Consider the following 57,671-nt stretch of genomic DNA (forward strand, 5'->3'; position numbering starts at 1 on the left):
TTCGCCGCACGCTTGTTGCGCTGCACGTTGGTCTGGCCGTTCTGGCCTTCACCATCCACTTCATCCTGCTCAGCACCGATCGGTACAACTGGCTGGAAGATGCCAGCGCTGCACCGGCAACGGCTGCCGTGATCGAATCGTCGGAAGCTCCGGCGACTACCTAACGGCTTGCAAATTGTGAGGGGGCAGGTTCGCCTGCCTGCCTCCTAACACTTGTTCAGCAATTCAAGCGCCCGCCTCAATGGCGGGGAGGATGGACCTATGGCGCTCCTTAGTTTCGAGCGGAAATACCGCGTGCGCGGTGGCACATTGATCGGCGGCGACCTATTCGACTTCTGGGTCGGCCCGTTTTATGTCGGATTCTTTGGAGTGACGACGGCAATCAGCGCCTTGCTTGGCACCGCGCTGATTTTCGCCGCTGCGACGCAGGGTCCGACACTCAATCCCTGGCTGATTTCGATCAACCCGCCACCGGTTGAATATGGCCTGGCCATGGCCCCGCTCAGTCAGGGCGGGTACTGGCAAATCATCACTGGCTGCGCAGTCATCGCCTTTGTTTCATGGGTGCTGCGACAGGCCGAAATTTCCCGCAAGCTGGGCATGAGCTACCACGTTCCGATCGCCTTCGGCGTCGCCGTGTTCGCCTATGTCACGCTCAACGTCATCCGTCCCTTCTGGATGGGCGCGTGGGGCAATGGCTTCCCATACGGGATCTGGACTCACCTCGAGTGGGTTTCGGGCGTGGGCTATGCCTTTGGCAACTTCCACTACAACCCTGTGCACATGCTCGCGATCACGTTCTTCTTCACGAACACGCTCGCGCTCGCACTGCATGGCGGGCTTGTGCTGTCGGCGGTCAACACCACCGGCGGAACCGACGTCAAGTCACCGGAATATGAAGATACCTATTTCCGGGATTTCATCGGCTATTCGGTCGGCACGCTCGGTATTCACCGGGTTGGTCTCTTCCTCGCGCTATCTGCCGCGTTCTGGAGCGCCGTCTGCATCGTCATCTCCGGCACTCTGTATGTCGGCAGCTGGATCGAATTCTGGGATTTCTGGAAGAAGATTCCGATCTGGTCGTAAGGAGCACCTGAAACATGGCGACATATCAAAACATCTTTACCCAGGTGCAAGTGCAGGGACCGCCCGAAATGGGTATCGCCCTGCCGGCCGGTGAAGATATCCGCATCCCCTTTCTGGGGCATACATACTGGCTCGGCAAAATCGGGCAGGCCCAGTTCGGGCCGGTCTATCTCGGGGTACTGGGCACGATCTCGCTGGTTTTCGGCGGGCTTGCGTTCCTGATCATCGGGCTCAACTTCTGGGCGCAAGCCGGATGGAGCCCGCAGACCTTCATGCGCGAGCTGTTCTGGCTTTCGCTGAACCCTCCGGGCCCTGAATACGGCTTCAGCCCGTTCGTGCCGCTGAAGGAAGGTGGCTGGTTCATTCTGACCGGCGCGTTCCTGACGATTTCGGTACTGTGCTGGTGGGCGCGCACTTACAGGCGGGCCAAGGCGTTGGGCATGGGGATGCACATTCCCTGGGCTTTCGCCTCTGCCATCTGGCTGTTCCTGGTGCTGGGCTTCATCCGCCCGATGCTGCTGGGTGATTGGTCGCAGGCGGTGCCTTACGGCATCTTCAGCCACCTTGACTGGACCAACAATTTCTCGCTGGTCTATGGCAACCTGTTCTACAACCCGTTCCACGCGCTCTCGATTGTCTTCCTTTACGGGTCGGCAGTGTTGTTCGCGATGCACGGGGCGACGATCCTGGCACTCGGCCGTTATGGCGGTGAACGCGAGATCGAACAGATTACCGATCGCGGAACGGCTGCCGAACGCGGCGCATTGTTCTGGCGCTGGGTGATGGGCTTCAATGCCACGTTTGAATCGATCCACCGCTGGGCCTGGTGGTTTGCAGTACTGACCACGCTGACCGGCGGGATCGGTATCCTGCTGACCGGCACGGTTGTCGATAACTGGTATCTGTGGGCGCAGGAGCATTACTACGCTCCGACGACCGAGAACTACGATCCGAGCGGCGCCATCGGGGCAGCTTCGGGCCAATAAACGGGAAGCCGGGCTGTCATGGCCCGGCACCTTACCGACTTCGAATACACGAAACCCGGCTTGGCCCTGCGGCCCGGCCGGGTTTTCTTTTGGGCTCTGCGGAGGTGGTTTAGCGGTCGGCGCGTTCTGCGAACCTGCTGCGCAGATCGATCAGGTGGACTGGCAGTGACGCCGCCAGCGGCAAGGCAACCCACCACCAATCCGCGCCCACCAGCGCCGCGCGCAGACCCAGCACGATCAATGCCGCCGGGCCAAGCAGAGCGAGCACCGCCCCCCAGCCCCAGCCACGCGCCAGCCGCAGCCACGCCGCCTCGATCACCAGCACGCCAAGGATCAGATCAGCCGCGTGGCCAGAAGCGAACAGCCAGTCCATCGCGGCCATCACCTTCCAGCCTCAGCCGAAGGGCGCGTTCAGCTGCACCACCGCCCAATTGAGCGCCGCCGCAAAGCTGACCCACGCAAGGTAGGGCACCAGCAGCCAAGCTGCGCTTTTGGAAAAGCGCCCGCAGAACACAATCATCGCGAGGATCGAAAGCCACAGCACGATCACTTCGGCAAAGGCCCAGTCGGGGCGTTGCAGGCGGAAGAAGATCAGGCTCCAGCTGATGTTGAGAAAGCCGTTGAGCGCGAACAAGCCCAGCACCCATTCCGCCGCCGCCGATGTCGGCGCGGCGCGCCAGGCGGTGATCCCGGCCACAGTGATCAGCGCATAGATCAGCGTCCAGCCGATCGGGAACAGAACATCGGGCGGGTTCCAGTCCGGCTTGGCCAATGCCTGATACCACGGGCCAAGGTCGGTCACCGTCGCCCCCAGTGCGGCCACGCACACGGCCATGGCCGTGGCGATCGTCACCGGGATAATCATCAATCTGCTCATAGGCGTTGGTCTAGGTCGCGCGCCCGCTCGCTGCAATGCCTGATCAGTGCGTGGCAGGTCTCAGGCCCAGCAAGTGGGCGGTGTCTTTCAGGAAGATCTTGATGTGCGCCATCGGTTTGGCGCGCACCAGCTTCTTGTGCATGTAGGCCTGCCAGGTCAGTTCCTGCACATCCTTGTCATCGCACATGGTGACAAAACGTTCGCGGCGCTTGTCGGACGAATACCAGAAATACTGCATCATCCCCAGCACCCAGAACACCTTGCCATGTTCCGACATGAAGCGTTTGCGTGCGGTGCGCAGCTGCTTGGCCTCGCCGGTCTTGAGGAAGGTGGCGGCGGCCTCGCCAACATAGCGTCCGCCGACCATCGCATAATAGATCCCCTCGCCCGAGGCAGGGGCAACCACGCCCGCCGCATCGCCGGCGACGATCACGTCCGCGCCATTATCCCAGCGCTTGAGCGGCTTCAACGGGATCGGCGCACCTTCGCGGCGCAGCGTCTCGCACCGTTCAAGGCCGAGGTCGTCGCGCATGGTGGCAATCGCGCCGCGCAGGCTGAAGCCCTTGTTGGCGCTGCCGACACCGATGCTCGCGGTATCGCCATGCGGGAACACCCAGGCATAGAAATCGGGCGAGAGGCGGCCCTGATAATAGACATCGCAGCGCGAGGCATCGAACTGGTCGGTGTTGCGCGGCGGGGATTTGATGATCTCGTGATAGGCGAAAACGCACGGGATTCGCTCTGCGCCGACAAGACATTGCTTGGCCACGGCAGACCGCGCCCCGTCCGCGCCGATCACCACGCGGGCGCGCACGCTTTCGATCGGCCCGCCGCGGCTGCGACGGAAAGTGACGATCGGGTGCGCCGCATCATCGCGCTCGATCTTTTCGAAGGTGGCGGTCAGGCGTTCGGCGCCCGAATGGCGGGCGCGTTCACGCAGCCACTCGTCAAACTCCTCACGGTCGACCATGCCGACATAGCCGATTTCGCCCACCGGCATATCGACGGCGCGGCCCGAAGGCGCGATCATCCGGGCGGAACGCGCCTTGGCGACCAGCAGGCTTTGGGGAATGTCGAAATCGGCCAGCAGGCGCGGCGGCACCGCTCCGCCGCAGGGCTTGATCCGCCCGCCACGTTCGATCAGCAGCACCGAATGGCCTGCCAGTGCAAGATCGGTCGCCGCTGTCGCACCCGAAGGGCCGCCGCCGATGATCACCGCGTCATAGATCGTCTGGTTCATGCGAACACTTCCCTCTCCCGTGTGGCCAGACCGGCGCGTAGCGCTGCTCCGCCTGTCGCCCTGATGGCGAGAATGGCAGCCAGCACGAACGCGGCTGCCTCGATCATGAAAATCAGCTGGAAGGCCGCGCCGTCGCTGGCCAGCGCCGCGCGCGCGAGATCGACGCCGACTGCGCCGCTCAGCCCGCCCAGCCCGAAAGCAATCGCTTGGCTGGCGCCCCACACGCCCATGCGCACGCCTTCGCGCGTCTTGGCGCCTGCGCCTGCAAGCCCCATCATCGCCCCGATCGCGGCGACAGCGAACACGCCATTGCCCAGCCCCAGCACGAACACATTGATCCCCAGCGGCCAGCCCGGCCCGCTGATTGCCGCCAGCCCGAGCGCAGCCAGCGCCGCGGCGGACATCAGGCACCCGCTGACCACCCACACCCGCAACCCGTCGGGCCGCTTTCCAGTGAAGGCACTGCCGCCGATCCCGGTAATGATCATGCCGATCAGAATGCCGCCCTGATGCTGTCCGCCCAGCTGTGTCGATTGCCCCGGTGTCATCCCGAAGATCAGGCCCGCAAAGGGTTCAAGGATCAGATCCTGCATCGAGAAAGCGATCATCGACACGAAGATGAAGATGGTGAAGCGCCGCGCGGCAGGCTCGTTCCAGATTTCGGCAATCGCCGCACGGAAATCGGGCGCGGCCTCGTTGCGCGCCGCCGCGCCGAACTGGCCTGCCTGCCGTTCCAGCCGGAAGGTCGCCAGCACTGTCAGCGTCACCATCGCCAGCGCCAATCCGCCTGCCACCAGCAACAACCGCTCCTGCGAGAACGGCTTGAGCAACTGGCCGACGGTGATCGCGGACACCACGATCCCGGCTACCATCATGATCCATGTTACCGCTGCCGCAGCCGCCCGTCGCTGCGGCGCGACACCCGATGCCAGCAGCGCGAGCGCCGATGTGCCACCTGCGCCAACGCCCACGCCGATCAGCGAATAGGCCAGCACCGCCAGCGCGAAACCGGGTGCAAAGGCGCTCTCCATCCAGATCGTCGCCTGCGTTGCCAAAACGCCGCCCGCCGCCAGCACAGCCACACCGCCGATAATCCAGCGGGTGCGATTATTGCCCTTGTCCGAAGCATGGCCCCACAGCGGACGACCCAGTTGCACCCCATAATGCCATGCCACCAGCCCGGCGGGAATTGCGGCAAGCATCCCGAGTTCCACCACCATCACGCGGTTGAGAACTGTCGTTGCCAGCATCACCAGCGCGCCGATGGAGGCTTGCACCAGCCCGATACGCACAATGCCGAGCCAGCCAAAGCCGGTATTCTTCGCCTCGGTCAGCGGAGAGGCAAGTGGGGCGTGCATCAGATATAGCCCCCAAGGCCCAGCGCCGCCGCCAGCATCCCCAGCACATACAGCGTCACGCCAACACCATTATACCAGGGGGCATATTGCTTGGGATCGCGCAGCAGCTTGGGCATTGCGCCGATCTGCGCGGCCAGCACCGCACCAACAATCACGGCGGAAAGCGTGAAGCCCCACACCGCCAGAAGCGCAATCACAATCACCTGCGCCCCTGCCATCGTGGCGCAGGCAAACCGGGCCGCGCCGCTTACGCCCATGGTGACGGGCAGCGATTTGAGGCCGGTGGCCTTGTCGCCTTCAACCGCCTTGAAATCGTTCAGCGTCATGATCCCGTGCGCGCCGATGGAATAGAGCGCCAGCACGATCAGAACTTCCATCGCGGGCAGCGCGCCCAGCATCACGGTTGCGCCGGTGAACCAGCTCAGCCCTTCGTAGGTGAAGCCGACCACCGCAGGCCCTGTCCACCCGCTTGTCTTGAACCGGAACGGCGGCGCGGAGTAGCCCCATGCGAGCGCGAGGCCGACCAGACCGGCAACAAACACCAGCGGGCCGAGCAGCCAGCCGACCGCGGCGGAAATCACTGTCATGATCAGCGCGATATAAAGGCCCCAGCGTCCGCCAATGCGGCCCGAAGGGATCGGGCGATCGGGTTCGTTGATGGCATCGACGTGGCGATCGAACCAGTCGTTCACCGCCTGGCTGGTGCCGCACACCAATGGCCCGGCCAGCAAAACACCGCCCGCCACGAACCACAGCCGCCCATCCAACCCTGCGCCGGACGATACCGCCCCGCACATGAAAGCCCACATCGGGGGAAACCAGGTGATGGGTTTGAGGAGCTCCAGTACATCGCGCGGATGGGGCCGCCGCGCCGAAGTGGGCGCATTGCGAGTCGAAGTTACCGAATGCTCCATGTAATCAAGCTATGCCTGACAGACCGAAGCGTCAAATTAATTTGACACTATATTTCCGGCAGACAGCAGTTTTTGCGGTTGAATTGGCAAGCGCGCGCCCATTGTGTCAAATGTGACGCTGTCAGGCTGGCTGGATGTTGGAAGAATCGGGAGGGTTGCGGCCTGGTCGCTCAGACCCCCTCCAGGTCGCGCCAGGCCCCGTTTAGGTCGCGCCAGGTGCGCCTTAGACCCCGTCCAGCCTCGTTTTGATGCCGGTTAGGACAAGCGTGCAGAAGGCAGGCAATTTGCCTACATTGCAGTGATTTAATCGCCGTCACCTGTCAGATTGCCAAGGCCGTAGCGGTGCAGCTTGGAATAGAGGCTCTGGCGCGACAGGCCGAGGATTTCAGCCGCCGATGCACGGTTGTCCGAAGTGTAGGACAGCGCTGCTTCGATGCACAAACGTTCAATCAAATCAGTGCTTTCGCGCACAATATCTTTCAGGCTCATACGCCCGACCAGCTCGGTCAACTGTTCGACCGAACGCGGCAGATCCTGCTGACCGGGGGGCAAATCGCGCAGGCGACGGCCAACGGGGCGGATGACGAATGCGTAATAGGCATCCTCTCCGCCGGTTCTTACCGCTGACAATTCAACAGGTTCGCCCTCGATCTCGTGGCCCACTCGCAGCACCGTGGCAACATTGCGCGCCGATCCGTGCTGGTCGATCTGGCCTTCGATCAGATCGAGATCGATTCCCGGCCGCCCGATCGATTCCGACAGGTGCCGCCCGCGCAGTTGATCGACGCTAGCTGCCTGAAGAAGCTCGACAAATGCGGCATTTGCGGTGACGATTTCAAGGTTGGCATCGGCCACCACGAAGGCATCGGGCATCAGATCGACCAGTTCCAGCACCGGCGAGAAATCCGATGCCGGACGATCATTGGCCTGCACCAGACGCATCAGCAAAAACTGTCCGCGATCCTGGGTGAACCCGGCGACCGAGGTCATGACCTCGCGCGCGCCCCTCGCGATGCGCACCCGTACCGGACTGACCGTATCGGAAACCAGTGCCGCGCCGATCACCGCCTGCATTGCTTCGTGGGAGTTTTTATCGATAAATGTCAGCAGCTTCTTGCCCGGAAGGCTGGCATTGCGCGCGCCGACGAGCATGTGTGCAGCCGGGTTAGCCTCTCGGATCCGCAGCGTGCCTGCCTCGATAATCAGAACCGGTTCGGTCGACCGTTCGAACAGCATCCGGTACCGCGCCTCAAGCTGGCGCATCCGCAGATAATCACGCTCCAGCGATTGCTGCACCTGAAGCAGGCGTTGCTGCAAGCGCCCGGCTTCGCGCAGATCGCGCCCGAAAGCGATGCGATGCTCGCCGCCATTGACGCTGAGCACGGCATAGCGGATCGGCACGTCGCCTTCGCGTGAAGGGTGGTTGACTTGCCGCCAGTGTTGCACTTCTCCGCGCCGGGCGGCGGCCAGCATCTCCATGATTTTCGGGCGACTTTCATCGGTCACCGTCTCGATCCAGTTGGTGCCGACCCAATCGGCAAAGGCCGGAAACTCGCGCGGATCGAAGGCCGCATCTAGGATGGTTCCGGTATCGTCAAGCACCAGCGTGACATCGCCGGCGACCATCGCCAGCTTCATCGCCGCATCGGCATCGAGCGTATCGAACAGCTCTGCCGCCTTCCCGAACGGGTGCTTGCCTTCAATGCTGTGTTTGCGGGTGAGCATGGGGTGCGCCGAACCTATCGCAGGTTCGAACTGGCAGCAGCGGGAGACCTGATCAGACTGTTGGCAACATCAAGCGCCGTCAGGGCATCCGCTCCGGTCCCATCGGCACCGACTTCGTTAGCGATATCAGGGTTTTCGTTGATCATTCTTCCGCCAACAAGCACGATGATGTGGGGGTTGGCAGATACGTTCCGCATCGCCTTGATGAGGTTGCCGAGCGCGGCGCTAGGGCAATCACGACCGAGGGTCAATCCTGCCAGATCAAAGGGCTGACGGGCCAGCCGATCGAGCAATTCGCGCCGTTCAGGCTTGACCAGCGCCTCGCTTTTCCAGCCGCCGCGGGCGAACACCTCGTCGATCATCAGTGTGCCGAAATTGTGGTTATCGCCGGGCATCGGCGAAAACAGCGCCGAGCGTTGCGGACAAATCGCGCCATGTTCGCTCGGCGAACGGGCTGCTATTTCGCGCATCACTTCCTGAAGGCGCCACAAACCCATTGTAACATCGAGGAAATCACACTCGTCGGTTTCCCACATCTCGCCCAGCTTGCGGGCAGCAGGCGCCAGCAGATCAAGGCAGATCGTCTCGACACTGGCGCCATTGGCGATGAAGCCGTCAACTTCTTCAAGCAGGCTGGCCGCCTCAAGCCGCAGGGGCAACAGCGCGAAGCGCGAAGCATCTTCGGGGTTAATCGGGCGCCCGCCTCTGGTCGTAGCCGCGTCACCGCCGCTGGCATGAGCCATCAGCAGGCGCGGGATAATTTCGCTTTCAATCACAAGGTTAATCGAGTCAGGCTGGTCCATCTTGGCTATCGCAGATCGCCGCCGCGCCAGCTCCAGCGGAGCAGAAATCACCCCTCGCAGCACGGCAGAACTTGCAACAAACATGCCGGAAGCCTTGGACTCAGCCATTCGTCAGACCCTCCCCAGGTCATGCGGACGAACCTTCCGCAGGAGGTATTGACCGCGCAAATCCAACACGGCCACGGCTCTGATCCCGAAAAGCCTGCGACTCTCATGTACGCCTTTTTACAGGCGCGCGCAAATATCCATACCCGGGGAGCGCCATTCGTCAACCAAACTAAACGTCCAATCTAGTTGACACTCAAGTTGGAAAGGGTAATCTCTGATTCTGAGAGAAAAGGCTAACGCATCACATGACTCGGACGGATCCTGCATCCCCGGTCGAACCTGGAACTTCGGTGAAAGGGGCGGGCCAAGAGAGGGGCAAAGCCAGCGCACTGTATACCGCGCAAGAGCGGGAAAGGCGCGACGCAACGGCCTGGACCATTGTTCAGGGCGTGCTGGCACCGGTGCAGTTCGTGGTGTTCTTGGTAAGCCTTGGCCTTGTCATCCGCACCCTTACGACCGGCGAAGGCGCATTCGCCGCCGATGTCTCGATCGTGGTCAAGACCTTGGTGCTCTATACCATCATGATCACCGGCTCGATCTGGGAAAAGGTCGTGTTCGGTAAATGGCTGTTTGCTCCGGCGTTCTTCTGGGAAGACGTTTTCTCGATGCTCGTGCTGGCGCTGCACAGCCTTTATCTTGTGATGCTGCTGGCTGGCATCGGCACGCTCGAGCAGCGGATGCTGGTCGCTCTGGCTGGTTACGGCGCCTATGTCATCAACGCTGGACAGTTCCTGTGGAAGCTGCGGATGGCGCGGCTTGAAGGCCCTAACGCACCGCAGGCGGTGCCGGCATGAGCCCGCTCGCCATCCTTGACGGCTGTGCCACCGAACGCGCTCCAGCCACCCCCGCCGCCAGCGAGCAACCTCGTCCTGTTTTGCGCGAGCGCGGCCAGCGCGAAGTGTTCTGCGGACTCACCGGTATCATCTGGCTGCATCGCAAGATGCAGGATGCCTTCTTCCTGGTGGTCGGCTCGCGCACTTGCGCTCACCTGCTGCAATCAGCCGCTGGCGTGATGATTTTTGCCGAGCCCCGCTTTGCCACCGCGATCATGGAAGAGCGCGATCTGGCCGGCATGGTCGATGCGCAGGATGAGCTTGACCGGGTGGTGACCCGCCTGCTCGAACGCCGCCCGGATATTCGCACGCTGTTTCTTGTCGGCTCGTGCCCGTCCGAAGTGATCAAGCTCGATCTGGCGAAGGCCGCCCAACGCCTCGGCGCGCAATACATGCCGCGCGTGCGTATCCTCAATTATTCAGGCAGCGGGATCGAAACCACCTTTACCCAGGGCGAAGACGCATGCCTCGCCGCTCTCGTGCCGGTGATGCCCGCACTCGCAGCAGATGCGCCAAAAGAACTGCTGATCGTCGGCAGCCTGCCCGATATCGTCGAAGACCAGTTTCTGCGGTTATTTGCCGAAATGGGCATTGCCAAGGTTGGTTGCCTGCCTTCGCGCAACGCTCGCGAATTACCGAGTGTCGGCGCGAATACCCGGTACCTGCTGGCACAACCTTTCCTCGGCGATACTGCCATGGCGCTCGAAGGACGCGGCGCACGGCGGATCGAGGCACTGTTTCCTTTCGGTGTTGAAGGCACCTCTGATTGGCTGCGCTCTGCTGCCCGCGAATTCGGGATCGATGCCGCGCTGGTCGAAAAGATCATCGCACCGGGCCGTGAACGCGCTCGCATCGCGCTGTCCAAGCTGCGTCCGCAGCTTGAAGGCAAGCGCATCACCTTCCTGCCCGACTCGCAGCTGGAAGTGCCGCTCGCACGTTATTTGCAGGACGAACTTGGCATGGAGCTGGTCGAAGTCGGCACGCCCTACCTCCACCGTGCGCATCTCGCACGCGAGCTTGACCGCTTCGGCCCGCAGGTGCGGGTCAGCGAGGGTCAGCACCTTGAACGTCAGCTTGATCGCGTGCGCGCTGACCGGCCCGATATCACCGTTTGCGGACTTGGCCTTGCCAACCCGCTCGAAGGCGAAGGCCTCACCACCAAATGGGCGATCGAGCTCGTCTTCTCGCCGATCCACGGTTTTGACCAAGCCGCCGATCTCGCCGAACTCTTTGCCCGGCCGCTGCGGCGCCGCGACATGCTGGAGGTATAGGCGATGCAACTGGCAGTCTGGACTTATGAAGGCCCGCCCCACGTCGGCGCGATGCGCGTGGCAACCGCAATGGAGAAACTCCATTACGTACTGCACGCGCCGCAGGGCGACACCTACGCCGATCTGCTGTTCACTATGATCGAGCGGAGGGCAAAGCGCCCGCCCGTCACCTACACCACCTTCGAAGCGCGCGATCTGGGCAAGGATACCGCGCAAATCTTCCAGGATGCCGCGCGCGAAGCGGTTGCCCGGTTCAACCCGCAGGCGATCATCGTTGGCGCATCGTGTACGGCGGAACTGATCCAGGACGATCCGGCCGGCCTGTCCGAGGCGATGGGGCTGCCCTGCCCGGTCATCCCGCTCGAACTGCCAAGCTACCAGCGCAAGGAAAACTGGGGAGCGTCGGAAACGTTTTACCAGATCGTGCGCAATCTGGCTGACAAGTCGGTGCTGCGCGCGCCCCGCGAAGGCCGCCCTGCCCGCGTCAACATCCTTGGCCCTACCGCGCTGGGCTTTCGCCACCGCGATGATCTGGTCGAGATCCGCAAGATTCTTGCCCTGCTGGGTGTCGAGGTCAATCTCGTCGCTCCGCTTGGCGCCACCCCGCAGGACATCACACAGATCGGCGCCGCCGATTTCAACATCGTCCTCTATCCCGAAATCGCAGATGAGGCCGCACGCTGGCTCGAAAAGACTTTCGATCAGCCAACCGTGCGGACCGTCCCTATCGGCGTAGGAGCTACCCGCTCCTTCATCGCCGACGTCGCCGAGCTGGCAGGTGCAGATCCCACGCCTGCCCTCGGCGACACCTCTTCCCGGATGCCCTGGTGGTCACGGTCGGTCGATTCGACCTACCTGACCTCCAAGCGCGTGTTCATCTTCGGCGATGCGACCCATGCGGTTGCCGCTGCCCGGATCGCCCGCGAGGAACTGGGCTTCGAAGTCTGCGGCCTTGGCTGCTATGCCCGCGAATTCGCCCGCGAAGTCCGCGCCGAAGCCGCGCGCTGCGGTATCGAGGCGCTGATCACCGATGATCACCTCGCAGTAGAGGATGCGATCGCCGCAGCCGCGCCGGAACTGGTGCTGGGCACGCAGATGGAACGCCACATCGCCAAGCGGCTGGGCATCCCCTGCGCGGTCATCAGCGCGCCGGTGCACGTGCAGGATTTCCCCGCGCGCCACTCTCCGCAGATGGGTTTCGAAGGCGCCAACGTGATCTTCGACACCTGGGTGCACCCGCTGGTGATGGGGCTGGAAGAGCATCTGCTCACCATGTTCCGCGACGATTTCGAATTTTCCGACGAGGCAGGCGCTTCGCACCACGCAGCCCATTCACCGCGCAGGGCATCAGTGCAGGCAGACGCCGAAACGCAGGTTGCCGACATTCCGGCGCCCGCGCTCGCAGAGGCCGGCGCGACAGGCTGGACCGACGAGGCCGAGCGCGAGCTGAAGAAAATCCCCTTCTTCGTGCGCGGCAAGGCCCGCCGCAACACCGAGGCATTCGCCGCAGCGGATGGCCGCGCGCAGATCGATCTCGAAACCCTCTATGACGCAAAGGCGCATTATGCACGGTAATGTCGCCTCCGCCGCATCCGTCGATCCTTGCGCTCCCGTGCGGGTGGTCATCATCACGCTCGACAATCACCTGAAGGGCGCGGTTGACCGCGCAGACGAAGCGCTGGCACCGGAGGGGATCAACCTCAGCCTCTACGCCGCCTCCGAATGGGGCAGCGACGCGGCCGAACTGGAAAAAGCCAAGACCGCAATTGCCGAGGCCGACATTGTCATTGCGACGATGCTGTTCCTTGATGATCACATTCGCGCAATCCTGCCTGCCCTGGAAGCCCGGCGCGAAGCCTGCGATGCCATGGTCTGCCTGATGTCGGCCGGAGAGGTTGTGAAGCTTACCCGCATGGGTGGCTATCGCATGGATGCGCCTGCGAAAGGACCGCTCGCGCTGCTGAAAAAGCTGCGCGGCAATGCGGGCAAGAATGGCAAGCCCAATTCGGGTGCGGGGCAGATGAAGATGCTGCGCCGCCTGCCCAAAATCCTGCGCTTTATTCCCGGCGCCGCGCAAGATGTGCGCGCCTATTTCCTCACCCTGCAATACTGGCTGGCCGGATCGGACGAAAACGTGGTCGCCATGGTGCGCGCGCTGATCGATCGCTACGCTGCGGGCGAGCGCATGTATCGCCGCGGCATCACCAAGGCCGAGGCCCCGCTCGAATACCCCGAAACCGGTGTCTATCACCCCCGCACCCAGCAACGCATGTCCGAAAGCCTACGCCTGCTGCCGCGTGAGCAGGGCAAGCACGGCACCGTCGGGCTGATCCTGCTGCGGTCTTATCTGCTGGGCCGCGACTGTGCGCATTACGACGGCGCGATTGCCGCTTTCGAAGCCGCTGGCCTCAAGGTCGTGCCGGTATTCGCCAGCGGGCTGGATGCGCGCCCGGCGATCGAACAGTTCTTCATCGGGCCGGATGGCCAGCCGACAGTGGATGCGGTGGTCAATCTGACGGGGTTCTCGCTGGTCGGCGGCCCGGCTTATAGCGACGCGCAGGCCGCGCGCGAAGTGCTGGGCAAGCTTGATCTGCCCTACCTTGCCGCCCACGCGATCGAGTTCCAGACGATTGAGGAATGGGCGCACCGGCCGCAGGGTCTGCTGCCGCTGGAATCGACCATGATGGTCGCGATGCCGGAACTCGACGGCTCGACCGTGCCGAGCGTATTTGGTGGGCGCGCAGGCATGTCCGGCGAAGGCTGCGGCGGCTGCGACCGGCGCTGTCCCCGTCCCGCCTCGCACAAGGCACGACCGATGCAGGCCTGCCCAGAACGCGCCGAAGCTCTGGCGGCTCGCGCTGTGAAACTGATCCAGCTGCGCCGCTCGGAACGCGCCGCCCGCAAGCTCGCCATCGTGGTGTTCAACTTCCCGCCCAACGCCGGGGCTACTGGAACCGCCGCCTTTATGGGCGTGCATGAATCGCTTTACGCCACGCTGCAAAGGCTTGGCACCGATGGCTATGATGTCGAAGTGCCCGCCAACGTCGATGCGATGCGCGACGCACTGCTGAAGGGCAACACAGACCGTTATGGCACCGATGCCAACGTCGCTCACCGCATCCCGGCGGATGACCATGTGCGGCGCGAAAAGCATCTCGCCGAAATCGAAGCAGCGTGGGGCCCTGCGCCCGGCAAACAGCTTTCGGACGGCGGCCATATCCTCATCCAGGGCGCGCATTTTGGTAATGTCTTTGTCGGTGTTCAGCCGGGCTTCGGTTATGAAGGCGATCCGATGCGGTTGCTGTTCGAAGGCAGCTTCAGCCCCACCCATGCCTTCAGCGCATTCTACCGCTGGATCCGCGAAGATTTCGGCGCGCATGCGATCCTGCATTTCGGCACCCACGGCGCGCTTGAATTCATGCCGGGCAAGCAGGCCGGGATGTCGGGCAAGTGCTGGCCGGATCGCCTGATCGGCGACACGCCCAATTTCTACCTCTATGCCGCCAACAACCCTTCGGAAGGGATGCTGGCCAAGCGCCGTTCTGGCGCGACGCTGGTTAGCTATCTCACCCCTCCGCTGGCGCAGGCCGGGCTTTACAAGGGTCTGGTGGAACTGAAGGCAAGCGTTGATCGCTGGCGCGCGACGATCGACGATGCCGATCACGCAGCGGAGCGCGCCGATCTGGCGCAGTTGATCGCCGATCAATGCGAAGCGCTCGACATCACCTATGTCGACATCGGCGAACTGCCTGCGCGGCTTTACGAAATGGAAGCGGCGCTGATCCCGCACGGGTTACACGTCTTCGGCCAGAACCCGCAGGGTGCGGCACGCGAGGACATGCTCGATGCGATGATCGAGGCCGGCAGCCTTGATGGCCCCACCCCTGACCGCGCCTTGCTGGCCGCCAGGCTTGATTCCTCGGACGAACTTGGCGCGCTGATCCACGCTCTTGATGGCGGCTATGTCCAGCCCGCACCCGGCGGCGATGTGGTCGTGAACCCTGATGTCCTGCCCACGGGCCGCAATATCCACGGCTTCGATCCGTTCCTGATGCCCTCCGCCTACGCCTGCCGCCTTGGCAGCGAACAGGCCGAGCAATTGATCGCCCGTCATGTGAACGGCGGCGAGCCCTTCCCCGAAAGCATCGCGATGGTGCTGTGGGGCACGGACAACATGAAGTCCGAAGGCGTCCAGATCGCGCAGGCGATGACGCTGATGGGCGCCCGTCCGCGGCGTGATTCCTATGGTCGCCTGTGCGGTTCGGTGCTCATCCCGCTCGAAGAACTGGGTCGTCCGCGCATCGACGTGGTGATGACGCTTTCGGGCATTTTCCGCGATCTTCTGCCAATGCAGACCCGGATGTTGGCCGAAGCCGCGCTGCTCGCCAGTCAGGCCGATGAAACGCCGGAAGCCAACTTCGTTCGCAAGCACACGCTCGCCCAGATGGAAAAGCACGGCTGCGATATCGAAACTGCCGCATTGCGGGTCTTCTCCAATGCCGAGGGCGCTTACGGCGCCAACGTCAACCAGATGATTGAAGGCGGTGTCTGGGCCGATCCCGATGAACTGGCCAATGCGTTCGAGATCAACAAGGGCTTTGCTTACGGCGTATCGGGCAAGCCGGTGCAGCAGCGCGAATTGTTGCAAAGCGCGCTCTCCACGGTCGATTTCACCTACCAGAACCTCGAAAGCGTCGAACTCGGCATCAATGATGTCGATCAATATGTTGACGGGCTTGGCGGCGTCACCCGGTCGGTCAGCCGCGCCAAGGGGATCGATACCCCGGTCTACATCCTTGATGCCACGCGCGGCAGCACCAAGGTGCGCACACTGGGCGAACAGATCGATCTTGAAACCCGTACCCGCACGCTGAACCCCAAGTGGTTCGAAGGGTTGCTGGAACACGGCTACGAAGGCGTCCGCCAGATCGAAGGCCATGTCACCAGCACGCTCGGCTGGTCAGCCACCACCGGACAGGTTGCGCCGTGGGTGTACCAGAAGATTTCCGAGACCTTCGTGCTCGATGAAACAATGCGGCGGCGCCTGTCTGACCTCAATCCGAAAAGCGCAGGACGCGTTGCCAACCGCCTGCTTGAAGCCTGTGACCGCCACCTGTGGGAACCTGACGAAGCCACTCTCGCCGCCCTCCGGCTGGCGAGCGACGAACTCGAGGACCGCCTTGAAGGCGTGTTCGCGGGCGAATGATTAAAAGGGATCCGAACACATGAACCTTCACAGCCCCTCATCCGCTTTCAGCCAGCCCGACGGCGACGGATCGGTCCAGGTCCAGCTGGACCCGGAAGACAAGATCAAGGGCGCCAAGGTGTTCGCGGTCTACGGCAAGGGCGGGATCGGCAAATCGACCACCTCGTCTAACCTGTCGGCTGCCTTTTCGAAGCTGGGCCACCGCGTGCTCCAGATCGGTTGCGATCCCAAGCATGACAGCACCTTCACGCTGACCAAAAAACTGATGCCGACGGTGATCGACGTGCTGGAAACGGTCGAATTCCACGCCGAGGAACTGCGGCCTGAAGACTATATGTTCGAAGGTTACAACGGCGTCATGTGCGTAGAGGCCGGCGGGCCTCCGGCAGGCACCGGCTGCGGCGGATATGTGGTCGGCCAGACCGTGAAGCTGTTGAAGCAGCACCATCTGCTCGAAGAAACCGATGTCGTGATCTTCGACGTGCTGGGCGATGTGGTGTGCGGCGGCTTCGCTGCCCCGCTGCAACATGCCGAGCGCGCGCTGGTAGTGGCCGCGAACGACTTTGACTCGATCTTCGCAATGAACCGGATCGTGGCGGCGATTGCGGCGAAATCGAAGAACTACGATGTGCGCCTTGCCGGCGTGGTCGCCAATCGCAGCAAAGATACCGACGAGATCGATCGCTTCTGCGACAAGGTGGGCATGCCGCGCCTCGCGCACTTCCGCGATGTCGATGCGATCCGCCGCTCGCGCCTGAAGAAGTGCACTTTGTTCGAAATGGGCGATGATCCCGAAGTGATCGCCGCGCAGGACGAATATCTGCGGCTGGCAGCAATGCTGTGGGCCGGTGTCGATCCGTCAGCAGCGCAGCCGATGAAGGATCGTGACATCTTCGACTTCCTGGGGTTCGAATAATGGCGACACGGCTTCCATCCGAGTATGATCACCGGCGCGAGGCGCTGGCGACTTATTTCGACAGCACTGCGCGTCAGGCGTGGATTGATCTCACCTCTGACACCAAGGTCAGCGGCATTCGCGCCACCGTGCGGGCCGGACGCGATGCGATGCGCGGTACCCTGATGGATTGGTTGCCGACCGATCTGCGCCGCACGTCCGTACTGGATGCAGGCTGCGGCACCGGATCGCTGGCAGTGGCCGCCGCCTGCCGCGGCGCCGAAGTTACCGGGATCGATGTGGCCGCTGGGCTGGTCGAAGTTGCCCGGGAACGCACCCCGTCCTTTATCGGCCACGGGCGCATCCACTGGCGCAGCGGCGACATGCTCGATCCCTCGCTCGGCATCTTTGCCCACGTTGTCGCGATGGATTCGCTGATCCATTATCAGCCTGAAGATCTGGTTGATGCGCTTTCGCAGCTGGCGGCGCGCACCACCCATTCGATCCTGTTCACCTACGCCCCGCGCACCACGCTGCTGGCGACGATGCATACGATCGGAAAAGCCTTTCCCAAATCGGATCGCTCGCCCGCCATCGTGCCGGTGGCCGAGGACGACCTGCACCAGCGGCTTGCCAGTCTGCCCGGTTGGAGCATTGGGCGCACGCAGCGCATTTCGAGCGGGTTCTACAAATCGCAGGCGCTTGAACTGGTGCGCCACGGATGAACCGCCCGGTCCGCCCTCCCCAACCGCATTGGACAGCGCTGGTTTTCCAGATGCTCCCGTTTGCGGACGCGGCGAGCGTGGACCTGCCCCTTGGCCGTCTGCTCCGGCTTGCCTTGTTTCAGGTGAGTGTGGGCATGGCCATGGTCCTGCTCAACGGCACCTTGAACCGCGTGATGGTGGTGGAACTTGGCACACCGACCTGGCTTGTCGCGCTGCTGATCGCCGTGCCGCTGCTGGTGGCGCCATTCCGCGCCCTGATCGGGCACAAGTCCGACACCCACCGTTCGGTGCTCGGCTGGCGGCGTGTTCCCTATATCTGGTTCGGCACAATGATGCAGTTCGGGGGTCTGGCGATTATGCCATTCGCGCTGCTGCTGCTGGGCAAGCCGGACGTCTTCAATATCGGCCTTGTCGGCGCAGCGGCCGCGTTTCTTTTGACCGGCACCGGCTTTCACGTCACGCAGACTGCGGGTCTCGCGTTGGCGACCGATCTTGCGCCCGAAGACAAGCGCCCTCGCGCGGTGGCCCTGCTATATGTGATGCTGCTGGTCGGCATGATGTTTGCCGCATTCGTTATCGGCGGACTGCTGATCGATTACAGCCCCACGCGGCTGGTGCAGGTTATCCAGGGCGCAGCCGTGCTGACCATCGCCCTCAATGTCATCGCACTCTGGAAGCAGGAAGCACGCAACCCGGCGGTCACTGCGCCGGATCGTCACCGTCCCGACTTTTCGGTCTTGTGGCAGGCTTTCGTCCGTGACGGCCGCAACGCACGCCTGCTTGTTGCAATCGGCATCGGCGCTGCCGGCTTTGCGATGCAGGATGCCCTGCTGGAACCCTATGGCGGTGAAATTCTCGGTCTGTCTGTTGGCGCGACGACCGGGCTGACCGGCGCATGGGCGCTGGGATCGCTGATCGGTTTCATGGTTTCGGGCCGCTGCCTCGCGCGCGGCTGGGATCCGCTGCGACTGGCTGGCGCCGGTCTTGTTGTCGGGATCAACGCCTTCCTGCTGGTACTGTTTGCAGGGCCATTCGCGTCTCTGGTGATGCTCTATGCGGGCGCTTTGACAATCGGACTGGGTCTCGGCCTGTTCTCGGTCGGCACGCTGATGGAAGCGATGAACATTGCGAAGACCGAAACCGCCGGCCTTGCGCTGGGTGCCTGGGGCGCAGTGCAGGCCAGTTGCGCTGGCGCCGGGATCGCCATTGGCGGGCTGATGCGCGACGGGGTTGCGGCGATGATCGGCAGCGGCGAAGCCGTCAGCATCGCCACCCGCGCGGCCGGTTACAGTTCTGTCTACATTCTCGAAATTGCTCTGCTGCTTGTCGGCCTGGCTGCGATTGGCCCGCTTGTCGGCCAGCAGCGCGGCCGCGATCCTGATGCCGAAGACCCACTCAGCCAGCCATTCGGGCTGAGGGAGTTCCCGACATGATTACCCGTGTCCGCCCGTATCGTATCCTGCCGGCTTGCGCCTCTGCCGGATTATTCCATTGGAGGAATGTGAAATGAACGCCACTTACATCGTCGGGACGTTTGACGTCGCCGAACTCGCTTTTCTGCTGTTCTTCGGTTTCTTTATTGCGCTGGTATTCTACCTTAACAAGGAAAGCCGCCGCGAGGGCTATCCGCTCGAGGAGGAGGAAACCGGCAGGATCCTCCCCGGCAGCCTGTTCGATGGCGACAAGAAGACCTTCCAGCTGCCAAACGGCCGCGGAACCTATGTGCCCGAAGATGTCGCCCGCGACGACATCAACGTGCCCGGCGCGCAGTCATTCAAGGCTGCTGGTGCTCCGTGGGTGCCGACTGGCGACCCGATGAAGGCAGGCATGGGGCCGGGAGCATTCGCCAACCGTGCAAAGTATCCCGATCTGACCTTCGATGGCCGTCCGCGCATCGTGCCGCTTGCCGATAGCCACGAATTGATCATCTCCCCCAATGATCCGCAGTTGATCGGGTGGGATGTGATCGGCGCGGATAAGCAAGCCGTAGGCAAGGTCAGCGATATCTGGGTCGATCAGGCCGAACACCTGATCCGCTACCTCGAAATCGAAACCACCACCGGCAAAAAGGTGATGGCACCGATGATGGTGGCCGTGGTGCATGGCAACAGCCTGCTGGGCAAGATTCTGCCGACCACCAACCATGACGAACGCCAGTATGTCGAGATCGACGCGATCACCGCCGCGCAGTTCGAAGATGTCCCGGCGCTCGAAACCGCACGCATCATAACCCGTTACGAAGAAGACCGCATCCAGGCCTATTTCGGCGGCGGGTACATGTATGCCACCCCTGAAAGGTCGGAAGCATGGATCTGAACCACACCGCAGGCGCGGCAGCGACGGCAACGTCGCTGCCCGCCAGCATCGACCACAGCGAACTGGAAAACGATGGGCCGAAGGCCTTCGGTGACCGGATGGGCACGCCCGCTTCGGACGAGAAAGTGCTGTGGAAGGGCCGTCCGGCCGTTGGTCTGCTGGCTCGGACCGCTTTCCACACCCGCAAGCTTGGCGCCTATTTTGTCGCGTTGACCGCGATCGCATTGATGATGGGCAAGACCGACGGCGCGATTGTCTCTGCGGTGCTGGGCGTGGCTTTGCTTGCCATCCTTTACGTGCTGGCCTGGCTCAGCGCGCGCACTACGCTCTATATCCTTACCGACTCGCGCCTGATCATGCGCATTGGCATGGCGATCGAAACGCGGGTCAATCTTCCGCTGAAGCAGGTCACCGCAGCCCACCTGCGCGGCCGCGGCGGCAATTTTGGCGATATCGCGCTTGAGCTTTCCGGAGAACGCCTGCTTGGCACGCTGCTGTTGTGGCCGCATTCGCGCCCTTGGCATTATGCCCGCCCGCAGCCTATGCTGCGCGCGATCCCCGATGCCGCACACCTCGCGCAGCTGATCGCCGAGACTCGGGCACAATTCGGCGCGATCGAGCGAAATTTGACCGAGATCAATGAAGCGGCTCCGGCGAGCGTCCAACACGGGTCTCAGCCTGCGCCAACACCGGCACGCAGCGCCCCGGCGATCCACCGCGGCGAACCCGGCCTTGAGGGAGCCCCCGCATGATTGTGCGCGAATATGAAGAGGACGAAGTCACCGTCCACAGGGTCCCGCTTTACCTGATGGGCGGCATCGTGGCGATTTCGCTCGCGCTGACAGCATCGGTGACACTCGGCTTTTTCGAACGCCAATCGGTACCGGCCGAAGCCCGCGCTGCAACCGGGGCCAATGCCATTCAGGAGCGCTCGCTCAAGTTCTTCGACGAAGCCGACGGAACAGTGCGGATCGAGGACGGTGTTACCGCCGAGGTGCTCGCACGTTATGGTCAGGGCGAAGGCGGTTTCATCCGTGCCAGCGTGCGTAGCCTTGTCCACCAGCGCCGAATTCGCGGGCAGGGGGCTGAAGTGCCGTTTACACTGACCGAATGGGACAATGGTGATCTGACCCTGACCGATCCGGTCTCTGGCGTGAATATCGAAGTCACCGCTTTCGGTTCGATGAACCGCGTGGTCTACGCCGATCTGCTCCCCAGCAAGGTGGCTCGCTGATATGGCCCTGTCGTTCCTGGCCTCCGAAACCTTCGAAACGCCCTGCACCATCACGGTCGAGCAGAGCTCGGAACATTTTCACGCCCATGTCGAACTTGATGGCGATATTGCGATGGAGCCGGGTGACAAGGTGCGCGTCCATGGCGCGCCGATCCAGATCCCGTTCGGCACCAGCCGCGTGTTCGAACGCCGTGCAACTGTCACCCGTGCCAGCCCGCTGATGCGTGGTGTGACCAAAGTTGCCGCCTATTTCGACCTTAGCGAACTTTACGAAGTCAGCTTCCATGCCGGGAGGATCAAATGAACGCCTATAAGCCGATGACCAGCGAAGAGGCGATGGCAATCGCGACGCAGGACACCATGCTGACCCCGCGATTCTATACCACTGACTATGACGCGCTGGACGCAATCGATGTCAGTCTGGTGCGCCGGGAATGGGACCAGTTGATCGCGGATATGGTGGGCGATCCCAACAAAATGCACTTCAAGCATTCAGACCGCTTCAAAGGCGTGATCGAAGGGCTGGAGCCGGCGCTGCGCAAGGAATTCACCGATTTCCTCGTCAGTTCGATGACGAGCGAGTTTTCAGGCTGCGTGCTCTATGCCGAAATCGCCCGGCGCACCAAAAACCCGGACGTGAAGCAGCTGTTTCGCTTGCTCGCCCGCGATGAAAGCCGCCATGCCGGCTTCATCAACGAGAGCCTGAAGGATGCAGGCATCGGCGTGGACTTGGGCTATCTGACCAAGACCAAGAAATATACGTATTTCAAGCCGAAGTTCATTTTCTACGCGGTCTATCTGTCCGAGAAGATCGGCTATGCGCGCTATATCACCATCTTCCGTCACCTGGCGCAGAACCCGCAGTACAAGTTCCACCCGATCTTCGACTGGTTTGAAGAATGGTGCAATGACGAGTTCCGCCACGGCGAGGCCTTTGCCATGCTGCTGCGCGCTGACCCCAAGCTGCTGCAAGGCGCCAACAAGCTGTGGGTGCGCTTCTTCCTGCTGTCGGTCTATGCCACGATGTATGTGCGCGATCACAACCGCCCCTTGTTCCACGCCGCGCTGGGGGTTGATCCGACCGAGTATGATTACAAAGTGTTCGAAATCACCAACCAGATCGCCCGTCAGGTCTTCCCGGTCGAACTCGACATCGATTCGCCGGCCTTCCGCCACCAGATGGAAAAGCTGCGGCTTGCAGCGGAACGTATCGAAGAAGGCAAGGCGGCAGGCGGCATCGGCGGCATGATCTCCCGCGTCTCGGGTATGGCCGGTGCGGGGCTCGCCTTTGCGCGGATGTATCTGCAACGGCCAAAATCCAACGCTCTGCCCGCTTCGATCCGGCTTCAGCCCGCGTGGTAAGCTGGGATGGCCATATTGTTCCGTTTTTCGTGACGGTAGCGATCTGGTTTGTCGCGACCGGGCTGATTGCTTGGGCGGATAACCGTGAAAGCACGACATTCTCGCGCAGCCTGATCGTGGGCAGCATCGCCGGGATTGGCGGGCTTGGGTTGATCCTGTTCGCTTCCTTTTCAGCGGATGTCTGGGCGGTGTATCTGGCCTTTATCGGTGCGCTGATGGTGTGGGGCTGGCATGAACTCAGCTTCCTCACCGGGGCATCCGCCGGGCCGCGCCGGGGGCTGGCGGATCCGCAGTTGACCGGTGTTGCACGCTTCCGTCAGGCGGCCGCAACGGTGATGCATCACGAGGTCGCGCTGGCGTTGACCGCGCTGCTGCTCATCTCGCTTTCTTGGAACGTCCCCAACCAGATCGGGGCGACAGTGTTCGTGCTGATGTTCGCGATGCGGTTGGTTTCGAAGATCAACCTGTTCGTAGGCGTGCCCAATAGCACCTCCGAAATGCTGCCTGCGCATCTGGCCTATTTGAAAACCTATTTCGGCCCCAACCGCATGACAATGCTGCTGGCGGCTTCGATTGCCGGGATTACCGGCCTGAGCGTGTGGTTTGCCGCTCTGGCACTCGCCGCACCCGTCGGCAGCGCGGAAATGGTCGGAGCCAGCCTGCTGTTCACATTGAGCCTGCTTGGCGTGCTTGAGCACCTGTTTCTGGCCCTGCCGTTCCGTGATGGAATGCTGTGGGGCTGGGCCCTGCCAAAACGGAATGGGCCCAAGCCCCAGCCTGCGGTGCAACTGGACAAGAATTGAGACATAAAATCATGGATACAGAGGGAAAACCCATGGACTTCGAAGCCTATTTCGCCGGTGAGCTCGACACTGTGCGCGCTGACGGACGTTACCGGGTGTTCACCGATATCAAGCGCCACCGCGGCAAATTCCCGCACGCGACGCGCTTCATCGATGACGAAACCCAGGCGGTCACCGTTTGGTGCTCGAACGACTATCTCGGCATGGGCCAGCACCCGGCGGTGCTCGATGCGATGCATGAATGTCTCGACGAATGCGGCGCAGGCGCTGGCGGCACGCGCAACATTTCCGGCACCAACCACCATCACGTGCTGCTCGAACGCGAACTGGCCGATCTGCACGGCAAGGAAAGCGCGCTGCTGTTCACGTCGGGCTATGTCTCGAACTGGGCGGGCCTCGGCACGCTGGCGGGCAAAATTCCTGGCTGCGTGGTGTTTTCCGATGCGCTCAACCATGCCTCGATGATCGAAGGCATCCGTTATTCGCGCGCGCCCTACAAGGTGTTCCGCCACAATGATGTGGCGCACCTGGACGAGTTGCTGTCGCAATACGGCCCCGATGTGCCGAAGCTTGTCGCGTTTGAAAGCGTCTATTCGATGGATGGCGATATCGCCCCCATCGCCGAAATCCTCGACGTCTGCGAAAAGCACGGCGCGATGAGCTATATCGATGAAGTTCACGCTGTTGGCCTTTATGGCCCGCGCGGTGGCGGGATTGCCGAGCGTGAAGGCCTGATGGACAGGATCACGGTGATCGAAGGCACGCTTGGCAAGGCTTACGGCGTCATGGGCGGTTATATCGCCGCGTCAGCCAACCTCGTCGATTTCGTGCGCAGCTTTGCCAGCGGCTTCATCTTCTCGACCGCCCTGCCCCCCGCCATCGCGGCCGGCGCGGCGGCCAGCATCCGGCATCTAAAAACCTCCAGCGCCGAGCGTGAGCTTCAGCAGAAGCGCGTTGCACAGGTGCGCCGTTCGCTCGATATCATGGGCATCCCGCACCTGGACAATCCCAGCCATATCATCCCGGTGATGGTGGGGGATGCGAAGAAGTGCAAAATGATCAGCGACTGGCTGATGGACAACCACGGCATCTATGTGCAGCCGATCAATTACCCGACCGTGCCGGTGGGGACGGAGCGCCTGCGCGTTACCCCGTCACCCGTGCACACCGATGGCGATATCGACCGGCTGATCAAGGCGCTTTCCGAGATCTGGTCGCATTGCGAACTCGCGCGGATGGAACAGGCCGCCTAGCGCACAGGCGCAAGACAAGTTTTCCCTTGGATGGGAAGAAACAGGGGGCGGGTATCAGGCGATGCCCGCCCTTTAGGTTTGCGCGATATCAGCCTTCGGGGATGAACCGCACCGCCACACCGCCCGATGCGGCCAGGCGCACAGCGAAAGCCTCGCCGCCGGTTACCGCCTTTTCCTCGATCACCATGGCATAGGGATTTGTGTCCCAATGCGCGTCCGGCCCGTCGCGATAGATTTGCGCGCGGTAGCGTTTGCCCTTTTCGAGGAAGGCCAGAGACACGCTCAGTTCCCGCTCGTTCTCGTCTGTCACCGCGCCGAGGAACCATTCCTTCGACTTGCGTCCCTGCCGGGCGAAGGCGACATACTCGCCAACTTCGCCTACGAGTGCGATACTCTCTTCCCAATCAGCTTCGACATCCTTGATGAACTGGAAAGCGTCCATTCGCGCTTCGTAGTTTTCAGGCAAATCGGCAGCCATCTGGAGCGGCGAATAGAGCACAACGTACAGCGCCAACTGCTTGGCCAGCGTCGTCTGCGGGCGGTTTGACGGGTCTCCGCGCGGACCATCGGCGTGCACCGGCGGGCGTTCATTCGGGCGCAGATCGAAGATGCCGGGGGTGAAGTCCATCGGCCCTGCCAGCATCCGGGTGAAAGCCAGCATGGCCTCGTGGCTCGGCGGATTGGGCGGCGTGCCCCAGGCATTGAACTCCATCCCCCGCGCGCCTTCGCGGGTCATCCAGTTGGGGTAGGTGCGGCGCAGGCCCGTGTCCTTGACCGGTTCATGCGCGTTGATCGCAATCCGGCGCTTGGCGGCGGCTTCAACCACGCGCAGGTGGTGGCCGACCATGAACTGGCTATCATGCCATTCATTGCGCCGGATGCCGTTTTCATCCACCCGCACCACGTCGCCCGCATCGGCGACATAGCCGGTCTTGACCGCCCTTACCCCGTTCGTCTGCATGAGGTCGAAAGCGGCTTCCATCTGACTTTCGTAATTGGCGATATTGGCCGATGTTTCGTGGTGCCCGATCAGCCGCACGCCCTTGGATTGGGCATAGCGGCCCAGTTCGGCAAGGTCATAATCGGGCATGGGTTCAGTGAAGCGGAACAGGTCGCCATTGTTGAACCAGTCGCCATCCCAGCCGATGTTCCAGCCTTCCACCAGCACGCCCGCAAAGCCGTGTTCAGCGGCGAAATCGATGTAGCGTTTGGTTTCTGCGGTGGTGGCGCCGTGGATAGGGCCGCTGCCCCAGGTCTTCTCGTTGATGTGCATAGCCCACCAGATGCCGACATATTTGCCGGGCTCCACCCACGAGACATCGCCCAGCTTGTTCGGCTCGTTGAGGTTGAGGATGATGTCGGAGTTGATCAGCCCCACCGCCTCGCGCGCCACCTGAATGGTGCGCCACGGGGATTTGAACGGGGCCGCAGTCTTCACCTTCGGCCCGCCCGACCAGTTGCGAAGGCGAGCCTCGAAATTGCCGGCCCGTAGCGCGCCCAGGGACATGGACGAATAATCGACCAGCGCCGCTTCGTGGATACTGAAATGGATGCCCGCTTCGTTGCGGAAGGTCGCAGGGGTGTGGGCATCATCCACTGTGCCGGCAGGGCCGGTGCGGGTGACATATTCGTAGCGGTTGAATTCGTCCGACGGGGTGTACCACATCGTGGTTTTCTCGCCGACGCCGAACTGGGTCAGTTCCTCCACGATGTTCATGTCGCCCCGCAAGGCAGCCTGTTCGGGAAGTTCGTAACGGAAACCGATGCCGGTATCGAAGGCGCGGAAGCGGACAGTGATTTGCCGTGCCGGGCCAGCATCGGGGGCAAAGGTCACTGCCAGTTCGTTGTGCTGATCGCGCACCAGACGGCGCTCGCCCCATGGCTGTTCCCACGTGGTATCGCTGCTGGCGCGGGCCGATCCGGCGATGGTCAGTCCGCGGTCGAAGCCGTGATGCTCGGCAAAGATCATACCGAGCTTGGAAGGCGCGATCACCTGCCCACCTTCAAAACTCACCGCATAGGTCGCCTGTCCGCCGTCATCGGTGACGGTGACTATGATCTTCCCATCGGGCGAGGCCAGCGTCAGGCTTTCGGCATGGAGCGGGGCCGCTGCCCATCCAATCGCCGCCATGCCAAGCATCCGGGTCAAAAGCTTCGTCATCATTCCTCTCCCGCGCCCTGTCTGGACGCTTCACATTGTCTCGATGAAAATCCGGAAGCCCCATGCGGGCAGATCGAGCGTCTCGCCGCCAGCAAAGCTGGCCGATGCTCCGCTCAACGCATCGGTGTAGGTGCCATGGTGACGCGCGTGTTCGAAGGTCACGCTATGTGGCCGGGGGCTGAGGTTGAATGCGGCAAACACCCGCTCGCCCGCTTGCCCGCGCGTGAAAGCAAAGACATCGTCGGTGGCATTGCTGGGCACCTCGATCATGGGTGCACCAAAGCGCCCGTTGTGGAGCGCCGGGTTCGCTGACTTGATCTCGATCAGCTGGCGGAAAAGGCGATCGTGCCGCCCGTCGCGCCATGCAATCGGATCTTTCTCGAAAAAAGCGAGTTTGCGATCGAGGTCGGCCTCCTGACCGTTGTAGATCAGCGGCATACCGCTGCCCACGAAGGACAGTGCTATCGCGGCCTCATAGGCCGGACCGTAGATTTCGCTCGCGACGTTATCCCACGAATTCTGGTCGTGATTGTCGGTGTAGGTCATGCGCATCGCGGCGTGCGACCAGCTTTCGAACTGCTCTGCATAATAGCTGCGGATGGCCCCTGCCCCGCTGCCGTCGCTCACAAGCTTCTGGATCGCTTCCTTCCACTTCCACGCATAGGTCGCATCAAAGGCGCGGGCGTGCAGATCGCGCTGCTCCCATTCTGCGAGTAGAAACACCGGCTTGACACGTTCCAGTTCGGCGCGGGCGGTTTCCCAGAAATCCAGCGGAACGTACCCCGCCACATCGGCGCGATACCCATCAATGCCGAATTCGCGGACCCAGTAGACGAGGCTTTCGGTCATGTAGCGGCGCAGGCCAGGCTGGCTGAAATCGAGGTCAGCGACGTCAGACCAGTCGGTCCCGACCGGCGACATCAGCGCGCCTTCGGGGCTGCGAGTATACCATTCCGGATGGCTCTGGATTAGCGGGTTGTCGAACGCCGAATGGTTGGCGACCCAGTCAAGGATCACCTTCATCCCCAGCCGGTGCGCTTCGTCCACAAAGGCGCGAAACTCCGCCTCTGTGCCGAATTCCGGATTGACCGCGCGGTAATCGCGCACGGCATAGGGACTGCCTAACGAGCCTTTGCGGTTCAGTTCACCAATCGGATGGATCGGCATGAGCCAGATGATATCCACCCCCATATCGGCGAGGCGCGGCAGGTGGCTTTGCGCAGCGACAAAGGTGCCCTCTGCCGTGAACTGGCGCGTGTTGAGCTGATACAGCACCGCATCGCGCGTCCATTCGGCGTTGGTGAGTTCGACTGCGGGACGCGGGGCATAGTCCGGCTCTGCCAGCGCAGGCGCGCTTATCAGGGCGGCAAGGCACAGCAGTGTGGATGGCAAACGCATCAAACGAACTCCTCTTTCACGAACAAGGTCGCAGCCGCTGCCATGACAAAGCTGACCGCCGCGATCACCATCGCGTAAATCGGCTCTCCGCCGAAAATGTTGGTGACGAGGAAGCCGAGCAGGGTCGCTGCCAGCAGTTGCGGCACCACGATGAAGATGTTGAACACCCCCATGTAAATGCCCATCTTTTCCGCCGGAACGCAGCCTGCAAGGATCGCATATGGCAGCGCCACGATTGATGCCCAGGCGATACCCAGCCCGATCTGCGGCACCCACAACAGCGCCGGATCGCGGATCAGCAGCATCGCCGCAAAGCCCGCTGCGCCCAGCATCAGGTTGATTGCATGCAGGCGGGTGCGGTCGATCCTGGCGGCGACCACCACGAAGCCGAGCGCGGCAGCCGCGGCAAGGCCATTGCGCACCGAACCCATCAGGCTCCACCAGTCGGCCCCGTCCTGATAGGCGGCGCTGGCAGCGTCGGTCGCGCCAAAGTGATATTCGGTCACGCCCGGCGTACCATAGATCCACAAAGCGAACATCGCGAACCAGCTGAAGAACTGCACCACCGCTAGCTGGCGCATGGTGCGCGGCATGGCGAACAGATCGCTGACAACTTCCATGAAGCCGTTGTGATTGCGCCCCTGCGAACGCAGCATACCGGCGATCAACTGGATGGCGCCAAACCCGGCGATGAGACCAGCGAGAACATAGAGGTCTTGTGCGACTTCGATAGTGCCGAGAAACGCCGGACGGCTCCCTCCCCGTGCGATCATGACGAGCGCGGCAAAGATGGCCCCGGCGACAATCCATGCCGCCCCGCCTCTGGCAAACTGCGGCGCGGTGCGCAGGGCAGCGACCGGGGTGGCAGGTGCAGCAATGCCGCGAGCGACCTCGAATGCGGCGAGCTGCTCGGGTGAGTATTCCTTTGTGCTGAACACCGTCCAGCTGACGGCAGCCAGCAAGGCTGCGCCGCCGATGTAGAACGCCCAGCGCACCGTTTCCGGGATTTCGCCCGCGGGTGCGACATTGGACAGGCCCAGCCAGTTGGTCATCATCCACGGCAGCGCCCCTGCCAGCACCGCCCCGGTGCCGATGAAGAAGCTTTGCATCGCGTAGCCCACAGTGCGCTGACGATCGGGGAGATTATCGCCGACAAAGGCGCGGAACGGTTCCATCGTCACATTGAGCGATGCGTCCATGATCCATAGCATTCCGGCCGCGACCCACAGCACCGGCGCATTGGGCATCACGAACAGGGCGAGACTGGCAAGCAGCGCGCCGACGAGGAAATAGGGGCGGCGCCGGCCGAAACGCGGGCTCCATGTCTTGTCGGAAAGGTGGCCGATGATAGGCTGCACGATGAGTCCCGTCATTGGCGCGGCAATCCACAGGATCGCAAGGCTGCCGACATCCGCGCCCAAAGTCTGGAAGATACGGCTGACATTGCCATTCTGGAGTTCGAATCCGATCTGGATTCCGAGGAACCCGAAACTCATGTTCCAGATCTGGCCTGCGTTCAGCGCAGGCTTTTGGCCGGCTTGCGTCATCGTCAAACGTCCCTCTCCCCCGCGTCGGCCCCTGACCATACGTGACACGGATCAATCAAGGCTATGGCTTCCCGGATCTGCTGTCCGGCGCGCTCGAGCCTGTTGCCCCACAGTCTGGACGCCTTGCAATTTTTTGCAAGATACTTTCAGATTTTCTCCAGAAAAATTGCTGCAAGAGGGTTTAAATTCGCATTTAATGACGGATTTTCAGATTTTTAAAGTAAAACGACAGCCGCCACTCATCTGTCTACAAAGATTTGCAAAATGATTCCCACAATGCCACAATCGGCCATGGAGGGAGTGGAAATATGATGCGAATCTTCGCCGGAATGGCGGCTGCGCTATGCGCCAGCACTGCACTTGCAGGAGGGCCGGTCGCGCAGACAGCAGCGCCTGATGCCGTGCAAACAGTGACCGCGATGGCTGACCGCCAGCTGGAAGACGAGATCATCTATTTCGTCCTGCCCGACCGGTTCGAGAACGGCGACCCGAAGAATGATCGCGGCGGGATAAAGGGCGGCCCGCTGCAGCATGGCTTCGATCCCGCGCACAAGGGCTTCTACCACGGCGGCGACATCAAGGGGCTGACCGCCAAGCTCGATTATATTCAGGGCATGGGTGTCACCGCGATCTGGTTTGCGCCGATTTTCAAGAACAAGCCGGTGCAGGGCAAGCCGGGCGAGGAAAGCGCGGGCTATCACGGTTACTGGGTGACCGATTTCACACAGGTTGACCCGCATTTCGGCACCAATGACGAATTCAAGGCCTTTGTCGATGCCGCCCACGCGCGCGGGATGAAGGTCTATATGGACATCATCACCAACCACACCGCCGACGTGATCGACTATGTCGAAGGCGCGGCAACGGGCTATGCCTATCGCAGCAAAGGCGATTACCCCTTCTCGCGCAAGGGCGGGCCTGATGGGGCCATCATAAACGAAGGTTTCGCGGGCGATGACAACGCTGATCCCGCCAATTGGGCCAGGCTGACAGACCCGGCCTTCGCCTATACGCCGTTCGTGCGCGAGGCGGAGAAGAACGTGAAGGTGCCCGCGTGGCTCAACGACATCACGCTCTACCATAATCGCGGAGACTCGCACTGGGTTGGCGAAAGCAGCGTCTATGGGGATTTTGTCGGCCTGGATGATCTCGCCACCGAAAACCCGCGCGTCGTAGCGGGGATGATCGCAATTTTCGGCAGCTGGATCGACGATTTCGGCATCGACGGATTCCGCATCGACACCGCCAAGCATGTGAACCCCGAGTTCTGGCAGGCTTTCGTGCCCGCCATGCTGGCCCGGGCCGAGGCCAGGGGGATCGGCCACTTCCACATCTTCGGCGAAATCGCCTTTGAAGAACCCACCGCTACACTTGCCGCGCAGGTCATGGCGGAAAGCGGGCTGCCCTATGCGCTCGACATGGGTTTCGCCAAAGCAGCGCAGATGGTGGCGAGCGGCAAGTCGCCGCCGCGACTGATGGCCGAATTCCTCCAGCAGGACGCAATATATCCGGGCGGCGCAACAACCGCGCTGGGCTTGCCGACATTCCTCGGCAACCACGATTTCGGCCGCTTTTCGATGTTCGTGCGCGAAATGAGCGGATCGGACGAGCCCGACACGCTGCTCTCCCGCGTGAAGCTGGGCCATGCCATGATGTTCCTGCTGCGCGGCGTGCCAACCGTCTATTACGGCGACGAACAGGGCTTCATTAGTGACGGCAATGATCAGTTGGCGCGCGAGGATATGTTTCCCAGCGTGACGGCGGTTTATAACGACAACAAGCTGATCGGCACCGATGCCACCACAGCGCAGAGCAACTTCGATACCGCACACCCGCTCTACCGGTTGATCGGTGATCTCTCCGCCGCCCGCACCGCCAGCCTCGCCCTGCGCCGGGGCCTCAGCACGGTGCGCGCCTTCGAGGAAAGTGCTCCCGGCCTGCTCGCGGTCGAGCGCCATGATCCCGAAAGCGGACAGCGCGTGCTGACCCTGTTCAACACCGGTGAAACGCCGCTTTCCCGCAATGTCGAGGTCAGCTACCGCGCGGTCGGCGTAACGCCGCTGGTGGGGCCATGCCCATCGGCACTGGCTGCGCCCGGCGCGGTTACAATCACACTGCCGGCGTTCGGCTTTGCCGCCTGCATTCTGGAGACTGAAGACTAATGGCAACCGCCCAGACCTGCGCTGCCACGCAAGCTGCCGCCGCCGCCAGGCAACTGGCCTGGTGGCGCGGAGCGGTGATCTACCAGATTTATCCGCGTTCTTTCCGTGATACCAATGGTGACGGGATCGGAGACCTCGCCGGGATTGCCGACGGGCTGGACTATATCGCCGATCTTGGCGTGGACGGCATCTGGATTTCGCCGTTCTTCACCTCGCCGATGCGCGATTTTGGATATGACGTAGCCGATTATTGCGGGATCGATCCCAGCTTCGGCAGCTTCAAGGATTTCGACCGGATCATCGAAAAGGCCCACGCGCTGGGCCTGAAGGTGATCATCGACCAGGTCTATTCGCACACGTCTGACGAACACGCGTGGTTTCAGGAAAGCCGTGCCGATCGCACCAACTCCAAAGCCGACTGGTATGTCTGGGCTGATCCCCGGCCCGATGGGTCGCCACCGTCGAACTGGCAATCGGTTTTCGGCGGTTCTGCATGGCAGTGGGATGGACCGCGCAAGCAATATTATCTGCACAATTTCCTGACATCGCAGCCTGACCTGAACGTCCACAATGTCGCGGTGCAGGACGCGCTGCTCGATGTCGCACGGTTCTGGCTGGGTCGCGGCGTCGACGGGTTCCGGCTCGATGCGCTCAACTTCTCGATGCACGATCCCGAGTTGCGCGATAATCCGCCGAGCGGTCTGCCGATGGATCTGGTCACCCGCCCGTTCGATATGCAGGTGAAGCAATACAACCAGTCGCACCCGGATATTGTCGCATTTCTGGAACGCATCCGGCAGACGATCGACGAATTTCCGGGCCGCTTCACCGTCGCCGAAGTCGGCGGGCCGGAGCCGCTGGCGGAGATGAAGGCCTTCACCCAAGGCGGCAAACGGCTGGATTCGGCCTATAATTTCGATTTCCTCTACGCCCCGCGCCTCACCGCGCCGCTGGTGCGCGCCAGCCTTTCGCAATGGAGCGGAGAGGACGGCGAAGGCTGGCCTTCGTGGGCGTTCTCCAATCACGATGCGCCGCGCGCGGTCACCCGCTGGACGCTGGACGGCGATATGGCGCGGGCTGCACGGCTCAATCTGCTGCTGCTGCTGAGCCTACGCGGCAATCCGATCCTCTATCAGGGCGAAGAACTGGGCCTGCCGCAGGGCCATGTCGCGTTCGAGGATCTGCAAGACCCCGAAGCCATCGCCAACTGGCCCCATACGCTGGGCCGCGACGGCGCGCGCACACCGATGCCCTGGGCAGCCAAAGCTCCGCAAGCCGGCTTTTCCAATGCCAACCGCACGTGGCTGAAACTTGACGCGGCGCACACCGGTTTTGCCGTCGACAGGCAGGCGTCAGACCCGGTCTCGACCCTGTCTTACGCCCGCCAGATCCTGCGGTTGCGGCGCGATCATCCCGCCCTGGTCAGCGGCGATATCGCCCTGCTCGATACGCCGGAAGATGTGCTCGCCTTTATCCGCCACGAGGGTGAAAGCGACGTGCTGTGCGCCTTCAATCTGGGCGAGGCAGCGGCGGAATGGTCGCCCCCGGCAGGGTGGGAAACCGCACGGATGCTTGCCAGCGAAAGCGCGCTCGGCAATGATGGGCCGCTGCCGCAGGTGATGGCGCCGGGCAGCGGGTATTGGGCCATCGAAGGGTAGACAGCAGACCGGCATGGCCGACAATCCCTCCCCCGCATCCCGGCGCAGCGCCACGCTGGAAGATATCGCACGCGAGGCCGGAGTGTCGATCTCGACGGTCAGCCGTGCACTGAACGATAGCCCCTCGGTCAAGCGCCGTACCAAGCAGCAGATCTGGCAGATTGCCCGCGCCCATGATTATGAATTTCGCGCTAGCATGCCGAGCGGGCCGATTGGCGCGGATGCGACCATCGCGGTGGTCGTCCCGGCCCCGCAGGCGCGCGACAGCCGTGTGGCAGACCCGTTCTTCCTCGAACTGCTGGCAGGCATCGCCGAGGCAGCGCGTGAACGCAATGCCGACCTGCTGATCAGCCATCTCTCCCCCCGTGCAGGAGAGGATCTCGATTACGCGATGAGCACCAGCCGCGCGACCGGCGTGATCTTCATCGGGCAAAGCTCGCTCCACCACGAATTCAACGCGCTCGCCGCCCGCGATGATCGCTTTGTGGTGTGGGGGGCGGAGTTTCCCGATGCGCAATATTGCGCCATCGGATCGGACAATGTCGCCGGCGGCCGGCGCGCAACCGCGCATCTGACGCGGCTCGGGCGGCGGCGTATCCTGTTTCTCGGCGATACCGAGGCGCCCGAGGCTGAACAGCGCTATCGCGGGTACAAGCAGGCCAAGGCGCAGGCTGGCATTACGCTGGATGACGAGTTGGTGGTGCCCGCCCATTTCGAGGTGCATTCGGCCGAAGCTGCAATGCGCAGCGCGATTGCGCGCGGCCTGCGGTTTGACGCGGTGTTTGCCGCGAGTGACCTCATTGCTATCGGTGCGATCCGGGCGCTGACCCGTTCGGGGATGCGGGTGCCGGAGGATGTTTCGGTGGTGGGATACGACAATATCCCTGCCGCCCGGCTCGTCACCCCGCAGCTCACCACCATCGATCAGGACGCCAATCTGGCAGGGCGGATGCTGGTATCGAAGCTGATCGACAGGGGGAACGGCCCGGCGATTTCGCAGCGGCTGGAAACCAGCCTGCTGATCCGCGAAAGCTGCGGCGGGTAGAATGGCCGGTCCCGCGCCGCTGAAAACTATCGTGATTGTCGGCGGCGGCAGTGCGGGCTGGATGACCGCGGCGGCGCTGGCGGATGCGGTGGGGCGTGACTGCAAGATCACCCTGATCGAAAGCGAGGCGATCGGCACGGTCGGCGTGGGCGAGGCAACCATTCCGCCGATCCGCAACTTCAACCACCGTCTGGGCATCGACGAGGCGACCTTCGTGCGGGCCACGCAAGGATCGTTCAAACTCGGCATCGAATTCATCGACTGGGGGCGGCGGGGGCATTCTTACTTCCACCCCTTTGGCCAGTATGGCGCTGAATTCGATAGTGTTCCCTTCTATCACCACTGGATGCACGAGAGCATTGAAGGCCGCACCAACGGCCCGATCGACGATTTTTCGATGTGCTGGGCCATGGCGAAGGCAGGCAAGTTCACCCACCCCTCGCCCGACCGGCGGATGATCCAGTCGACCTTCGATTATGCCTATCATTTCGACGCCGGGCTTTATGCCGCTTTCCTGCGCCGCTTCGCCGAGACACGCGGAGTGACCCGGATTGAAGGCCGTGTGGTGGACGTGGCGCTGCGGGGCGAGGATGGCTTCATAGCGGGCGTCACGCTGGAAAATGGCGAGGCAGTCGAAGGTGAGTTTTTCATCGATTGCAGCGGTTTCCGCGGGCTGTTGATCGAGGAAGCGCTGGGGGCCGGTTACGACAACTGGCAGCACTGGCTGCCGTGTGACCGGGCCGTTGCCGTACCCTGTGAGAAGGGGGAGTTCACCCCCTATACCCGCTCCACCGCGAAGGCGGCGGGCTGGCAGTGGCGCATCCCGTTGCAGCACCGCACCGGCAATGGGTACGTGCATTGCAGCGAGCATATCTCCGAGGACGAGGCGACTGCGCAGCTGCTCTCCACCCTCGACGGCGCTCCTCTGGCTGATCCTCGCACCTTGCGGTTCGTCACCGGCAAACGCCGCGAATTCTGGCGCAGGAACTGCGTCGCCATCGGGCTATCCGCCGGGTTCATGGAGCCGCTGGAATCGACCTCGCTCCACCTTATCCAGTACGGCATCCTGCGCCTGATCGCCCTGCTGCCCGATAGCGCCATGTCGCCGCTTTTATCGCGGGAATACAATGCGCAAACCGCCAGCGAATACGAGCGGATCCGTGACTTTCTGATCCTGCACTACAAGGCCAGCGAGCGGCAGGATTCCGAACTGTGGCGCCACACCGCGGCCATGCCGATCCCCGATAGTCTGCAATACAAGATCGACCATTTCCGCAACCATGGAATGCTGGTTTCGGACGAGCGCGAATTGTTCGCCAATCCAAGCTGGATCGCGGTTTATCTGGGGCAAGGCATCATCCCGCAGCGAGCACCGGCAATCACTGCGATGCGCAGCCACGTGCCGGTTGCCCAGCGGTTTGCCGCGATCCGCAGCGCGATGGATGAAGCGGTGGCGGCGATGCCGTCCCACGCCGATTTCATCGCCCGCCATTGCCCTGCTCCGCCCGCCACCTGACACCCATAGCCTGACGTTCTGCCTGCCAATGTTTCACGTGAAACATGGCAGCAAGACGAGGCTAAGTGGGGTCTAGAGGGGGTCTAGACAGGGTCTAGCAGGGGTCTGGCGCGGGCTGGAGACTGCGAACTCCCGGCCAAATCCAACACCGCCCCTGCACGAAAACGAAAAGGGCCCACCATTTCTGGCGAGCCCTTTCCTGAGACCCTGGGGCGACCCGAGGGCGTCGTGCTTAGAAGCTCTTGCGCAGCGTGAACTGGAACGTGCGCCCGTACAATTCGTGACGGCTCGGGAATGTCCCGATCTCGTCGCCGCCCACGTTGAACAGCGGGTTTTCGGTGCGGAACGGTTGATTGGTCAGGTTGAACACTTCGGCGAGGATCTGCACCCCGTTGAGCGGACTGCCTTCCTTTTCGAAGGTATAACCGATCTGCGCATCGAGGATCGTCTCGCTCAGCGCATCCGCACCTTCCAGGCCGCCCGAGAAGTTCGGCACTTCCGAAAGGAAGCCGCCGCGATACCGGGCTGCCAGCTTGGCGCGGAAGCCATACTTTTCATAGAAGATATCGCCCGACCAGGTGACATCCGAATAGCCCGGAATCGGGATCGGCGCGTTGCCCGGCGGGTCGATCGTGGCATCGGAATAGGTCACCGAATAGAACCCGCCGAACCCGTCGAGTGCATCGGTGATGTCGCCGAAGTTGACCCGCACCGTGCCTTCGATCCCGGTGATCTTGCCATCCGAGAAATTGATCGGGCCGTTGAACGCGCCGGTGGCGAGTTCAGGGGCGGTCGTCAGGATCGAACCGAACCCGGCGTTTTGGATCTGCTGGGTGAGATCAAGGATCGCAGGCTGGTTCACCACCCAGTCGGACAGTTCCTTGTGGAAGGCCGCGACGATGATCGCGGTGCCGGGGGTGAAGTACTTTTCGAACGAGATATCGTACGAAGTCGAACGGTACGGCTGGAGCGTCGGGTTGCCGCCGCCCAGGTTGAAACACACCAGCGCGGGCGGGTTGAAACCGATCACCGTATCGGGGATCTGATCGCCATTGGTGTCAGCACAGCTCAGCGGATTGACTGTGATGTTCTGGTTGGCCGCCAGCTGATCAAGCCGCGCGCGGGTGATCGTCTTGGCATAGGCGACGCGGATAAAGGTATCGGGCATGATCTCGAAGCCGAGGTTCGCGCTCGGCAACCAGTTGTCATAGCCGAAATCGATTTCGTTCACGAAGCCGCCGCTGATCGTGCCGGTCGACGATTGCGAGGTATCGACATACCGCAGGCCGATATTGCCGCGCACCGGCACCGAGCCGAGATCGCCGTTGATATTGGCCTGAATGTAGAAGTTGTGGACCTTTTCCTCGACCAGCCATTCGGTATCGTCGGTCGCGCGTTCGAGCAGATAGGCACCGTTGCTCAGCAGGCTCGACGGATCATAGGCGACGATGTTCTGCCCGATGCTCTTGGTATCGGTCGTCCCGCGAATGGTGTTTGCCGGGATCGCCAGCGAACCGTCGACGAAGCCGGTGCCGGGACGCAGGAAGGTGCCGTTGTTGTCGAAGTCCTTCGTGCGGTCGGTATAGAGCCAGCCTGCGGTGATACGGTCGATGAAGCCGCCGTTGAATTCCCAGAAAACTTCGGCACGCAGCTGGTGCAGTTCGTCATTGGTTTCCGGCTCGCGCAGGAAGCCGACCTGGCCCCAGCCGCCCGGATCGGTCAGCAGCACGTTGGCGGGATCGCTGTAATCGATCAGTCCATCGATGCTGTACTGGCCATCGGGCGCGAAGTTGAAGGTCAGCGTATCGGCTGGCCCGGTGCCGCCCCGGCCGGTGCCGGCATAGGATTCGTAATCGACATCGTTGCGATCAAGCTTCGAATAGCCGTAATCGACCACGAAGCCGAGATTGTCGGTCGCCTTCCATTCAAGGTTACCTCCGATCGCGAAGATCTGGGATTCGGCACCTTCGGTATCGGTCCGCAGGATCGGGAAGACGTTGGTATAGGTTGCCGAATCCGCAAACGGGCCGGATCCGGTGACAGCGCCGACCTGCGCGCCGCCATTGGTGCTCCACGATGCAATCGGCGTTTCGGTGCCGCGGAAGATGCCGCTGTCGTTGGTGTCCGTGTAGAAGGAATCGATCGTCAGCGAGAAGCTGTCGGTCGGTTCGAACTGCAGCGTCCCGGCAACCGAGGTGCGCTCGAAACTGCGGCTCTGCACGCCCTGACGCGGGTTGTCGCGGGGGAAGATCACCCCGCCGGCGGTGCGATCGATCTGGCCGTTGTTGGTCTTCAGCTCGCGCTGGATGATCTGGGTCGGGATCGATTGCACGGTCGCACCCAGCGACCAGCCCACAGTGCCCGCGGCGTTCTGATCGATGTAGCTGGCGAAGAAACGATAGCCGTCATCGGAAAAGTCGGGATTGAGCGAGCCGTTGTCGTTGAGGGTGTAGGTACCCGAAACGGTAATCTGGCGCTTTTTGGAATCGAGCGGCTTTACCGTGCGCAGGTCGACAGCACCGGCGATACCGATAGAGGCCAGCTGCGCATCGCCGGTCTTGTAGACCACGGCCGATCCGATCAGTTCGGACGGGAACTGATCGAATTCGATCCCGCGATTATTGCCAGCCGAAACCACTTCGCGGCCATTGAGCAGCGCGAGGCTGAAGTCGGGGCCGAGGCCGCGGATCGAAACCTGCTGCGAACGGCCGCGCACGCGCTGGGCGGTGACGCCGGGCAGACGGGCGAGCGAATCGGCAATCGACTGGTCGGGCAGCAGGCCGAGGTCTTCGGAAGTGATCACTTCCACGATGGATGTCGCGTTGCGCTTGGCATCGAGCGAGGACTGGATCGACCCGCGAATGCCGGTGACGATAATCGCCTGTTCTTCGCCTTCTACAGTGGCCGGTTCCTCGGCCTCCTGCGCCAGCACCGGCGCGCCGGTTGCGGCCAGAGCCAGAAAGGTCGCTGCCCCGCACAGCAGACGCGCACTTGCATTGATCCCGTTCATTTTCATCAGAAGTCCCCTCCCGCAAGCACATCATGCGTGTGCTTTTGCAGTTTTTTTCATAGCGCAACATGAACCGCAGGTAAACGGGCAATCTGCAATGTCATCCGCGAGCGCTGAAAATCGGCTTTAGCTGTTTTCTATCAGGTATTTGATTGCGGTTTCCCCTGCCTGACCCTGGCGGATCGGATGCGCATTGATCGTGATTGTTGCGCGATTGACACAGTTTTTTGCATTACTCGGGCATCGGTGTGTCCGATGGGTCAATCCAGCCCGGACAAGACCTGCGGCGCCTTGCCGGGTGAAGATATTTCGGTTGTTTTTCAGTTTTCTAATGATCTTCCTTGGCCGCTGTCGGGCGATTTGATAGGCTCGCCGGCATGGCAAACACCCCCACGTCAGAGCCGCTGGATGCGCCGGAAGGCTGGGCGATCTCGCTTGCGCAGCCGCGGATCGAACGATTCTCACGGCAAAATCATCAGCTTATCACGATAGATCGGTTGCTGGAGGCGCCTGAAACGGTGATCGCAGCAGCCGTTTTGCAAGATTTTGCAAAAATAACGCCGCAATATCCGGGCGTGCGTGCGCCGCTTGATCCGGCGGTTTGCGACGCATGGATGGTGCCGCTTGCTCCGCTGCTCGATCAGTGGTTTGGCGCAGCGCCGCTGGGGTGGGAGATGCAGGCGTGGTTTTCGATCGTCACCACCCCGCCGGGCGAATTGCAGCCGATCCAGTGCCTGCCCCATGTCGATGGCACCGATCCTTCGCAGATAGCGATGATGCTCTATCTGCACCGCACCGGCCACGGCGGCACCGGCTTCTTCCGCCATCGTTCGACCGGGTTTGAAGCGCTGAAGGCCGCCGACTTCCCCGAATATGCCGCCGCCCTGCAAGCCGATGTGGCGCGCACCGGCCTGCCGCCCGCCGCCTACACCACCGACGGCGCGCCGCATTTCGAGCGGACGCATGTGGCACCGGCCACTTTCAACAGCGCCGTGTTCTATCGCGGCAATATCCTGCATAGCGGCGTGATCGACAACACCGCGCCGCTGCCCGCCGATCCGCGCGAGGGGCGGCTGACGATCAACGCATTTTTCCGCCCGGTGGCGGCTGAGGGGCCAAGGCAATGACCGGCATGGGTGATGGATCGGTGCGCAAACTGGTGATCGTGGGCGGCGGTACGGCGGGATGGATCGCGGCGGCGGCCTTTTCGCGGCTGCTGGGGCAGCGACTCACCATCGAACTGGTCGAAAGCGAAACGATCGGCACTGTCGGCGTGGGCGAGGCGACGATCCCGCAGATCATCCGGCTGAACACCATCCTCGGCATTGACGAGCATGATTTTCTGCGCCGCACGTCGGGCACCTTCAAACTGGGGATCGAGTTCGTGGATTGGGGCAGCCTTGGCTCGCGCTATCTGCACACCTTTGGCGACACGGGCATGACCATCGGCAATGTCGCCTTCCACCACCATTGGCGGCGCAGTGTGACGGGGCAGAACGCGCCCGATGCGAAGGGGCTGTGGGATTACTCGCTGCACCAGCACGCGGCGGATCAGGCGCGGTTCGGCAAGCTGGACCGGGTTGGCAACACCGCGATGACAGGTCTTGCCTATGCCTATCACTTCGATGCCAGCCGTTATGCACTGTACCTGCGCGACTATGCCGAGGCGCGCGGCGTCACCCGCACCGAAGGCATGGTGGAAAGCGTCACCCGCGATGGGACAAGCGGCGATATCACCGCCATCACGCTGGCCGGAGGGCGCGAGGTTGCGGGCGATTTCTTCATCGATTGCACCGGCTTCCGATCGCTGTTGCTGGGGGGCGAGCTGGGCGTGCAGTATGACGACTGGTCGCGCTGGCTGCCGTGTGATCGCGCGCTGGCGGTGCCTTCCGAGCGGCTGCCCACGCTCGTGCCCTATACCCGCGCCACCGCCAAGGCGGCGGGCTGGCAGTGGCGTATCCCGCTGCAACACCGCACCGGCAACGGGCATGTCTATTCCAGCGGGTTCATATCCGATGATGCCGCCGCCGACACACTGCTGGCGGGGCTGGATACAAAGGCGCTGGGCGATCCGCGCCCGATCCGCTTCACTACCGGCAGGCGGCAGACATTCTGGGCGCAGAATTGCGCTGCCATCGGCCTGTCGAGCGGGTTTCTGGAGCCGCTGGAATCGACCAGCATCCATCTGATCCAGTCGCATATCAGCCGGTTGATCCAGCTGTTCCCGCGATCATCCCATGCCGATGCCGAGCGGGCCGAATATAACCGCCGATGCGCTGACGAGTTCGACCAGATCCGCGATTTCCTGATCCTTCACTATCACCGCACCGATCGCGATGACTCGGAGTTCTGGCGTTATTGCAAGCACATGGCCGTGCCTGACAGTCTGACTCACAAGCTGGAACTGTTCGCCGCGTCAGGCCGGGTCGGGCGCGATGCCGATGATCTGTTCCGCGATGCCAGTTGGGTGCAGGTGATGCTGGGACAGGGAATCATGCCCGCCGATTACGATCCGATGGCCGATCAGATGGCACCTGCGCAATTGGCCGAATTTCTCGCCAATCTGCGCACGCTGGTGACCCGCGCCGTAGCGGGCCTGCCCACGCACGAGGATTACCTGCGCCAGCATTGCGCCGCCGATCCGGCCAGCATGGCGGCCTGAGACCCCAAGAATCAGGCACCCACGAAAAAGGGCGGCGTGGTTGCCCACACCGCCCTGATTTCTTGCCCGGAGGCGCGATCTTACTTCTTGGTGCTATCGAGATAAGCAACCAGGTTTGCACGATCCTGCGCATTCTTGATGCCCGGGAAGGCCATCTTGGTGCCGGGCATAAAGCCCTTGGGATCTTCGAGGTACTCAAACAGAACGTCGGTCGTCCAGGTGACGCCGCTGTTCTTGTTGGCATCCGAATAGGCAAAGCCCGCTACGGTGCCCGAAGCGCGGCCGACGATGTTGTAGAGCGACGGACCAACGCGGTTCACGCCTTCATCCAGCACGTGGCACGAACGGCACAGCGCGAACACCTTTTCGCCAGCGGCGACATCGGTGGTCATGCTGGCGAAGTCCATCGTCGCGCCAGCAGCAGCAGCATCGGCCGGAGCCGCTGCCGGAGTGGTTTCGGCCGGAGCCATAGCTTCGGTGGTCGTTTCAGCCGGAGCTTCGGCTTCCTTGCCACCGCAAGCAGTAAGAGTAGCAAGGCTCGCCAGCGCGGCCGCACCCATCATGAAATTACGCTTCATAGTCGACTGTCCTCTGAACAACTTGTTCCTCCCGCATCCCTTGTGGGCCATAACCGAGATTATCGGGCATGGAAAGCGGGACTTCACGCAAGGCTGCGTCCCTCTTGCGGGATGCCTCCTCTTTTCAACGCAGAAGCAGGCAAGGGTTTCCCGCGAAACAGGAAAGATTGCCTTCCGCGCCGCGCGCGCTAAACAGGCGCCATGTTCAAAACACTGCCCTGGCACACCAAGATCGTCCTCGCCCTGCTGGCGTTTCTCCCGCTGTATTTTGCGGTTTCCGCGCTCGGAACCAAAATCGGGATATGGAGCTGGCAAACCGGATTGATGGCGCTGACGATGGGCGGCGGCACGATCGTGCTCGGCATTGTCGCGCTGGCTGCGGTGGTCTCGCTGATCTTCGCCGTGCGCGCCAAGCCGCGCAGCAACGGGTTGCTGGCGGTCGCGATCATCGGCCTGCTGGCACCGGCAGCGGCGTTTGTGGTGTTCCTTTCGGCGGGGTCCAAGGCGGGCGACAACCCGATCCACGATGTTGCCACCGATACCGCCGATCCGCCGATGTTCTCGGCCGAGACGATGGCTGCGCGCGAGGAAGATGGCGCCAACGCCCTCAGCGATTACCAGACGCCACTGGGCGAGTTGCCGCTTTACGAAGGCGTCGCGCCTGAACTGGCGATCAAATCACACGCGCAGATCATCACCGATCGCTACGCCAGCCTTGCGCCCCTGCCGCTGGCCGGTGCCAACCGTGCTGACGCGGTTGCGGCGGTGGCAGCCGCCATGGGCAACATGGGCTTTACGGATATCCGCACGGATACGGACACCGGAACGGTCGAAGGGGTTTCGCAAAGTTTCTGGTTCGGGTTCAAGGATGATGTGATCGCCCGCATCGGCGAAAACGAGATCGATTTCCGTTCGGTCAGCCGCGTCGGCCGCAGCGATCTGGGTGCCAACGCCGATCGCATTGCCGATCTGCGCGGCAGGGTCGCAGGCCAGATCGGCCAGCGCTGATCCCGCGCCAGCCGGTCGGTCACTCCCGAAAGGCTGCCACTGCCATTGCGCTGCGCTGGAACACGGTCAGCACGCATAGCGCGCCGTAGCCATAGGCGAGCGCGCCGAACCACGCCGGAAACAGGCACATGGCGATGAACACGATGATCGTCTCCGCCCCCTCGGCCAGCCCGGTGGAATAGAAGAAGCTCTTGCGCCCGTGCGTGGTGGTTTGCGCGCCGCGCTTGCCCGCGATCACCGCAAAGGCGAGAAAGCTCACCCCCGTCAGCACGAAACTCGCGACCAGCACCAGCGCAGGCAGCGTGTTGGCGGCTGACAGCACGCCGAAACCCACTGGAATGCTGACATAGAAGGCGAAATCGGCAACGATATCGAAATAGCCGCCAAGGTCGGATGGCCCGCGCACCCGCGCCACCGCGCCGTCCAGCCCGTCTGCCAGCCGGTTGGCGATGATCAGCGCCAGCCCCCAGCCGATGTGACCCAAGGCAATCGCCACCGCGCCGCCAAGGCCCAGCGCAAGACCGGCGAAGGTGAGGCCGTTTGCCGTCACGCCCAGCCCGGCAAGCATCCGTCCGACCGCATTCAACGGCGGATCGATCAGCGGGCGGAGGCGGGCGTCAAGCATGGCCTAGGCGCCCCAACTCACCAGCCCGATCCACGCGCCGGTCATCGCGCTGACAAGGTTGCCCGCGATCCAGCCTTTCATCCCCAGCCCCGCCACTTCGGCGCGGCGTTCGGGGCATAGCGTGCCGATTGTCGATACCAACAGGCCGACGCTGGCAAGGTTCGCCACCCCGCACAGCGCATAGGTGACGATCAGCAAGCTGCGCGGGCCCAGCGTGCCAGCGGGCAGCGCGGCGAGTTCGAGATAGGCGACATATTCGTTCAGCACCGCCTTGGTGCCCATCAACCCGCCTGCCGCCTGCGCCTCGCCCCACGGCACGCCCAGCAGCCACATGAACGGCGCCAGCGCCCAGCCCATCAGGCGCTTCAGCGTCAGCGCCTCGCCGTCGATCATCGGCAGCAGCGCCAGCACCATGTCCGCCAGCGCCACCAGCGCGAACACCACAATGATCACCGCGATAACGGCGAGGAACAACTGCATCCCGTCCATCGTGCCCTTGATGATCGCATCGATGCTCGATTCGTATCTGAGGCCCCCGCCGTCCTTGTGCGCCTCGGCATCAACCTCGGTGGCGGCGTCTTCGTCAGCTCCAGGCACCATCAGGCGCGCAATCAGCAACGCGGCGGGTAGCGAAATCAGCGAGGCGGAGATCATGTGGCCGACCGCATCGGGCACGACCTCGCGCAAAGTGGTGGCATACAGAATCAGGATCGCGCCGCTGATGGTCGCCATCGTCAGGGTCATCACCTGAAACAGCTCGCTGCGGCTCATCTTGCCGAAATAGGCGCGGGTCACCAGCGGGGCTTCGACCACGCCGAGAAAAATGCTCGCACCCCCTGAAAGCCCCACGACGCCCGACACCCCGAGGGTTCGGCGCAGCAGGAAGCTGAGGCCATTGACGATCCAGCGCAGCACGCCCCAATGCCAAAGCAGCGCCGCGAGCGCGGAAAAGACGATCACCAGCGGCAGGATCTGGAACGCGATCACCAGCGGCGGCTGCGCGCCATCCTTCAACGCGAAGGGCAGTTCCGCTCCGCCAAGATAGCCGAACATGTAGGATGACCCGCGCAGCGTCGCCTGCTCGACCGCGCTGACGGCGCTGTTCGCCAGCCCCACCGCCGCCCACACCAGCGGCACGCGCACGATCAGCACGGCCAGCAGCCCCTGCAACGCCAGCGCGCCGAGGATCCAGCGCCAGCCGGGATGCCCCTTTCGGTTCTCGCTGATCGCCCATGCAAGCCCGATCAGCACTGCAAGGCCGATCACGCCCCGCAGTTGGTCAAACAGTTCCAAACCTTGCCCCTCTTTTCGGCTGCGATCAGCGCTTCTTGCCGATCACGCGGTCAAGCGCCAGCGTGTCCTGTCCGCGAAAGGCAATCAGCGCCAGTGCCGCGCCCGCGACGGTGAGCGAGGGGAAGAACAGCAGGTTCGCGTCCGTGTGCAGGTACATGCCAAACGGATCGAGGAAATGCCGCCAGATCGGAAACGCCCCGCACACAAGGATCAGCGCAGAAAGCGGCAGGGTGATCTTGCGAAACAGCCCCAACACCACCAGCGCGCCCAGCATCACTTCGAAACCCGCAAAGGCCAGTTGCAAGGTGCCATCATTGCCCACGCCGCCGTAATATTTGTTGGCAAGATTCGGGCCCATGCCGTCTTTCAGCAGCCGCACCCCGCCCCACAGCACCAGCAGCATTCCGGTGCCGATCCGCATGATCAGCAAGGCGATTTTGGCAAGCATCGCGTGTTCTCCCGATTAACCCCGGCGCCACGCATGGTAGCGTTCGACCCATTTGAGCAGGCCTTCCGGCTTGTTCGCGCGCTTCCAGTTGCCGGCGGCAAACTTGTTGGCTTCGGCCATGGTCGGATAGGAATGGATCGTGCCGAGGATCTTGTTGAGCCCGATCCCGTGCTTCATCGCCAGCACATATTCGGCCAGCAATTCGCCCGCATGGCTGCCCACGATCGTTGCGCCCAGCACCTTGTCCTTGCCCGGCGCGGTCAGCACTTTCACGAAGCCGCGCGTCTCGCTTTCGGCAATGGCGCGGTCGAGATCGTCGAGTTCGTAGCGGGTCACCTCCACGTCGATGCCCTGCTCTTCCGCCTCGCGTTCGTTGATGCCGACGCGCGCGATTTCAGGATCGAGGAAGGTGACAGCCGGGATCACCCGGTAATCGGCCTTGAACTTGCGGAAGGTGCCGAACAGCGCGTTCACGCTGGCGTACCATGCCTGATGGCTGGCGGTGTGGGTGAACTGGTAGGGGCCAGCCACGTCTCCGGCAGCAAAGATATTGGGGAATTTGGTGGCGAGGAATTCATCGGTGGTGACGGTGCGGGCGGTGTCCACGCCAATCGCTTCCAGCCCGAACCCGGTCAGCCGCGCCTTGCGCCCGATAGCGACGATCAGCGCATCGAACGGCACCGGCACCTCGGCCCCGCCATGTTCGGCGATCAGCGTGCGGCCTTCGATCCGCACCGCCTTGTGGCCGGTGAGCAGGCGAACTCCCGCTTCTTCCAGCGAGGCGCGGGCGAGATCGGAGACATCATCATCCTCGCGCCCCAGCACCCGGTCGGCTGCTTCGATCTGCGTGACCTGGGAACCCAGCCGCGCAAAGGCCTGGCTCAGCTCGCAGCCGATCGGCCCGCCGCCAAGCACCGCGATCCGCTGCGGCGCTTCATCCATCGCGGCAAAGGCGTTCCACAGGGTTTCGCTGGTCAGATAGCCGCTGTCTGCGATGCCGGGAATGTCCGGCACCACCGGCGCAGCGCCGCTGGCAATGATGATGCTGCGGGTTGTCAGCCGCTGCGTACCGCCGTCATTCAGGGCAATCTCGACCGTCCACGGATCGATGATCGTGGCATAGCCTTTGACCACATCGACGCCGAGATCGGTGTAGCGTTCAACGCTGTCGTGCGGCTCGATGGTCTTGATGGTATCCAGCACGCGGGCCATCACCGCCTTGAATGGCACTTTGGGCGTGGTCGCTTCCAGCCCGTATTTGTCGGCTCCGCGCATCATCGCAGCAACCTTGGCGCTTTTTATGATCGCCTTGGACGGCACGCAGCCGGTATTGAGGCAATCGCCGCCCATTTCGTTGGCTTCGACCAGCGTCACGCTCGCCTTCACCTGCGCGGCGATATAGGCCGAGACGAGCCCCGCTGATCCGGCGCCGATCACCACCAGATTGCGGTCGAATGTCTTGGGCTTGGTGAACCCGGCATAGACCTTGCGGCGCTTGATAATGCCGATGATCCCCTTGGCGATCCACGGCACAATCCCCAGCAGCACAAACGATCCGATCACAGCAGGCGAGGCAATGCCCGAAAGGCTGTCGATCTGCGCCAGCTGCGTGCCCGCATTCACATAGACAATCGTGCCCAGCAGCATCCCCAGCTGGCTGACCCATGCGTAAGTCCAGGTGCGGATGCGGGTCAGGCCCATCACCAGATTGACGACGAAGAACGGGAAGACCGGGATCATCCGCAAGGAAAACAGGTAGAACGGCCCGTCACGCTCCAGCCCGGTATTGATCGCCTTCAACCGCTCGCCAAAGCGCGCCTCGATCGTGTCGCGCAGCAGATAGCGCGATGACAGGAACGCCAGCGTCGCCCCGATGGTCGAAGCGAAGGAGACGATGATCGTGCCTTGCACCACCCCGAACAATGCGCCCGCCGCCAGCGTCAGAACCGCCGCGCCGGGGACAGATGCTGCCGTCACCACCACATAGGCGATGAAGAACCCGGCGATCACCGCCAGCGCGTTGCGTTGCTGGAATGCAGCCAGATCAGCCGCCAGCGCCTTGATCCCCGGCAGGGTAAGATACTGGCCGAGATCAAAAATGAAATAGCCAGCCACAAGCGCCGCCAAAACGGCAAGGATCACGATTTTCTTCAAGACAAACTCCTGCCCGCCAGTTCGGGTGGCGGGCTCACAAGGTTACGCAGACTTGGCCAGCGCGGCATATTTCGCGATCCAGCGCTTATCGATCCAGTGTTTCAGCCGCAGCACGAAAGCCCCTTCGGCAGCAAGCGGCCCATAGCTGGCAATCGCCGATCCGTCGCCCGTGTTCATCAGATAAAGGCTGTTCCAGCGCGGCTGATAGGCGGCGCGCGGCCGTTCGCCCGCCAGCGCGCTGCGCAGATTGGCGGCCAGCACCGGCCCTGCAAACACCGCATGAACGCCCGAATGCGGCAATGGGCGGTCGATGCGAGCGGCGACATCGCCTGCGGCGAAGATATGCGGGTGCGAAGGGGACTGCTGCCGCGCGCTGACGCTGATGAAGCCATCTGCATCCACCGCAAGCCCGCTTGCCCGTGCCCACGGCGGTGCGGCGCTGCCCAGCGCGGCGATGATGGCATCTGCCGGTTCAAGCGAGACTTCGCCCGCCATGATCTTGCCGCCCGCAATCTGCGCATCGGCATGATGAACCGCGATTCCCTGCCGTGCCAAAGCCCGGGCCACGCGGCGCTGAACCGCAGGCGCAAAGCCGGGAAGCAGGCCGCCCTCCCCCGCCGTCAGCACGACCCGCGAAGGCGCATCGGCGCGGTTTGCCAGTGCAAAGGCCAGCTCAACCCCGCCCGCGCCCCCGCCTGCCACCACCACGCGAGCAAGCGCGGGGAGCGCCGCCAGCCGGTCAACAAACGCGCCAATCGGGCGCACATCGATCAGGCGCGGATCATCGCCCAGCAGCGCTGCGCCGCGCCCTTCGCCGCCGGTATCGATGGAGGCGATATCGAAGGCGATCCGTTCGCCCTGCGCTGTCGTCACCACCAGCGTATCGGGATCGATCGCGGCGCATTTGTCCAGCACCAGTTGCGTCCCGGCGCGCTGCGCCAGCGCCGCCAGATCGACCACCCCGTCATCGCGCGCGTGCTGCCCCGCGATCCAGCCGGGCACCATGCCGGAATAGCGCAAGCGTGGCTCTGGTGTCAGCAACACCGCCCGCGTGCCTGAAGGCAGGCCGTTCGTGATCCAGTCCGCCAGCACCGCCACATGGGCATGCCCGCCACCGATCAGCAGTATAGTGGCCGTCATCCGGCATCCCTTCGCGATTTATCGGGCATAAGGCTCGCCTCATCGCCCGCGGTTCAGCTAAGCGCAAGATTTGGACGCTATCGGGCGGCCCAGATGACAATGCATCGCAATATATGAGTTAAAGGCTTCATAGCTTCAGGCATTTGCATATATTTACTGCTGGCAGGAACCACAGGCGGGCTGGGTGATTTCTTTTGCGAGGCAGAACGGCATTGCGTCACATGCACCACGCTGCCCCAGCTGCGATGGATTGTTGCACGAAGCGAAAAGAGCACCCGGCACGAATCACGAAGGTGGTCGCGCTGAGCGGGTGAGAGGCGTAAACACGGGTTTCGAAACGAAAGGCTGCCATGGCAGGTGAAGGCCAAAATTACGGCTCGAAGATATCGCTGGCGAAGTTCTTCAGGATATTCTTCGATATCCTGAAGCCCGAAGCGAATTTTTATTGGCTGGCAGCGGTTTATGGCGTGGGCATCAGCTTGCTTTCGCTGGCGACGCCGATTTCCGTGCAGATGCTGATCAACACCATCGCCAACACCGCGCTCACCGCGCCGTTGGTGGTGCTTTCGCTGACTCTGTTCACCCTGCTGACCATTTCCAGCCTGCTTTATGCCCTGCGCGTGCATCTGATGGAGCTGTTTGCCCGGCGGTTCTACGCCCGCATGGTGGCTGAAATTTCGCTGATCTCGGTCTATGCCCAGAACCCGTTTTTCGGCGATGTGAACAAAAGCCCGTTGTTCAACCGCTATTTCGATGTCGTCTATGTCCAGACCGCCATCCCGATCCTGTTCATCGGCGGGTTCACCACGCTGCTGCAAATCGCGGTCGGGTTTGTGCTGGTGTCGCTGTACCACCCCTATTTCCTCGCCTTCACGCTGGTGATGATCGCGCTGATCTGGGTGATCTGGCTGGTTTGGGGCGGAAGGGCGCTGCGCACCGGGATCGATCTGTCCCATGCCAAGCACCAGACCGCCGCCTGGCTGGAACTGATCGGCGGATCCAACGGCTTCTTCAAATCGCAGCGCCGTATCGATTACGCGCTCGACAAGACCGATGAATTCACGCGCGATTACATTGGTGAACGCAAGCGCCACTTCCGTCATCTGTTTTCCCAGACCATCGCTTTCCTGCTGATGTATGCCGCCGCCAGCGCGGTTTTGCTGGGTCTGGGCGGTTGGCTGGTGATCCAGAACCAGTTGACGCTCGGCCAGCTGGTCGCGGCCGAATTGGTGCTTTCTGCCGCGTTCTTCGGTGTCGCGCAGCTCGGCAGCTATCTGGGCTATTTCTACGATCTGTTCGCCGCGGTCGAAGAAATCTCGCATTTCTACAATGTCGAACAGGAACAGCCCAAGGGCGCTGACCCGTTCGAGGGGCCGGATCATACCATCGCAATGAAGGGCGTGCGCGGTCATGCCCGGCATGAAGAGGCGCTGTTCGATCTGGAAATCCCGACAGGGGCGATCATCATGGCCGATGCGAGCCATCACGGGGTGCAGCGCCTGTTCACCGATCTGCTCAAGATGCACATGCTGCCAGAGGGCGGGTATGCCACGCTGGGCGGGATCGACGTGAAGGATATCGAAGCCCACCACCTGCGCAAGAATGTCCACGTGCTTGACCGGCCGACATTCGTGGAAATGACGATCCGCGAATATCTCGCGCTGTCGTGCAGGGACACAGCTCCCCGGCGGATGATCGGTGCGCTGGAGACGGTCGGCCTGGCCGAAACCATCGCCACCTTTGACAAGGGGCTGGACACGCCGATTGCTTCGACCGGCTTTCCGCTGTCTTCGGTGGAATTGCAGCAATTGAAGCTGGCGAACGCACTTTTGGAAAAGCCGCGCATTCTGGTGCTGAGCCGTTTGTTCGATCTGCTCGATCCCGAACCCCTGCAGCGCGCCATCAGCGAATTGCGCAACCAGGCCTATTCGACGGTAATCTATTTCTCCAACCGCCGCATCGATCTGGGGTTTGACCGGTTCCTGTTCCTCGAAGCGCGGCAGCAGACCTATTACGATACCTTCGATGAATTCTCGGCCGTGGTGAAGCTGAGCAGGCAGCATGATGATGCCCCTGCCCGCGAAGGGGAGGCGTGACGATGGCTGCCCTCAAAGACGACATGGCCCACTTCACCACGCTGGCATCGATCAAGACGCCGCGGGTGATGCGCGCGGTGTTCATCATGCTGCTGACGTCGATCGTCATCGTCGTCGCCTTTCTGATCTACACGCCGTGGGTGCAGACCACGTCAGGGCGCGGGGTGGTAACCACGCTGAACCCCAATGAACGGAGGCAGGATATCAACGCGCTGGTGCCCGGGCGGATCGAGGAATGGTTCGTGCGCGATGGCAGCACGGTGAAAAAAGGCGATCCGATCGTACGCATTGCCGATATCGATCCCAATCTGATCCAGCGGCTTCAGGCCGAACGCGGACAGATGGAACTGCAATTGCAGGCCGCGCAATCCGCGCTCGCCGTCGCGCAGATCGACGAACGCCGTTCGCGTGAGCTGTTCGAAGCGGGGCTGGCCGCACGCCGCGATTACGAATTGGCGCAAATCAAGGTCAACGATATGCAGGGCCGCGTTGCCGCAGCCCAGGCCGATCTCAACCGCGCCGATACCAACATCGCACGCCAATCCGAACAGATCGTGCGCGCCCCGCGTGATGGCTTCATCCAGAGCCTGAATGCTGGCGACGCCGCCACCTTCATCAATGCCGGCGATGTCCTGGCGACCTTCGTTCCGGCCAATTCCGAACGCGTGGTCGAAATCTTCATCGACGGGCGCGATGTCGCGCTGGTGAAGCCGGGCGACAAGACCCGCATCCAGTTCGAAGGCTGGCCCGCTGTGCAGTTTTCCGGCTGGCCTTCGGTCGCCATCGGCACCTTTGGCGGCCGCGTGATCGCGGTTGACCATTCGGCGCAGGTCAATGGCCGGTTCCGGGTGCTGATTGCCGAAGACATGGCCGAAGAACACCGCTGGCCCGAAGAACGCTACGTCCGGTTCGGCGCTGCTGTGCAGGCCTGGGTGCTGCTGGAGACCGTACCGGTCGGCTACGAAATCTGGCGCCAACTCAACAACTTCCCGCCCGAGCTTCCAACAGAGACCACCGGCACGGCGGGGCAGACGAACTGACGATGCGGCGCAGGTTTGCCTTGTTGCGGCATGGGGCGCGGTTTTGCTGCGGTGTGATGGGCGGTGTGATCGGCGGCGCGGCTGGCGTGTTTGCATTGCTCGCAATGGCGCCTGCGCCTTTGGCCGCGCAGAATATCGAAGCGGTCGGCGATCCGCTCGAACGGGCGCTCACCACCGGGCCGCTGCTGCCGGAAGAAGTGCTGCGTTCTTCAGCGCTCACCTTCCCGGCGATCCTCGAAGCCTTCGAACGCGAAGCCGCTGCCCGCAGCGATCAGCTGGCCGCCGATGGCGCCTTCGATCTGATGCTGAAGGGCGAATATTATGACCGCCTGACCGGGTTCTATTCGGGCGGGTTTGGCAAGGCCGAAGCGCGCCAGCCCTTGCGTCCCTATGGCGCGGAAGTGTTCGGCAGCTATCGCGTTTCGAACGGGGATTTCCCGACTTACGAGAATTACAACTACACCAACCAGCTGGGCGAGGTGAAGGTGGGGGCGCTGTTTTCCCTGCTGCGCAACCGCGATATCGATTCGCGCCGGTTCGGGATCGAAGACACCCGCCTTGCTGCCAGTCAGGCGCAGCTTGATGTGATGCTGGTGCAGATCAACACCCAACACGAAGCCCTGCGCGCCTATTGGCGCTGGGTGGCGGCAGGCGAGGAAATCCGGGTGTTCGAGGAACTGCTGGAAATCGCCGAGGCCCGCCAGATCGGTCTCACCCGCGAATTCCGCGAAGGCGCGCGCGCCCGTATCGCGCTGACCGAAAACGAACAGAACCTGCTGCGCCGCCGGACGCTGCTGGAGGAGGCCAAACGCAATTTCGCCACCGCATCCAACAGCCTCGGTTTCTACTTGCGTGGCAGGAACGGGCAGATGGTGGTGCCTACCCGCGAAATGCTGCCCGATCTGGCACGGTTGAAGCCGGTCGTTCAGGTCGACACTTTGCTGGCCACGCCGCTGAACGAGGTGATCCAGAACCGGCCCGAATTGCAAACCTTCAGGCTCGCGCTGGAACGCGCAACCAACCGGGTAGAGCTGCGGCGCAATGACTTGCAGCCCTCGCTTGATGCCAGTGTCGAATTGTCACGCGATTTCGGCCAGATCGGGCCGGGCGGGCCGGGCTTTGATTCGACCGATACGGTGGTGGGCCTGACCTTCAGCGTGCCCTTGCAGCGGCGGCAGGCGCGCGGTGCGTTGCAGCGGGCCGAGGCCGAACTGCGCGAAACCCAGCTGCGCCAGCGCCGCATCACCGATCAACTGACCACCGATATCAGCAATATCCTCGCCAATCTCAGCGCCGCTTTGAAGCTCACCGATCTCGCCGGAGCCGAAGTGACGCAGGCCAACCAGATGGTGCAGGCCGAACGCACCCGCTTCCGGCTGGGCGCGGGCGATTTCTTCCTCGTCAACGTGCGCGAGGAAACCGCCGCCAACGCCCGGATCAGCGCAATCCGCGCCGATCTGAGCGGACGCCTTGCCGAAGCCAGCTTCAATGCGGCCACCATGAACCTGAACGCGCTGGGGCTGGAGTAGCGGGGCCGCGCTGGAAACCGCTGCGCCCTAAATCTTCCCCCTGAGCGCCTGATAGGCCGCTGCTGTCGCGGTGTTCGCCAGATTGAGCGAGCGGATCACGTCAGACCGCATCGGCAGGTGGAACGTGCGGCCTGCGTGGCGTTCGATCACGCTGCGCGGAATGCCCGTAGTCTCCTTGCCGAAAACCAGCATGGCATCATCAGGGTATTCCGGTTCATAGAAACTGCGGCTGCCGAATTCCTCGAACAGAAACAGCTGGTCTTCGCGGGGCGCGCGCGCTTCGATGAAGGCGTCCCAGCTCCCATATTCGGTGAGGTGGACGTGGGGCCAGTAATCCAGCCCCGCCCGCTTCACGCGGGTGTCGTTGATCTCGAACCCGAGCGGATGGATCAGGATCAGCTCAATCCCCAGCGCCACACAGGTGCGCCCGATCGCGCCGGTATTGCCGGGGATTTCGGGCTGGATCAGGACGATAGAGAGGCCCATCAGGCCGCTCGCATCAGCCCAGCTTGCCCTTCAGCAACTGGTTCACCACCGCCGGATTGGCCTTGCCCTGCATCGCCTTCATCGTCTGGCCGACGAAGAAGCCGAACAGCGCTTCCTTGCCGCCGCGGTACTGTTCGACCTTGTCGGCGTTGGCGGCGATAATCGCGTCCACAGCCGCTTCGATCGCGCCTGTATCGCTGACCTGCTTCAGCCCTTCGGCATCCGCGATTTCAGCCGGATCGCGCCCGGTTTTGAGGACGATTTCGAAGATTTCCTTCGCCTGACCGCCGCTGATCTCGCCCTTGTCGGCCATCGCGAGGATGCCCGCCTGCGCAGCCGCCGTGGCGTTGGCGGGGTCGGCTTCATCGCCCAGCGCCTTGATCACGCCGGGCGCGACCGAAAGCGACCAGTTGGCGACCTGCGTGGCGACAGCGGCTTCATCCTTGCCGATGGTCCGGGCGGTTTCGGCCAGCAGCGTTTCGAACCGGGCGAAAGTTTCCACCTCGGCGGTCAATTCGCGGGCGTTATAGGGGGTGAGGCCCAGCACCTCGACATACCGCTTGCGCTTGGCGTCCGGCAGTTCGGGCAGGCTGGCGCGGCAATCGGCGAGAAAATCCTCCTCCAGCACCAGCGGCAGCAGATCGGGATCGGGGAAGTAGCGATAATCATGCGCATCTTCCTTGCTGCGCATGGTGCGGGTGGTGCCGGTGCCGGGATCGAACAGGCGGGTTTCCTGCACGATGGTGCCGCCAGCTTCCAGCACATCGACCTGCCGCATCGCCTCATGCTCGATCGTCTGCATGACGAAACGCACGGAGTTGACGTTCTTGGTCTCGGTGCGCGTGCCGAATTCCTCACCCGGACGGCGCACAGAGACGTTCACGTCGGCGCGCATCGATCCTTCTTCCATGTTGCCATCGCACGAGCCGACATAGCGCAGGATCGCGCGCAGCTTGCGCACGTAAGCCCCGGCCTCGGCGGGCGAACGCATATCGGGCTTGGACACGATTTCCATCAGCGCCACGCCGCAGCGGTTCAGATCGACATAGGACATGGTGGGGTGCTGATCATGCATCAGCTTGCCCGCATCCTGTTCAATGTGGATCCGCTCGATCCCGATGATCTTGTCTTCGGGAATACCCGCCTTCTCGTCCGCCTCGATCAGCAGCTGCCCTTCGCCCACGATAGGGTGGTAAAGCTGACTGATCTGGTAGCCCTGCGGCAGGTCGGCGTAGAAGTAGTTCTTGCGGTCGAAGCGGCTCCACGCATTGATCTGCGCTTCAATGGCCATGCCGGTGCGCACCGCCTGACGGATGCACTCGCGGTTGGGCACGGGCAGCATCCCGGGCATCGCGGCATCGACGAGGCTGACCTGCGAGTTCGGCTCGGCGCCAAACGCGGTAGACGCGCCCGAAAACAGCTTGGAATTGCTCGTTACCTGCGCGTGGACTTCCAGGCCGATGACGACCTCCCATTCACCCGTGGCACCCTGAATGCGGTAGTTGCTCATTTCGTTTCCTCGTCCTCGATCGCCTTGCCATCAGGCCCGAAGCGCATTTCGCCGTGATCGACGTTCTTTCTCACCCAATTGGCGACCATGAATGTCAGCGGCACCGCGAGGACGACGCCGATCCCGGCCAGCCACAACGCGGTATCGGCGATCACCACCACTTCTCCGGTTTCGCCGTGAAGCCCGCGCGCTGCTGGATCGCGAGGCCTGCATTGAGGACGCCCTGCTCGTCGAACGGGCGGCCCACAAGCTGCAATCCGAGCGGCAATCCATGTTCGTTGATCGTCGCCGGAACACTCATCGCGGGCAGGCCTGCAAGGCTAGCCGGCACCGCGAACACATCGTTCAGATACATCGTCAGCGGGTCTTCGTTCATCGAACCCAGCGGGAACGAAGCGGTCGGCGTCGTCGGGGCCAGGATCACATCGCATTGTTCGAAAGCGCGCTCGAAATCGCGGGCGACCAGTGCGCGGACCTTCTGCGCCTGCGTGTAGTACGCGTCGTAGAACCCTGCCGAGAGCACATAGGTACCGATCAGGATGCGGCGCTTGACCTCGTCCCCGAATCCGGCAGCGCGGGTCGCAGCGTACATGTCTTGCAGGCCGCTGCCATCGGGCAGATCGCGCAGGCCATAACGCACCCCGTCATAGCGGGCGAGATTGCTGGACGCTTCAGCCGGGGCAATGATGTAATAGGCGGGCAGCGCATATTTGGTGTGCGGCAGCGAGACATCGACGATTTCCGCGCCCGCGTCCTTCAGCCATGCCTTGCCCTGCTCCCACGAATCGAGGATCGCCTGATCGGTGCCCTCCATCCGGTATTCTCGCGGGATGCCGACTTTTTTGCCGCGCAGATCGCTGTTCAGCGCCGCTTCCCAGTCTGGCACGTCCATCTGGAGGCTGGTCGCGTCCTTCGGATCGAAGCCGGCCATCGCGCCGAGCATGATCGCGCAATCTTCCACCGAGCGCGCCATCGGGCCAGCCTGATCCAAGCTGGAAGCAAACGCCACCACGCCCCAGCGCGAGCAGCGACCATAGGTCGGCTTGATCCCGCAGATGCCGGTAAAGGCTGCGGGCTGGCGGATCGAACCGCCGGTGTCGGTGCCGGTCGCGGCAGGGGCAATGCGCGCAGCCACCGCCGAGGACGAACCGCCTGAAGAGCCGCCGGGGCTCATCGGCTGGTTCGACCCGTCCTTGCGCCACGGCGAACTGACATTGCCAAAATAGCTGGTCTCGTTTGACGAGCCCATCGCGAACTGATCGAGGTTCAGCTTGCCCAGCATCCCTGCGCCCGCATCCCACAGCTTCTGGGAAACCGTGGACTCATAGCGGGGCGTGAAGCCTTCGAGAATGTGGCTGGCCGCCGTGGTCTGCACGCCGTTGGTGGCGAACAGATCCTTCATGCCGATCGGCACGCCTGCCATCGCGCCCAGTTGTTCGCCAGCGGCGCGCGCGGCGTCCACTGCGTCGGCAGCGGCCAGTGCATGGTCGGGCGTGGTGACGATGAAAGCGTTCAATGCGGCGGCATCGGCCACGGCGGCGTTGAAACTGGTCGCCACCTCGCGCGCGGTGAAATCACCGGCGCGCACGCCGTCGCGAATGTCTTTAACG

The 57,671-nt window shown here is 62.6% G+C and carries 48 protein-coding genes (2 of these 48 cut by a window edge); 27 read left to right on the forward strand and 21 right to left on the reverse strand.

All coding sequences use genetic code 11. The features are described from left to right. The 3 genes from pufA to pufM all read left to right on the forward strand — a co-directional run. Positions 1–164, forward strand: the 3' portion of a protein-coding gene (pufA, locus tag IP79_RS14230) for a light-harvesting antenna LH1, alpha subunit (protein ID WP_054119944.1). The gene continues 28 nt to the left of window position 1, outside the view; only the last 164 of its 192 coding nucleotides appear in the window; its start codon lies off the left edge, out of view; its stop codon occupies positions 162–164. 97 nt (positions 165–261) lie between these two features. Beyond that, positions 262–1,086 (forward strand): photosynthetic reaction center subunit L, encoded by an 825-nt coding sequence (gene pufL, locus IP79_RS14235; protein WP_054119945.1) that lies wholly within the window; start codon positions 262–264, stop codon positions 1,084–1,086. Positions 1,087–1,100: 14 nt separating this feature from the next. After that, entirely contained in the window at positions 1,101–2,072 is a 972-nt protein-coding gene (pufM, locus tag IP79_RS14240) for a photosynthetic reaction center subunit M (RefSeq protein WP_054119946.1), read from the forward strand. Between the two features lie 109 nt (positions 2,073–2,181). Here pufM and IP79_RS14245 read toward each other — a convergent pair whose 3' ends face one another. From IP79_RS14245 to IP79_RS14275, 7 genes are all read right to left on the reverse strand, one after another. Continuing rightward, positions 2,182–2,454 carry a hypothetical protein gene (locus IP79_RS14245; RefSeq protein ID WP_054119947.1) on the reverse strand — a complete coding sequence of 91 codons (273 nt, stop codon included), beginning with the start codon at positions 2,452–2,454 and terminating at the stop codon, positions 2,182–2,184. Positions 2,455–2,466: 12 nt separating this feature from the next. Next, positions 2,467–2,949 (reverse strand): TspO/MBR family protein, encoded by a 483-nt coding sequence (locus tag IP79_RS14250; RefSeq protein ID WP_054119948.1) that lies wholly within the window; start codon positions 2,947–2,949, stop codon positions 2,467–2,469. Positions 2,950–2,992: 43 nt separating this feature from the next. After that, a complete protein-coding gene (locus IP79_RS14255; protein ID WP_054119949.1) occupies positions 2,993–4,189 on the reverse strand; it encodes a geranylgeranyl diphosphate reductase in 1,197 nt (398 codons plus the stop codon). Then, positions 4,186–5,547: a BCD family MFS transporter gene (locus tag IP79_RS14260; protein WP_054119950.1), complete on the reverse strand. Its 1,362-nt coding sequence runs from the start codon at positions 5,545–5,547 to the stop codon at positions 4,186–4,188. The genes IP79_RS14255 and IP79_RS14260 overlap by 4 nt, the downstream gene beginning before the upstream one ends. Beyond that, a complete protein-coding gene (gene chlG / locus IP79_RS14265) occupies positions 5,547–6,461 on the reverse strand; it encodes a chlorophyll synthase ChlG (RefSeq protein ID WP_054119951.1) in 915 nt (304 codons plus the stop codon). The genes IP79_RS14260 and chlG overlap by 1 nt, the downstream gene beginning before the upstream one ends. Positions 6,462–6,764: 303 nt before the next feature. After that, on the reverse strand, positions 6,765–8,186 hold the full coding sequence (gene ppsR, locus IP79_RS14270) for a transcriptional regulator PpsR (protein ID WP_054119952.1): 1,422 nt from the start codon (positions 8,184–8,186) through the stop codon (positions 6,765–6,767). A gap of 14 nt (positions 8,187–8,200) precedes the next feature. After that, the gene (locus IP79_RS14275; RefSeq protein WP_233994231.1) at positions 8,201–9,097 is read right to left on the reverse strand and encodes a cobalamin B12-binding domain-containing protein; all 897 of its coding nucleotides are present in this window, start codon (positions 9,095–9,097) and stop codon (positions 8,201–8,203) included. 245 nt (positions 9,098–9,342) lie between these two features. Here IP79_RS14275 and bchF point away from each other — a divergent pair, with 245 nt between their 5' ends. From bchF to hemA, 14 genes are all read left to right on the forward strand, one after another. Continuing rightward, positions 9,343–9,891, forward strand: a complete 549-nt coding sequence (gene bchF, locus IP79_RS14280; RefSeq protein WP_082337238.1) for a 2-vinyl bacteriochlorophyllide hydratase — start codon at positions 9,343–9,345, stop codon at positions 9,889–9,891. Next, the gene (locus IP79_RS14285; protein WP_054119954.1) at positions 9,888–11,201 is read left to right on the forward strand and encodes a ferredoxin:protochlorophyllide reductase (ATP-dependent) subunit N; all 1,314 of its coding nucleotides are present in this window, start codon (positions 9,888–9,890) and stop codon (positions 11,199–11,201) included. Before bchF ends, IP79_RS14285 begins: the two co-directional genes overlap by 4 nt. A 3-nt stretch (positions 11,202–11,204) precedes the next feature. Continuing rightward, positions 11,205–12,776: a ferredoxin:protochlorophyllide reductase (ATP-dependent) subunit B gene (gene bchB, locus IP79_RS14290; protein ID WP_054119955.1), complete on the forward strand. Its 1,572-nt coding sequence runs from the start codon at positions 11,205–11,207 to the stop codon at positions 12,774–12,776. After that, positions 12,766–16,407, forward strand: a complete 3,642-nt coding sequence (locus IP79_RS14295) for a magnesium chelatase subunit H (RefSeq protein WP_054119956.1) — start codon at positions 12,766–12,768, stop codon at positions 16,405–16,407. The genes bchB and IP79_RS14295 overlap by 11 nt, the downstream gene beginning before the upstream one ends. A 19-nt stretch (positions 16,408–16,426) precedes the next feature. Continuing rightward, positions 16,427–17,323, forward strand: a complete 897-nt coding sequence (gene bchL, locus IP79_RS14300; protein WP_054119957.1) for a ferredoxin:protochlorophyllide reductase (ATP-dependent) iron-sulfur ATP-binding protein — start codon at positions 16,427–16,429, stop codon at positions 17,321–17,323. Next, positions 17,323–18,027, forward strand: a complete 705-nt coding sequence (gene bchM / locus IP79_RS14305) for a magnesium protoporphyrin IX methyltransferase (RefSeq protein ID WP_054119958.1) — start codon at positions 17,323–17,325, stop codon at positions 18,025–18,027. The genes bchL and bchM overlap by 1 nt, the downstream gene beginning before the upstream one ends. Next, complete coding sequence (locus IP79_RS14310; protein ID WP_054119959.1) at positions 18,024–19,460, forward strand: BCD family MFS transporter; 1,437 nt, start codon at positions 18,024–18,026, stop codon at positions 19,458–19,460. Before bchM ends, IP79_RS14310 begins: the two co-directional genes overlap by 4 nt. Positions 19,461–19,533: 73 nt before the next feature. Next, positions 19,534–20,343: a photosynthetic reaction center subunit H gene (gene puhA / locus IP79_RS14315; RefSeq protein ID WP_054119960.1), complete on the forward strand. Its 810-nt coding sequence runs from the start codon at positions 19,534–19,536 to the stop codon at positions 20,341–20,343. Next, positions 20,334–21,095, forward strand: a complete 762-nt coding sequence (gene puhB / locus IP79_RS14320) for a photosynthetic complex putative assembly protein PuhB (protein WP_054119961.1) — start codon at positions 20,334–20,336, stop codon at positions 21,093–21,095. The genes puhA and puhB overlap by 10 nt, the downstream gene beginning before the upstream one ends. Next, on the forward strand, positions 21,092–21,577 hold the full coding sequence (gene puhC, locus IP79_RS14325; RefSeq protein ID WP_054119962.1) for a photosynthetic complex assembly protein PuhC: 486 nt from the start codon (positions 21,092–21,094) through the stop codon (positions 21,575–21,577). Before puhB ends, puhC begins: the two co-directional genes overlap by 4 nt. Position 21,578: 1 nt before the next feature. Then, positions 21,579–21,881, forward strand: coding sequence for a hypothetical protein (locus IP79_RS14330; protein WP_054119963.1), 303 nt, complete (start codon positions 21,579–21,581; stop codon positions 21,879–21,881). Further along, complete coding sequence (acsF, locus tag IP79_RS14335) at positions 21,878–22,939, forward strand: magnesium-protoporphyrin IX monomethyl ester (oxidative) cyclase (RefSeq protein ID WP_054119964.1); 1,062 nt, start codon at positions 21,878–21,880, stop codon at positions 22,937–22,939. Before IP79_RS14330 ends, acsF begins: the two co-directional genes overlap by 4 nt. Next, complete coding sequence (gene puhE / locus IP79_RS14340; RefSeq protein ID WP_054119965.1) at positions 22,933–23,742, forward strand: putative photosynthetic complex assembly protein PuhE; 810 nt, start codon at positions 22,933–22,935, stop codon at positions 23,740–23,742. Before acsF ends, puhE begins: the two co-directional genes overlap by 7 nt. A 32-nt stretch (positions 23,743–23,774) precedes the next feature. Next, the gene (hemA, locus tag IP79_RS14345; RefSeq protein ID WP_054119966.1) at positions 23,775–24,995 is read left to right on the forward strand and encodes a 5-aminolevulinate synthase; all 1,221 of its coding nucleotides are present in this window, start codon (positions 23,775–23,777) and stop codon (positions 24,993–24,995) included. An 88-nt stretch (positions 24,996–25,083) separates the two neighbouring features. On the opposite strand, the gene IP79_RS15575 is transcribed toward hemA, so the two are convergent. Genes IP79_RS15575 through IP79_RS14360 form a run of 3 tightly spaced genes read right to left on the reverse strand, consistent with a single transcriptional unit; the run spans position 25,084 to position 30,101 of the window. After that, positions 25,084–27,159, reverse strand: a complete 2,076-nt coding sequence (locus tag IP79_RS15575; RefSeq protein ID WP_197273835.1) for a glycoside hydrolase family 97 protein — start codon at positions 27,157–27,159, stop codon at positions 25,084–25,086. A gap of 27 nt (positions 27,160–27,186) precedes the next feature. Then, a complete protein-coding gene (locus IP79_RS15580; protein ID WP_054119967.1) occupies positions 27,187–28,554 on the reverse strand; it encodes an alpha-amylase family glycosyl hydrolase in 1,368 nt (455 codons plus the stop codon). Next, complete coding sequence (locus IP79_RS14360; protein ID WP_054119968.1) at positions 28,554–30,101, reverse strand: MFS transporter; 1,548 nt, start codon at positions 30,099–30,101, stop codon at positions 28,554–28,556. The genes IP79_RS15580 and IP79_RS14360 overlap by 1 nt, the downstream gene beginning before the upstream one ends. Positions 30,102–30,409: 308 nt before the next feature. Here IP79_RS14360 and IP79_RS14365 point away from each other — a divergent pair, with 308 nt between their 5' ends. The 4 genes from IP79_RS14365 to IP79_RS14380 are packed head-to-tail and all read left to right on the forward strand — an operon-like array spanning position 30,410 to position 36,482. Further along, a complete protein-coding gene (locus IP79_RS14365) occupies positions 30,410–32,263 on the forward strand; it encodes an alpha-amylase family glycosyl hydrolase (protein ID WP_054119969.1) in 1,854 nt (617 codons plus the stop codon). Further along, the gene (locus IP79_RS14370) at positions 32,263–33,921 is read left to right on the forward strand and encodes an alpha-amylase family glycosyl hydrolase (protein ID WP_054119970.1); all 1,659 of its coding nucleotides are present in this window, start codon (positions 32,263–32,265) and stop codon (positions 33,919–33,921) included. The genes IP79_RS14365 and IP79_RS14370 overlap by 1 nt, the downstream gene beginning before the upstream one ends. A gap of 13 nt (positions 33,922–33,934) precedes the next feature. Then, positions 33,935–34,966, forward strand: coding sequence for a LacI family DNA-binding transcriptional regulator (locus IP79_RS14375; protein ID WP_054119971.1), 1,032 nt, complete (start codon positions 33,935–33,937; stop codon positions 34,964–34,966). A 1-nt stretch (position 34,967) separates the two neighbouring features. Continuing rightward, positions 34,968–36,482 carry a tryptophan halogenase family protein gene (locus IP79_RS14380; RefSeq protein ID WP_054119972.1) on the forward strand — a complete coding sequence of 505 codons (1,515 nt, stop codon included), beginning with the start codon at positions 34,968–34,970 and terminating at the stop codon, positions 36,480–36,482. Positions 36,483–36,714: 232 nt separating this feature from the next. Here the strand turns inward: IP79_RS14380 and IP79_RS14385 are convergent, their stop codons facing one another. After that, on the reverse strand, positions 36,715–39,498 hold the full coding sequence (locus IP79_RS14385; RefSeq protein WP_233994232.1) for a TonB-dependent receptor: 2,784 nt from the start codon (positions 39,496–39,498) through the stop codon (positions 36,715–36,717). 371 nt (positions 39,499–39,869) lie between these two features. Between IP79_RS14385 and IP79_RS14390 the strand changes: the two genes are divergently transcribed. Beyond that, complete coding sequence (locus tag IP79_RS14390) at positions 39,870–40,619, forward strand: DUF6445 family protein (protein ID WP_233994233.1); 750 nt, start codon at positions 39,870–39,872, stop codon at positions 40,617–40,619. Positions 40,620–40,624: 5 nt separating this feature from the next. Next, positions 40,625–42,154, forward strand: a complete 1,530-nt coding sequence (locus tag IP79_RS14395) for a tryptophan halogenase family protein (RefSeq protein ID WP_054120029.1) — start codon at positions 40,625–40,627, stop codon at positions 42,152–42,154. 80 nt (positions 42,155–42,234) lie between these two features. Here the strand turns inward: IP79_RS14395 and IP79_RS14400 are convergent, their stop codons facing one another. Beyond that, positions 42,235–42,732 (reverse strand): c-type cytochrome, encoded by a 498-nt coding sequence (locus tag IP79_RS14400; protein ID WP_233994234.1) that lies wholly within the window; start codon positions 42,730–42,732, stop codon positions 42,235–42,237. 201 nt (positions 42,733–42,933) lie between these two features. On the opposite strand from IP79_RS14400, the gene IP79_RS14405 reads away from it, so the two are divergent. Beyond that, on the forward strand, positions 42,934–43,740 hold the full coding sequence (locus IP79_RS14405; protein ID WP_054119973.1) for a DUF1499 domain-containing protein: 807 nt from the start codon (positions 42,934–42,936) through the stop codon (positions 43,738–43,740). 19 nt (positions 43,741–43,759) lie between these two features. Here the strand turns inward: IP79_RS14405 and IP79_RS14410 are convergent, their stop codons facing one another. From IP79_RS14410 to IP79_RS14430, 5 genes are read right to left on the reverse strand one after another with little or no spacing between them, the layout of a single operon-like run. Beyond that, complete coding sequence (locus tag IP79_RS14410; protein WP_054119974.1) at positions 43,760–44,365, reverse strand: CDP-alcohol phosphatidyltransferase family protein; 606 nt, start codon at positions 44,363–44,365, stop codon at positions 43,760–43,762. Positions 44,366–44,368: 3 nt separating this feature from the next. Then, the gene (locus IP79_RS14415; RefSeq protein ID WP_082337240.1) at positions 44,369–45,658 is read right to left on the reverse strand and encodes a NupC/NupG family nucleoside CNT transporter; all 1,290 of its coding nucleotides are present in this window, start codon (positions 45,656–45,658) and stop codon (positions 44,369–44,371) included. 25 nt (positions 45,659–45,683) lie between these two features. Continuing rightward, positions 45,684–46,106, reverse strand: coding sequence for a hypothetical protein (locus tag IP79_RS14420; RefSeq protein WP_054119975.1), 423 nt, complete (start codon positions 46,104–46,106; stop codon positions 45,684–45,686). 15 nt (positions 46,107–46,121) lie between these two features. Beyond that, the gene (locus tag IP79_RS14425) at positions 46,122–48,260 is read right to left on the reverse strand and encodes an FAD-dependent oxidoreductase (RefSeq protein ID WP_054119976.1); all 2,139 of its coding nucleotides are present in this window, start codon (positions 48,258–48,260) and stop codon (positions 46,122–46,124) included. 42 nt (positions 48,261–48,302) lie between these two features. After that, on the reverse strand, positions 48,303–49,400 hold the full coding sequence (locus IP79_RS14430) for an FAD-dependent oxidoreductase (RefSeq protein ID WP_054119977.1): 1,098 nt from the start codon (positions 49,398–49,400) through the stop codon (positions 48,303–48,305). A 350-nt stretch (positions 49,401–49,750) separates the two neighbouring features. Between IP79_RS14430 and IP79_RS14435 the strand changes: the two genes are divergently transcribed. From IP79_RS14435 to IP79_RS14445, 3 genes are read left to right on the forward strand one after another with little or no spacing between them, the layout of a single operon-like run. Continuing rightward, complete coding sequence (locus IP79_RS14435; protein ID WP_054119978.1) at positions 49,751–51,496, forward strand: ABC transporter transmembrane domain-containing protein; 1,746 nt, start codon at positions 49,751–49,753, stop codon at positions 51,494–51,496. Positions 51,497–51,498: 2 nt separating this feature from the next. Further along, positions 51,499–52,536 (forward strand): HlyD family secretion protein, encoded by a 1,038-nt coding sequence (locus tag IP79_RS14440; protein ID WP_054119979.1) that lies wholly within the window; start codon positions 51,499–51,501, stop codon positions 52,534–52,536. A gap of 56 nt (positions 52,537–52,592) precedes the next feature. Continuing rightward, complete coding sequence (locus IP79_RS14445; RefSeq protein WP_054119980.1) at positions 52,593–54,065, forward strand: TolC family protein; 1,473 nt, start codon at positions 52,593–52,595, stop codon at positions 54,063–54,065. 27 nt (positions 54,066–54,092) lie between these two features. Here the strand turns inward: IP79_RS14445 and IP79_RS14450 are convergent, their stop codons facing one another. The 4 genes in view from IP79_RS14450 to gatA are tightly spaced (at most 13 nt apart) and all read right to left on the reverse strand, a layout consistent with a single transcriptional unit that may run on beyond the window. Further along, the gene (locus tag IP79_RS14450; RefSeq protein ID WP_054119981.1) at positions 54,093–54,551 is read right to left on the reverse strand and encodes a tRNA (cytidine(34)-2'-O)-methyltransferase; all 459 of its coding nucleotides are present in this window, start codon (positions 54,549–54,551) and stop codon (positions 54,093–54,095) included. Positions 54,552–54,564: 13 nt separating this feature from the next. Further along, positions 54,565–56,061, reverse strand: a complete 1,497-nt coding sequence (gatB, locus tag IP79_RS14455) for an Asp-tRNA(Asn)/Glu-tRNA(Gln) amidotransferase subunit GatB (RefSeq protein WP_054119982.1) — start codon at positions 56,059–56,061, stop codon at positions 54,565–54,567. Further along, positions 56,058–56,216, reverse strand: a complete 159-nt coding sequence (locus IP79_RS14460; RefSeq protein ID WP_233994235.1) for a glutamyl-tRNA amidotransferase — start codon at positions 56,214–56,216, stop codon at positions 56,058–56,060. Before IP79_RS14460 ends, gatB begins: the two co-directional genes overlap by 4 nt. Continuing rightward, positions 56,213–57,671, reverse strand: the 3' portion of a protein-coding gene (gatA, locus tag IP79_RS14465) for an Asp-tRNA(Asn)/Glu-tRNA(Gln) amidotransferase subunit GatA (protein WP_054119984.1). The gene runs 23 nt beyond the window's last position; 1,459 of the gene's 1,482 nt are visible here — the last part of the coding sequence; the start codon falls outside the window, past its right edge; it ends in the stop codon at positions 56,213–56,215. The genes IP79_RS14460 and gatA overlap by 4 nt, the downstream gene beginning before the upstream one ends.

The sequence above is a fragment of the Porphyrobacter sp. AAP60 genome, from assembly GCF_001296025.1.
In the GTDB taxonomy this organism is placed as follows: domain Bacteria; phylum Pseudomonadota; class Alphaproteobacteria; order Sphingomonadales; family Sphingomonadaceae; genus Erythrobacter.

What these genes read in the sequence shown, in the direction of transcription:
- puhB (WP_054119961.1), top strand. Translation starts at nt 20,334, where the DNA reads ATGGATCTGAACCACACCGCAGGCGCGGCAGCGACGGCAACGTCGCTG.
- ppsR (WP_054119952.1), bottom strand. Translation starts at nt 8,186, where the DNA reads ATGCTCACCCGCAAACACAGCATTGAAGGCAAGCACCCGTTCGGGAAG.
- IP79_RS14395 (WP_054120029.1), top strand. Translation starts at nt 40,625, where the DNA reads ATGGGTGATGGATCGGTGCGCAAACTGGTGATCGTGGGCGGCGGTACG.
- bchB (WP_054119955.1), top strand. Translation starts at nt 11,205, where the DNA reads ATGCAACTGGCAGTCTGGACTTATGAAGGCCCGCCCCACGTCGGCGCG.
- IP79_RS14375 (WP_054119971.1), top strand. Translation starts at nt 33,935, where the DNA reads ATGGCCGACAATCCCTCCCCCGCATCCCGGCGCAGCGCCACGCTGGAA.
- IP79_RS14390 (WP_233994233.1), top strand. Translation starts at nt 39,870, where the DNA reads ATGGCAAACACCCCCACGTCAGAGCCGCTGGATGCGCCGGAAGGCTGG.
- IP79_RS14260 (WP_054119950.1), bottom strand. Translation starts at nt 5,547, where the DNA reads ATGCACGCCCCACTTGCCTCTCCGCTGACCGAGGCGAAGAATACCGGC.
- bchM (WP_054119958.1), top strand. Translation starts at nt 17,323, where the DNA reads ATGGCGACACGGCTTCCATCCGAGTATGATCACCGGCGCGAGGCGCTG.
- IP79_RS14405 (WP_054119973.1), top strand. Translation starts at nt 42,934, where the DNA reads ATGTTCAAAACACTGCCCTGGCACACCAAGATCGTCCTCGCCCTGCTG.
- pufL (WP_054119945.1), top strand. Translation starts at nt 262, where the DNA reads ATGGCGCTCCTTAGTTTCGAGCGGAAATACCGCGTGCGCGGTGGCACA.
- IP79_RS14245 (WP_054119947.1), bottom strand. Translation starts at nt 2,454, where the DNA reads ATGGCCGCGATGGACTGGCTGTTCGCTTCTGGCCACGCGGCTGATCTG.
- IP79_RS14385 (WP_233994232.1), bottom strand. Translation starts at nt 39,498, where the DNA reads ATGAAAATGAACGGGATCAATGCAAGTGCGCGTCTGCTGTGCGGGGCA.
- IP79_RS14250 (WP_054119948.1), bottom strand. Translation starts at nt 2,949, where the DNA reads ATGAGCAGATTGATGATTATCCCGGTGACGATCGCCACGGCCATGGCC.
- chlG (WP_054119951.1), bottom strand. Translation starts at nt 6,461, where the DNA reads ATGGAGCATTCGGTAACTTCGACTCGCAATGCGCCCACTTCGGCGCGG.
- IP79_RS14295 (WP_054119956.1), top strand. Translation starts at nt 12,766, where the DNA reads ATGCACGGTAATGTCGCCTCCGCCGCATCCGTCGATCCTTGCGCTCCC.
- IP79_RS14410 (WP_054119974.1), bottom strand. Translation starts at nt 44,365, where the DNA reads ATGCTTGACGCCCGCCTCCGCCCGCTGATCGATCCGCCGTTGAATGCG.
- puhC (WP_054119962.1), top strand. Translation starts at nt 21,092, where the DNA reads ATGATTGTGCGCGAATATGAAGAGGACGAAGTCACCGTCCACAGGGTC.
- IP79_RS14330 (WP_054119963.1), top strand. Translation starts at nt 21,579, where the DNA reads ATGGCCCTGTCGTTCCTGGCCTCCGAAACCTTCGAAACGCCCTGCACC.
- IP79_RS14445 (WP_054119980.1), top strand. Translation starts at nt 52,593, where the DNA reads ATGGGCGGTGTGATCGGCGGCGCGGCTGGCGTGTTTGCATTGCTCGCA.
- pufM (WP_054119946.1), top strand. Translation starts at nt 1,101, where the DNA reads ATGGCGACATATCAAAACATCTTTACCCAGGTGCAAGTGCAGGGACCG.
- IP79_RS14430 (WP_054119977.1), bottom strand. Translation starts at nt 49,400, where the DNA reads ATGACGGCCACTATACTGCTGATCGGTGGCGGGCATGCCCATGTGGCG.
- IP79_RS14310 (WP_054119959.1), top strand. Translation starts at nt 18,024, where the DNA reads ATGAACCGCCCGGTCCGCCCTCCCCAACCGCATTGGACAGCGCTGGTT.
- IP79_RS14365 (WP_054119969.1), top strand. Translation starts at nt 30,410, where the DNA reads ATGATGCGAATCTTCGCCGGAATGGCGGCTGCGCTATGCGCCAGCACT.
- hemA (WP_054119966.1), top strand. Translation starts at nt 23,775, where the DNA reads ATGGACTTCGAAGCCTATTTCGCCGGTGAGCTCGACACTGTGCGCGCT.
- IP79_RS14440 (WP_054119979.1), top strand. Translation starts at nt 51,499, where the DNA reads ATGGCTGCCCTCAAAGACGACATGGCCCACTTCACCACGCTGGCATCG.
- puhA (WP_054119960.1), top strand. Translation starts at nt 19,534, where the DNA reads ATGAACGCCACTTACATCGTCGGGACGTTTGACGTCGCCGAACTCGCT.
- IP79_RS14370 (WP_054119970.1), top strand. Translation starts at nt 32,263, where the DNA reads ATGGCAACCGCCCAGACCTGCGCTGCCACGCAAGCTGCCGCCGCCGCC.
- IP79_RS14400 (WP_233994234.1), bottom strand. Translation starts at nt 42,732, where the DNA reads ATGAAGCGTAATTTCATGATGGGTGCGGCCGCGCTGGCGAGCCTTGCT.
- IP79_RS14360 (WP_054119968.1), bottom strand. Translation starts at nt 30,101, where the DNA reads ATGACGCAAGCCGGCCAAAAGCCTGCGCTGAACGCAGGCCAGATCTGG.
- IP79_RS14435 (WP_054119978.1), top strand. Translation starts at nt 49,751, where the DNA reads ATGGCAGGTGAAGGCCAAAATTACGGCTCGAAGATATCGCTGGCGAAG.
- IP79_RS14275 (WP_233994231.1), bottom strand. Translation starts at nt 9,097, where the DNA reads ATGGCTGAGTCCAAGGCTTCCGGCATGTTTGTTGCAAGTTCTGCCGTG.
- IP79_RS14450 (WP_054119981.1), bottom strand. Translation starts at nt 54,551, where the DNA reads ATGGGCCTCTCTATCGTCCTGATCCAGCCCGAAATCCCCGGCAATACC.
- IP79_RS15575 (WP_197273835.1), bottom strand. Translation starts at nt 27,159, where the DNA reads ATGATGACGAAGCTTTTGACCCGGATGCTTGGCATGGCGGCGATTGGA.
- IP79_RS14255 (WP_054119949.1), bottom strand. Translation starts at nt 4,189, where the DNA reads ATGAACCAGACGATCTATGACGCGGTGATCATCGGCGGCGGCCCTTCG.
- IP79_RS14380 (WP_054119972.1), top strand. Translation starts at nt 34,968, where the DNA reads ATGGCCGGTCCCGCGCCGCTGAAAACTATCGTGATTGTCGGCGGCGGC.
- IP79_RS14420 (WP_054119975.1), bottom strand. Translation starts at nt 46,106, where the DNA reads ATGCTTGCCAAAATCGCCTTGCTGATCATGCGGATCGGCACCGGAATG.
- bchL (WP_054119957.1), top strand. Translation starts at nt 16,427, where the DNA reads ATGAACCTTCACAGCCCCTCATCCGCTTTCAGCCAGCCCGACGGCGAC.
- IP79_RS14285 (WP_054119954.1), top strand. Translation starts at nt 9,888, where the DNA reads ATGAGCCCGCTCGCCATCCTTGACGGCTGTGCCACCGAACGCGCTCCA.
- acsF (WP_054119964.1), top strand. Translation starts at nt 21,878, where the DNA reads ATGAACGCCTATAAGCCGATGACCAGCGAAGAGGCGATGGCAATCGCG.
- bchF (WP_082337238.1), top strand. Translation starts at nt 9,343, where the DNA reads ATGACTCGGACGGATCCTGCATCCCCGGTCGAACCTGGAACTTCGGTG.
- IP79_RS15580 (WP_054119967.1), bottom strand. Translation starts at nt 28,554, where the DNA reads ATGCGTTTGCCATCCACACTGCTGTGCCTTGCCGCCCTGATAAGCGCG.
- gatB (WP_054119982.1), bottom strand. Translation starts at nt 56,061, where the DNA reads ATGAGCAACTACCGCATTCAGGGTGCCACGGGTGAATGGGAGGTCGTC.